The 57,053-nt window shown below is 63.6% G+C and carries 45 protein-coding genes and 2 tRNA genes (1 of these 47 running past the window's edge); 20 read left to right on the plus strand and 27 right to left on the minus strand.

What is annotated here, in order from left to right:
* Positions 1-148: 148 nt before the first annotated feature.
* Positions 149-652: a hypothetical protein gene (locus AC6UAL_RS04210; RefSeq protein WP_500682119.1), complete on the plus strand. Its 504-nt coding sequence runs from the start codon at positions 149-151 to the stop codon at positions 650-652.
* Positions 653-679: 27 nt separating this feature from the next.
* Here AC6UAL_RS04210 and AC6UAL_RS04215 read toward each other — a convergent pair whose 3' ends face one another.
* The 3 genes from AC6UAL_RS04215 to AC6UAL_RS04225 form a co-directional block, all read right to left on the minus strand.
* Positions 680-4,603, minus strand: coding sequence for a DEAD/DEAH box helicase (locus AC6UAL_RS04215; protein WP_500682120.1), 3,924 nt, complete (start codon positions 4,601-4,603; stop codon positions 680-682).
* Between the two features lie 49 nt (positions 4,604-4,652).
* Positions 4,653-5,240, minus strand: a complete 588-nt coding sequence (locus AC6UAL_RS04220) for a hypothetical protein (RefSeq protein WP_500682121.1) — start codon at positions 5,238-5,240, stop codon at positions 4,653-4,655.
* Positions 5,241-5,472: 232 nt separating this feature from the next.
* Entirely contained in the window at positions 5,473-6,072 is a 600-nt protein-coding gene (locus AC6UAL_RS04225; protein WP_500682122.1) for a hypothetical protein, read from the minus strand.
* A gap of 306 nt (positions 6,073-6,378) precedes the next feature.
* Between AC6UAL_RS04225 and AC6UAL_RS04230 the strand changes: the two genes are divergently transcribed.
* From AC6UAL_RS04230 to AC6UAL_RS04240, 3 genes are all read left to right on the plus strand, one after another.
* On the plus strand, positions 6,379-7,356 hold the full coding sequence (locus AC6UAL_RS04230) for a lipid A deacylase LpxR family protein (RefSeq protein WP_500682123.1): 978 nt from the start codon (positions 6,379-6,381) through the stop codon (positions 7,354-7,356).
* An 85-nt stretch (positions 7,357-7,441) separates the two neighbouring features.
* Positions 7,442-8,671, plus strand: a complete 1,230-nt coding sequence (locus AC6UAL_RS04235) for a cytochrome c biogenesis ResB family protein (RefSeq protein WP_500682124.1) — start codon at positions 7,442-7,444, stop codon at positions 8,669-8,671.
* A complete protein-coding gene (locus tag AC6UAL_RS04240) occupies positions 8,668-9,429 on the plus strand; it encodes a cytochrome c biogenesis protein (protein WP_500682125.1) in 762 nt (253 codons plus the stop codon). The genes AC6UAL_RS04235 and AC6UAL_RS04240 overlap by 4 nt, the downstream gene beginning before the upstream one ends.
* A gap of 100 nt (positions 9,430-9,529) precedes the next feature.
* Here AC6UAL_RS04240 and AC6UAL_RS04245 read toward each other — a convergent pair whose 3' ends face one another.
* Positions 9,530-11,656, minus strand: coding sequence for a DNA gyrase/topoisomerase IV subunit A (locus AC6UAL_RS04245; RefSeq protein ID WP_500682126.1), 2,127 nt, complete (start codon positions 11,654-11,656; stop codon positions 9,530-9,532).
* A 245-nt stretch (positions 11,657-11,901) separates the two neighbouring features.
* On the opposite strand from AC6UAL_RS04245, the gene AC6UAL_RS04250 reads away from it, so the two are divergent.
* The 9 genes from AC6UAL_RS04250 to AC6UAL_RS04290 all read left to right on the plus strand — a co-directional run bounded on the left by AC6UAL_RS04250 (position 11,902) and on the right by AC6UAL_RS04290 (position 20,944).
* Positions 11,902-11,986, plus strand: a tRNA-Ser gene (locus tag AC6UAL_RS04250).
* A gap of 207 nt (positions 11,987-12,193) precedes the next feature.
* Entirely contained in the window at positions 12,194-13,363 is a 1,170-nt protein-coding gene (locus AC6UAL_RS04255) for a tyrosine-type recombinase/integrase (protein WP_500682127.1), read from the plus strand.
* Between the two features lie 625 nt (positions 13,364-13,988).
* On the plus strand, positions 13,989-14,216 hold the full coding sequence (locus AC6UAL_RS04260; protein ID WP_500682128.1) for a helix-turn-helix domain-containing protein: 228 nt from the start codon (positions 13,989-13,991) through the stop codon (positions 14,214-14,216).
* Positions 14,213-14,605 (plus strand): helix-turn-helix domain-containing protein, encoded by a 393-nt coding sequence (locus AC6UAL_RS04265; RefSeq protein WP_500682129.1) that lies wholly within the window; start codon positions 14,213-14,215, stop codon positions 14,603-14,605. Before AC6UAL_RS04260 ends, AC6UAL_RS04265 begins: the two co-directional genes overlap by 4 nt.
* Complete coding sequence (locus tag AC6UAL_RS04270; RefSeq protein ID WP_500682130.1) at positions 14,602-15,123, plus strand: ERCC4 domain-containing protein; 522 nt, start codon at positions 14,602-14,604, stop codon at positions 15,121-15,123. Before AC6UAL_RS04265 ends, AC6UAL_RS04270 begins: the two co-directional genes overlap by 4 nt.
* The gene (locus tag AC6UAL_RS04275) at positions 15,120-16,394 is read left to right on the plus strand and encodes a toprim domain-containing protein (RefSeq protein WP_500682131.1); all 1,275 of its coding nucleotides are present in this window, start codon (positions 15,120-15,122) and stop codon (positions 16,392-16,394) included. The genes AC6UAL_RS04270 and AC6UAL_RS04275 overlap by 4 nt, the downstream gene beginning before the upstream one ends.
* A gap of 7 nt (positions 16,395-16,401) precedes the next feature.
* Positions 16,402-18,231, plus strand: coding sequence for a hypothetical protein (locus AC6UAL_RS04280; RefSeq protein ID WP_500682132.1), 1,830 nt, complete (start codon positions 16,402-16,404; stop codon positions 18,229-18,231).
* A 690-nt stretch (positions 18,232-18,921) separates the two neighbouring features.
* Positions 18,922-20,805, plus strand: coding sequence for a RecQ family ATP-dependent DNA helicase (locus tag AC6UAL_RS04285; protein WP_500682133.1), 1,884 nt, complete (start codon positions 18,922-18,924; stop codon positions 20,803-20,805).
* Between the two features lie 59 nt (positions 20,806-20,864).
* Positions 20,865-20,944 (plus strand) — tRNA-Leu (locus AC6UAL_RS04290).
* Between the two features lie 196 nt (positions 20,945-21,140).
* Here AC6UAL_RS04290 and AC6UAL_RS04295 read toward each other — a convergent pair.
* The 16 genes from AC6UAL_RS04295 to cydP form a co-directional block, all read right to left on the minus strand.
* A complete protein-coding gene (locus AC6UAL_RS04295) occupies positions 21,141-22,667 on the minus strand; it encodes an NADH-quinone oxidoreductase subunit N (protein ID WP_500682134.1) in 1,527 nt (508 codons plus the stop codon).
* A 27-nt stretch (positions 22,668-22,694) separates the two neighbouring features.
* Positions 22,695-24,188: a complex I subunit 4 family protein gene (locus AC6UAL_RS04300; RefSeq protein ID WP_500682135.1), complete on the minus strand. Its 1,494-nt coding sequence runs from the start codon at positions 24,186-24,188 to the stop codon at positions 22,695-22,697.
* Positions 24,189-24,203: 15 nt separating this feature from the next.
* Positions 24,204-26,048: an NADH-quinone oxidoreductase subunit L gene (gene nuoL, locus AC6UAL_RS04305; protein WP_500682136.1), complete on the minus strand. Its 1,845-nt coding sequence runs from the start codon at positions 26,046-26,048 to the stop codon at positions 24,204-24,206.
* A 15-nt stretch (positions 26,049-26,063) separates the two neighbouring features.
* Positions 26,064-26,381, minus strand: a complete 318-nt coding sequence (gene nuoK, locus AC6UAL_RS04310) for an NADH-quinone oxidoreductase subunit NuoK (protein ID WP_500682137.1) — start codon at positions 26,379-26,381, stop codon at positions 26,064-26,066.
* A gap of 15 nt (positions 26,382-26,396) precedes the next feature.
* Positions 26,397-27,026, minus strand: a complete 630-nt coding sequence (locus tag AC6UAL_RS04315; protein ID WP_500682138.1) for an NADH-quinone oxidoreductase subunit J family protein — start codon at positions 27,024-27,026, stop codon at positions 26,397-26,399.
* 8 nt (positions 27,027-27,034) lie between these two features.
* Positions 27,035-27,601, minus strand: a complete 567-nt coding sequence (locus AC6UAL_RS04320; protein WP_500682139.1) for a 4Fe-4S binding protein — start codon at positions 27,599-27,601, stop codon at positions 27,035-27,037.
* Positions 27,602-27,619: 18 nt separating this feature from the next.
* Positions 27,620-28,885: a complex I subunit 1/NuoH family protein gene (locus AC6UAL_RS04325; RefSeq protein WP_500682140.1), complete on the minus strand. Its 1,266-nt coding sequence runs from the start codon at positions 28,883-28,885 to the stop codon at positions 27,620-27,622.
* 21 nt (positions 28,886-28,906) lie between these two features.
* Complete coding sequence (locus tag AC6UAL_RS04330) at positions 28,907-30,637, minus strand: NADH-quinone oxidoreductase subunit G (RefSeq protein ID WP_500682141.1); 1,731 nt, start codon at positions 30,635-30,637, stop codon at positions 28,907-28,909.
* 12 nt (positions 30,638-30,649) lie between these two features.
* Complete coding sequence (nuoF, locus tag AC6UAL_RS04335) at positions 30,650-32,062, minus strand: NADH-quinone oxidoreductase subunit NuoF (RefSeq protein ID WP_500682142.1); 1,413 nt, start codon at positions 32,060-32,062, stop codon at positions 30,650-30,652.
* A gap of 14 nt (positions 32,063-32,076) precedes the next feature.
* Positions 32,077-32,655, minus strand: a complete 579-nt coding sequence (locus tag AC6UAL_RS04340) for an NADH-quinone oxidoreductase subunit NuoE family protein (protein WP_500682143.1) — start codon at positions 32,653-32,655, stop codon at positions 32,077-32,079.
* 26 nt (positions 32,656-32,681) lie between these two features.
* Entirely contained in the window at positions 32,682-33,926 is a 1,245-nt protein-coding gene (nuoD, locus tag AC6UAL_RS04345; protein ID WP_500682144.1) for an NADH dehydrogenase (quinone) subunit D, read from the minus strand.
* Positions 33,927-34,210: 284 nt separating this feature from the next.
* Positions 34,211-36,946 carry an autotransporter outer membrane beta-barrel domain-containing protein gene (locus tag AC6UAL_RS04350; protein WP_500682145.1) on the minus strand — a complete coding sequence of 912 codons (2,736 nt, stop codon included), beginning with the start codon at positions 36,944-36,946 and terminating at the stop codon, positions 34,211-34,213.
* 170 nt (positions 36,947-37,116) lie between these two features.
* On the minus strand, positions 37,117-37,221 hold the full coding sequence (locus AC6UAL_RS04355) for a cytochrome bd oxidase small subunit, CydX/CbdX family (protein WP_500682146.1): 105 nt from the start codon (positions 37,219-37,221) through the stop codon (positions 37,117-37,119).
* Between the two features lie 71 nt (positions 37,222-37,292).
* Positions 37,293-38,432: a cytochrome d ubiquinol oxidase subunit II gene (cydB, locus tag AC6UAL_RS04360; protein ID WP_500682147.1), complete on the minus strand. Its 1,140-nt coding sequence runs from the start codon at positions 38,430-38,432 to the stop codon at positions 37,293-37,295.
* Between the two features lie 67 nt (positions 38,433-38,499).
* Positions 38,500-40,083, minus strand: a complete 1,584-nt coding sequence (locus AC6UAL_RS04365; RefSeq protein WP_500682148.1) for a cytochrome ubiquinol oxidase subunit I — start codon at positions 40,081-40,083, stop codon at positions 38,500-38,502.
* A complete protein-coding gene (cydP, locus tag AC6UAL_RS04370; protein WP_500682149.1) occupies positions 40,080-40,319 on the minus strand; it encodes a cytochrome oxidase putative small subunit CydP in 240 nt (79 codons plus the stop codon). The genes AC6UAL_RS04365 and cydP overlap by 4 nt, the downstream gene beginning before the upstream one ends.
* Positions 40,320-40,577: 258 nt before the next feature.
* Between cydP and AC6UAL_RS04375 the strand changes: the two genes are divergently transcribed.
* Complete coding sequence (locus AC6UAL_RS04375; RefSeq protein ID WP_500682150.1) at positions 40,578-41,081, plus strand: hypothetical protein; 504 nt, start codon at positions 40,578-40,580, stop codon at positions 41,079-41,081.
* A 165-nt stretch (positions 41,082-41,246) separates the two neighbouring features.
* Here AC6UAL_RS04375 and bioB read toward each other — a convergent pair whose 3' ends face one another.
* Together bioB and cysK are read right to left on the minus strand one after the other, a co-directional pair.
* The gene (bioB, locus tag AC6UAL_RS04380) at positions 41,247-42,215 is read right to left on the minus strand and encodes a biotin synthase BioB (RefSeq protein ID WP_500682151.1); all 969 of its coding nucleotides are present in this window, start codon (positions 42,213-42,215) and stop codon (positions 41,247-41,249) included.
* An 82-nt stretch (positions 42,216-42,297) separates the two neighbouring features.
* Positions 42,298-43,221, minus strand: coding sequence for a cysteine synthase A (cysK, locus tag AC6UAL_RS04385; RefSeq protein ID WP_500682152.1), 924 nt, complete (start codon positions 43,219-43,221; stop codon positions 42,298-42,300).
* A gap of 310 nt (positions 43,222-43,531) precedes the next feature.
* On the opposite strand from cysK, the gene AC6UAL_RS04390 reads away from it, so the two are divergent.
* Genes AC6UAL_RS04390 through AC6UAL_RS04405 form a run of 4 tightly spaced genes read left to right on the plus strand, consistent with a single transcriptional unit; the run spans position 43,532 to position 46,632 of the window.
* On the plus strand, positions 43,532-43,987 hold the full coding sequence (locus tag AC6UAL_RS04390; RefSeq protein ID WP_500682153.1) for a GatB/YqeY domain-containing protein: 456 nt from the start codon (positions 43,532-43,534) through the stop codon (positions 43,985-43,987).
* Positions 43,988-43,995: 8 nt separating this feature from the next.
* Entirely contained in the window at positions 43,996-44,682 is a 687-nt protein-coding gene (gene ispD / locus AC6UAL_RS04395; protein ID WP_500682154.1) for a 2-C-methyl-D-erythritol 4-phosphate cytidylyltransferase, read from the plus strand.
* Between the two features lie 5 nt (positions 44,683-44,687).
* Positions 44,688-45,593 (plus strand): NAD-dependent epimerase/dehydratase family protein, encoded by a 906-nt coding sequence (locus tag AC6UAL_RS04400; RefSeq protein WP_500682155.1) that lies wholly within the window; start codon positions 44,688-44,690, stop codon positions 45,591-45,593.
* Positions 45,594-45,609: 16 nt separating this feature from the next.
* Entirely contained in the window at positions 45,610-46,632 is a 1,023-nt protein-coding gene (locus tag AC6UAL_RS04405) for a DnaJ domain-containing protein (RefSeq protein ID WP_500682156.1), read from the plus strand.
* Here AC6UAL_RS04405 and AC6UAL_RS04410 read toward each other — a convergent pair.
* The 4 genes from AC6UAL_RS04410 to AC6UAL_RS04425 form a co-directional block, all read right to left on the minus strand.
* Positions 46,614-47,237: a hypothetical protein gene (locus AC6UAL_RS04410; protein ID WP_500682157.1), complete on the minus strand. Its 624-nt coding sequence runs from the start codon at positions 47,235-47,237 to the stop codon at positions 46,614-46,616. The two genes, AC6UAL_RS04405 and AC6UAL_RS04410, sit on opposite strands and share 19 nt — an antisense overlap.
* 86 nt (positions 47,238-47,323) lie before the next feature.
* Entirely contained in the window at positions 47,324-50,584 is a 3,261-nt protein-coding gene (locus tag AC6UAL_RS04415) for an FtsK/SpoIIIE family DNA translocase (RefSeq protein ID WP_500682158.1), read from the minus strand.
* A 205-nt stretch (positions 50,585-50,789) separates the two neighbouring features.
* Positions 50,790-52,466, minus strand: a complete 1,677-nt coding sequence (glgP, locus tag AC6UAL_RS04420) for an alpha-glucan family phosphorylase (protein ID WP_500682159.1) — start codon at positions 52,464-52,466, stop codon at positions 50,790-50,792.
* A 370-nt stretch (positions 52,467-52,836) separates the two neighbouring features.
* A complete protein-coding gene (locus tag AC6UAL_RS04425; protein ID WP_500682160.1) occupies positions 52,837-53,967 on the minus strand; it encodes a KamA family radical SAM protein in 1,131 nt (376 codons plus the stop codon).
* Between the two features lie 184 nt (positions 53,968-54,151).
* Here AC6UAL_RS04425 and AC6UAL_RS04430 point away from each other — a divergent pair, with 184 nt between their 5' ends.
* Positions 54,152-54,445, plus strand: coding sequence for a hypothetical protein (locus AC6UAL_RS04430; RefSeq protein WP_500682161.1), 294 nt, complete (start codon positions 54,152-54,154; stop codon positions 54,443-54,445).
* Positions 54,446-54,684: 239 nt separating this feature from the next.
* Here the strand turns inward: AC6UAL_RS04430 and gad are convergent, their stop codons facing one another.
* Positions 54,685-56,070 carry a glutamate decarboxylase gene (gene gad / locus AC6UAL_RS04435; protein ID WP_500682162.1) on the minus strand — a complete coding sequence of 462 codons (1,386 nt, stop codon included), beginning with the start codon at positions 56,068-56,070 and terminating at the stop codon, positions 54,685-54,687.
* 129 nt (positions 56,071-56,199) lie between these two features.
* Here gad and AC6UAL_RS04440 point away from each other — a divergent pair, with 129 nt between their 5' ends.
* Positions 56,200-57,053 carry the 5' portion of an ABC transporter permease gene (locus AC6UAL_RS04440; RefSeq protein WP_500682163.1) on the plus strand. The gene runs 478 nt beyond the window's last position, so 854 of the gene's 1,332 nt are visible here — the first part of the coding sequence; the start codon lies at positions 56,200-56,202; its stop codon lies beyond the right edge, outside the window.

The raw sequence follows: 57,053 nt of genomic DNA on the forward strand, positions 1-57,053 counted from the left end.
TGCGGATTTTTGTCCAGTCAACTGCGCATGTCCTTTTCTCGCTCGATTTATGGTGCGGATTTTTGTCCGTGTGCGGCGCCTGAGAGTGAGCAAAAAGATGCTTGACCTGTGGGATAAAATGAGCTAGAGTGCGCGGTGATACGTTCTGATGAGCAAGGAGACGACCGAGGAGATGAAGCAAAAGGAGCCTGCGACGCCCGGTGAGGGTGCCCGCACGGTGGCTCTCGATGCGGCTTTGCTCGGCTTCGGCGTGCTGCTGATGACGATGATTTTCGGCGGTCTGGCTGCGGCGGCTCTGGTGTTGTTGGCGAGGGGGGCAGAGCAGGTGATGTGCTTCGGTATCGTGCACGGGCTGATTTGCGGCTTGGCTATGGCTTTGATTCTTCAGGCTGTGTTTATCGGCGGTCTGGCGCCGGTGGTGCGCCGCGTTTCTCTGCTGTTGCTGGCTTGGGGGCTGACGCTGACGCCGCTTTGCTGGATGGCTTACGAGGAGACGCAGCGGCCGGATTATGATCTGGCTCTCAATCTTTTCCTTTTCCCGAAGACGCGCGTGACGGCGCAGGTGGTGGGGGTGCTTTTGCTTCTGGAGCTCTTGCTCTGGGTCGGTCTGATCGTTTACAGGCGCTATCGCCGGGGGCATCGCTCTGCCTGAGTCCGTCTGCGGCGGGCGGCGTGGTTGTCAGTCTGCCAGCAGGCTGAGGAGGGTTTCGAGGGGCAGGCTGCCTTCGCCGATGAGCGTGTCGGCAAGCTGTTGTTTCTGCTCTTGGAGGGCGAGGATGCGCTCTTCGACGCTGTCTTTGACGTAGAGGCGGTAGAGGGTGACGGGGCGGCGCTGCCCGAGGCGGTGGGCGCGCGAGGCGGCTTGTTGTTCGGTGGTGGGGTTCCACCACGGGTCGAGCAGGATGACGTCGCCGGCGGCCGTGAGGTTGAGGCCCGTGCCGCCGACGCCCAGAGAGATGAGGAAGAGTTGCGCTTCGCCGGCTTGGAAGCGTTGGACGAGCTCGCTGCGTTGAGCGGTGGCGGTGCGGCCGTCGAGGCGCAGGTAGCTGATGCCGAGGGGGGCGAGGCGCTGAGCCACAATGTCGAGAACGTCGGTGAACTGGCTGAAGATGAGGGCTTGGTGCCCGGCGTCGCGCAGGCTTTCAACCAGTTCGATGAGGGCATCCGTCTTGGCGGAGGGGCCTTGGTAGTCGGGCGCGACGAGGCTGCCGTGGCAGCAGAGGCGCCTCAGGCGCGTGAGTTCGGCAAAGAGGGTGCCGCGCTGCCGATGGCTGCGCTCGAGGGCGCGGCGGCGGCAGCTTTCGTAGAGGGCGCGCTCTTCCCGCCCGAGGGTGACGGGCAGGGTGATGTCCGTGAGCGGCGGGAGCTGCGGCAGAACTTGGCGGCGCGTGCGGCGCAGGATGAGCGGGGCGGTGATGCGGTGCAGCTCGTCGAGCCGTTCGCCGTGCCCGTAGCGCAGCTTGAAGTCTCTCTCGCTGCCGAGCAGTTCGGGGTTGAGGAAGTGCATGAGGCTCCAGAGGTCGAGCAGGCGATTCTCGACGGGGGTGCCGCTCAGGCAGAGGCGTGCGTCGGCTTGGAGGGTGAAGAGACTGCGCGCGCGTTTCGTGCCGGGGTTGCGTATGCTTTGGGCTTCGTCGAGCACGAGGGTGTGCCAGTGTTGCCCGGCGGCGCTTTCCGGCCGGGCGCTCACTTGCCCGTAGCTCGCCAGAACGAGGGTGCGTCGCAGGTCTTGCGGGGCGCGTTCCGTGCCGATGTCGCGCAGGTTGAGGGTGCGAAGGCCGGGCGCAAAGCGGGCCGCTTCGGCTTCCCAGTTGCCCAGCAGGCTGAGCGGGGCGATGATGAGGGCGGGGCCGCCGTCGGCGCGTTCCAGCAGCAGGGCGAGGGTTTGGATGGTCTTGCCGAGCCCCATGTCGTCCGCGAGGCAGGCGCCGATGCCGAGCCGCGTGCGCTCGAGCAGCCAGCGGTAGCCCTCGAGCTGGTAGGGGCGCAGGGTGGCGGCGAGGCCGTTCGGCGGCGGAGCACTGCGGGCTTCCGCAAGGCTTTGGCGGCTCTGTTGCAGGGCCTGCATGAGGGTGTCGCTCTGTTCCGGGAAGAGGTCGCAGAGGGCGGGCAGGGCAGCGCGGCTGAGGCGGAGTTGCTGCGCCGGGGAAAGGCGGGCGAGTTGGCGCAGGCAGCTGAGGGCCTGCTGCAATTCCGGGGTGCAGAGGAGTTGTTTGTCGCCGCTGCGCGGCGCGGTCGACGGGTGCTTGAGCAGGGCGCTCAGTTCGATGACTTTGTGCTCATCGACGCGCAGTTGCCCGCCGATGCTCAGCCAGCTTTCGCCCCGTCCGCTGCGGATGTCGAGGGCGAGGTCGGCGGTGTCGATGAGTTGCAGGCTTTGCGCTGAGGTGAAATGCACCGGCAAATCAGCGTTTTTCAATTGCCGAAGGAGCTCCGTTTGCCGCGCGGGATCGCTGAGCCGGATGCCGCTGCCCGAGCTGCCGTCCCGCTGCTCTGCGGCAAGCGCGGGGCAGCGCTGCTCGAGTTGGCGGATGAGTCGTCTTTCACTGCTGAGATTTCGGGTGACGCCGATGGGGCCGCGCTTGGTGGCGATGAGCATGCGCGAGGGGCCTTGCCCGGCTTCGACGCTGCCGAGGGCGTCGGGCAGAAGCTTGAGGCGGGGCCGGAGGCTGAGGGTGCCGTCGCGGTAGTCGGCTTCGAGGCTGAGTTCGGGCTCGGCCTTTTGCCGGGGCGCGTCGTCGGGCAGCAGCTTGCCGCTCAGTTCAAAGCTGTCGGCGAGGCTGTTGAGCAGCTCTTGCAGCTCGAGGGGATCGGGCTTCTCGAGCCTCAGACTGCCCCGGCTGCCGTGGCTGAGCACTTCGTCGCAGAAGCGCTTTTGACGGGCGCCGGTGGCGCTGAGTTCGATTTCGCCCTCGCTGCGCTTCAGGATGAGCCCCGGATTGAGCCGGATGTCGGGCTTGAGCTCGACGCCGGATCCACGGCGGATGACGCGCAGTTTGGGGCGGCTCGTGCGGAGCTGCACGGGGCTGAGGGCGGGGCCGGACGGCGTGTCGTGCTCGAGGCGCAGACGGGGATGCCCGGCGAGGCTGGCGGCCATGTCGAGCTGCCTGCCGGCCGAGCTGCTCAGTTCGCGCAGCAGGGGCATGCGGCGGCGGTCGTCGGCGTCCATGAGGGCGGTGACGGCGCTGAGGCGGTGCGGGCTGAGGTCGAGAGTGCGGCCGGCGTCTTGGGCATCGCTGCTGAGGCGCAGGGTGATGCGGTTGATGCTTGCGCCGCCGGGGGCGAGTCTGAGGTCCCAGTAGAGCTGCCCTGGGGGGGGGCTCGGCAGCGCGTGGGCGATTTCTTCGTCTTCGCTGCCTGCCGTGAGGCTGATGCTGCCGATGGGGCTGAGGCCGGGCAGGGCCGTGCAGAGGGGGCGCAGGAGGTTCTGCTCGGGGGCTTCGGGCGGCAGCAGGCGCCGCAGGGCGGCGGCGCCGTGCGCGGCCATGGCGGGTTGCCCGGCGGCGGCCAGAGCGCCGAGGCGCGCTGCCAGTTTGTCGGTGGGCATGCCGTGCCGCACGTCGTCGGGCAGGCAGGCAAAGCCCCAGAGAATGGGGATGAGGGAGACGCCGCCGCGGGAGCGCGGCAGCTGCTTGCCGGAGCGGCGCCGCGCGCTTTCCAGCCACGCGAGGTTGTCCAGCAGGCTGATGTAATCCCGCGCGCCGTTTTGGGAGAGGTCGAGGACGCGGTCGATGCTGTAGTAGGCCAGCTCGATTTGCAGGCGGCAGAGCTCGGACGGGGCTCCGGCTCCGAGCGCTGCGATGATGGCGTGGAGACGCAGCGGCAGATGGGCCGGATTGGCGGACACTTCTTCGCGCCGAGCCGGCAGGTTTTCGGCGAAGAGGCGGTGGGCTTCTGCGAGTTGCCCGCGGAGAAGGTGCAGAGCGGCGGCCGCGAGCCCGTCGGGTTCTCGGCCGCTGAGGCGGCGCAGGGTATCGAGGTCTCCCGTTCGCAGAGCCTCGACGATGCTCAGCTCGCAGTCGCTGTCGCCGGCTTCCGTTGTCCCCGAGAGGGCGGCTTTGTCGCTCAGGCAGCACTGCGCCGGCATGGCCGAGAAGGCGAAATTCAGAGCGATGTGCGCGGCGATGCGCTGCCGCGCGGGTCGGCTGTGCACAAGCTCGCTGCCCTCGAGGCCGGGCCCCAGAACCCCCGACCAGAAGTCGGCTTCGTGGAGCTTCGGGGAGCGGTAGGAGGGCAGGGCGAGGTAGCGGGCAAAGTGCCGGGCGAAGTCGCTCTGCCGTTCGTCGAGCAGAGCCTGCCTCGCGCGGGCCACGAGGAGGGCTTCGCCGCGGGGCGGGCTGCCGCCGCTTCTTTCGGCCGAGGCCCTCAGGCTCTCGATGCGTGCGGCTGCTTGCCGCACGGTGCCGCTCTGCCGATACCGCGCCGCGAGCTCCGTCCACGGCGGGTGCAGGAGAGCCAGCGCGCGGCGCCTCTGCCGCAAGACTCCCTCTTCGTCTCGAAGCACGATACCGGCAGCCCGGACTTCTTCGTCGCTGATGGGGCCGCAGACCGCACAGAGCAGAGCGCTTTCTCCCGGAGCAAGGCTCGTCTGGTCGGCGCTCATGGAGGGAGAACGGACGTCTGGGGTGGCTCAACGCGCTGCGGCGGGCGCTTTAGAGAGCACGAAACTCAAGGGGACAGACGCCGAGGTGGATGGAGGCATCAAACTGTTCGTTCGGCAGCACGATTTCCGTGAAGCCCGTGGCTTGGGTGAGGGTAATTTGATATTTTAGCGGATTTTGAGCCTGCTCGCTAAGGCTCTCATCGCTGATGTTCTCGGAGAGCTCAATGCCGATGTCGGTCAGGAGGGTTCGCATTTGCGCCGGGGTGATCTCGTTGCTCAGTTCGACCTCGAGAGCAGCGGTGTTGTTGTTCAGAATCTCGCAGGATATGTTCACGTCGATGTAGGAGCCGTCGCTCAGGCGCACCCATCCTCCGCGGGTCACCTTGCTCGTGCCGTCGAAGTCTTCGGTATCGCCTCGATTGCAGTTGAATTCGACGATCCCTGTCGAGCGGATGGTCAGGAGAGTTTCTCCTCCGACAAAGCCGCTGATTTGGTCGAAAAGGCTGCCGGCTTGCGCATTCGCAGCGGAATTGCCGGAGCCGCCGCAGGAAGTCAGCAGCAGAGGTGTGCCGACGACGAGCATCGAGCCGAGAACGAGGGAGGCGAGACGGAGGCCGGGTATGAAGATTTTGGTCATGATCTGAGCTTTATTGTTTGAGCGTCTTACCCATTCTAGTTTTCCGTGACGGAGAGTCAAGCATATTTATCCGTTCGTCTTTTTTTATACGCTGTATGACATCATGAGGCGCGCGGCAACGCCGTATCTACGGCGCATTCGGGCTCGCAGGACGACAAAGAAAAGCCCCTGCTCCATTGCGGAGCAGGGGCGGAAAGGCGGAAAGTCTTGCGCTTAGACGTCGAATCGGCGATCAGCGCGGGCGGACGTAAACGTTGAAGTTGTTGTTTCTGTTAGCCTCGGGGTCGTTTTCGTCGTCAGCGTTATTGTTCGGGTTGAAAACGCCCACCGTGCTGCGCGCCGTCCACGAGGTGTAGTCGATCTCGAATATGATCGGTGCCTGTGCCAACGCTTCGGCTGCCGCGTTATCACCATTTTCATCATCATCGCCGTTCACCCGCACGCCGAGATCCGCCAGCAGGGCGGTATCCTCGTTGATATCTTCAAGGGTCAGTGTATCAAAGGAGATATTCAGACTGCCCGCAGTGATGGCTCCGCTTTCTTCATCCATCGTCACCTCATAGATGACCTCAACGCTGTACGAACTCGCGGCTGTGGCGAGATAGCCCTGCACGTGACACTGAGTCTCACTCTGGTTTGCACTCTCGAGGACGGAACCGGAAGAGTAGACCCTGATTTGCGAGGCAGCGTTGAAGACTATCTGGCGACTACCGGATTTGAAGCCCTTGACGGTGAGGGGTGAGCCCGAGCCGTTGTCACCGCCGCCGCTGCAGGAGACGAAACCGAATGCCGCGACCGTCGCAGCTACACAGAGAGAAAGAAACTTTTTCATGCGATGAAGAGTGTGATGGAATTGGTGCTACTCTACCTGATCCTTTCACAAAGTCAAGCAAAAAAATATGCTTGTGTTGAAAAATATGCGACGAACGATGTAGGAGAGGTCAATAGAGTCGGGGAGGCGAGCCCGGATTTCGGAAAGGCAGCGTTTGGAAAGGCAGCGTTTGGCGTGTCGGTGGCAGCTTCTTCTATGGCAATGTTGACACATAGGCTCGGAGAGATCGGGCTTAGCTGTGTCATAAGGGGGGTGGCTCCGTAATTTGATTTGACAGGCGCCGCCTTGGAGTGTATACCGAGGGGCATGAGCTTATTCCCCGTTCTCCTCATGGCAGCGGCCGCCGGAGCCGCCGGGTATTGGAATCCTATTCCCCAGCCGGGCGAGGAGGGGTACACAACGGATCCCCGCCACAATCTGCGCGTGATTTTAGAGAATGATTCGCCGTTCGGGTCGGATTGCGATTACACGCACGGCACGCGCATCGACTACACGCAGGCCATCGACGAGCAGCGGCACCGCTGGTGGGGCATCAGCCTGACGCAGAATATCTACACGCCGGAGACAAACTCGCGCTACTATTACCCCAACGAGCACCCCTACGCCGGCTATATGGCGGTCGGCGCCGCCTACCTGATGCGCGGCGAAGATTTCGGTGCGTCTTTCGAGTTTCAGCTGGGCGTGACGGGCAAGCCTTCGATTGCCCAGGATTGCCAGTGGTTCATTCACGAGCTCGGCGGCATGGATCAATGGAGAGGCTGGCATCACCAGATTCCCTCGGAGGTGACCTTGCAGCTGACCTCGCGTCAGGATTACCGCTTGGAGTTTCTCGAGTGTGAGTGCGCGAACGGTTTGCAGACGGATTCAACGATTTACACGCGCGAAGAGGTCGGCACGGTGGCGATTGCCGCCGGTATCGGCGCGACCTATCGCATCGGCGTGAACCTGCCGCCGGCAACGGCCAACTGCGGCAATGCCGCGGGCGACTACGGTGTTTCGCTCATCGAGCCGACGCGCTACAACCCTTCGCGCGCGTCTTATTACATGGTGATGAGCGGCGGGGTGAAGTACGTGGCGCGCGACATGTTCATTGACGGCGGCGTGTTTCACTCCTTTGAATCGAAGTGTTCCCGCGAGCCGTGGCAGGGCGAGGTGCGCCTGGGCTTCGGCGTGCGCTACCACGGCATCGACTACTATGCGGGGGCGATGTATCGCAGCCCGACCTTCGATAAGCAGAACCGCGAAACGCTGCTGGGCGTCGTCGATATCTCTTGGAACTGGTGAGGTGCGGGAAGGGCGGCGGTACCGCACCCCTTCGGTGAGCGACGGCCGACTTTCGTGTGCGCTCGGTGCATAAGGACAAGCTTCAATGATGAAAACGTCTCTCAAGGCGACTCTGATGCTGATCGGCGCCGTCTGTGTGCTGCTCTTTGCCGGTGGGTTCCCGCGATTGGGTGCTCCTGATGTGTATCGCGGAGGCGCGATGCTGCTGCTGGGGGTGATCGGCGCCATGCTGTCGCTTTGGGGCGCGATGCGCCTCGCTGCGGGGCAGGTGCTGCGCCTGATTGTCGGCATGGTCTTGGCCTTTCTCGCTCTGGCCGGCGTAGCGGTGTTGTTCCGCTACGGTGCCGGCGCCGTTGAGCTGGCGCAGAAGGGCGGCGCGATGTGGGCCGGGGCTGTCGGCATGGGCTGCACGGCGCTGACGGGTCTGCTTTTTGTGGCCATTTTCGGCTATTTGGCAATGCGACTGCTCACGCCGCGTCTGTGGCTGGCCATGTCGCATGTGTCCGTCTTTCTGGTGGCGCTGGGCGCCTACTTGGACTTCTGCGGTGAGGTGACGGCAACGCTGGCGCTGCCGTCCGACGCTTCCGTGCGAGCATCGTCCGTACAAACGGAGGACGGGCGCGAGTGGCCTCTGGGCTTCTCCCTCGCGGTGAAGGAGTTTGAGGTCAGTTTTTACGATGATGTGACGCGCTACGAGATCGCGTCGGCGCACAACGGGCGCTGGGAGAATCCGCAGGAGTTGAGCTTGCGCGACGGCCGCCTTTGGCTGGGCGATGAATCGTGGCCGCTCTCCGATCTGAAAACCGCGCCGGGCATCGACCGCCCCTTCCTGATGCTGCCGGGCGAGACGCCGAGGCTGATCATGCAGATGCCGCCGACGGTGAAGGAGTACCGCGCGCTCTGCGAGCTGCAGACGGATTACAAGGGCATGCCCGAGAGCCGGACGGAGCTGCTGCGCGTCAATGAGCCGATCGAATGCAAGGGCTGGCTGATTTCTCTGATGAGCTATCGCCCGATGGGCAACAAGCTGCTCGTCATCATGCAGGCGCGGCGCGCGCCCGGCCGCATCTGCGCGATGAGCGGGATGCTCGGTTTGCTGCTCAGCCTCGCCTTCTGGTGCTGGGGCGGTGCCGCTTGCCGCCGCACGAAGCTCAGCGCCGCCGCTGACAACTCCTCTGACAGCGCCGCCGGCAACGCCCCAAGCGCTTCTCAGCGGGCCGCTCAGACCGGAACCCGCGGTTCTGACGACGGTACCGGCGCCTCCGGCGACGATATTCGTGTCTCAGACGACGGAAAGGAGGACGCACAGGCATGACAACAATGATTTACGTGCTCACGGCGGCCGCGCTGCTGGCCTGCCTCGCCTCGACGGCCGCAGCGGTGCGGCAAGGGCCGCGGGCTGCTCGTGCGCTGCTGGCCGTCGGCTGGGTGCTGTCTCTGGGGCTGCTGGCGGCTAACGCCGCCTTGGCCGAGGCGCTGCCCTTCGGCAACATGCGCCACGTGCTCTGCTTCTTCCCGCTGGCGATGGGCCCGGCAGCCCTCTTCATGCGCCGCTGCCGGCACTTGGAGCTCACGGGCTGCTTCGCCGCCGCCTCGGCTCTCGCCCTCATCGGGGCTCTCTGCATGCCTCTTCAGGCCGCTTGGCGCCAGATGCCGGCCTTGCAGTCTCCTTGGTTTGCGCCGCACGTAACGAGTTACGTGCTGGCCTACGGGCTGATGACGGTGGCGGCCTTCCTCTGCCTGCTGTCTTTTCGGCGCGGGCGCGGCGAGCAAGACCTCGCCGCCGCGGATGCCGTCGTGCGTCTCGCATTCCCCCTGCTGAGCTTCGGCCTGATCAGCGGCGCCGTGTGGGCCGATGCGGCTTGGGGCGGCTACTGGGCTTGGGATATCAAAGAGGTCTGGTCACTGCTGACTTGGCTGCTCTATCTGCTCTATTTTCACGTGCAGCCCCACCCCGCCTTCGCGTCGTGGCGCCGCCCCCTGCTGCTGCTGGCCTTCGCCGCCATTGTCGTGACCTTCATGGTGGTGAACCTGCTGCCGCAGATTGAATCCATGCACAGCTACGCTCGGTGATGCCGAGCAGCGAGGCGGCGGGCGGAACCGAGCGAGCCGAGGCCAAGAGCAAGCCGAGGGCAGGGGCCTCCTCCGCCGCTCACGCCCGCGACGGAGCCCGTCACTCAAGCCCGAGATCGAGCTGCTGCTGCCGTTCGGCCGGAGTCTCGGCCTCGGCGCCCGACGGCGACGCGGCCTCGGCGGTCTCCTGCGTCCGCGCAGCGGGCGGATCGGGCATGATCGCGACCGCATCGTCGGCATTCGCGCTGCTCGGGGCACTGTTCATGATGCGGCTGATGCGCTCGACCTGATTCTTCGTCACAATATTGCCCAAAACCGCGCGACCCTTGATGCGCAGCCGCGCAAACTCAAAGGGAATCGGGCGGCGCAGACGCTTGAGCTGATTCTTGAGGTAGACGTTGACGGACACCGCCGCGCTCTCCTCATCGCTTCCGTGGACACTCAAAAAGAAAATGCGCGTGCCGGGCGTACCCTGCGTCAGCTGATACTCCTTCTCGCGGGTAAAGCCGCCGATGCGGAAGCGCTTGGCATAGGTGTTGCCGTCCTTGCCGTCGCGGTAAATGAGGTTGAAGACCGGGTCGTCGTCCGGGCGCAGCACGCGGATATCCAGCAGCTTGCGCCCGGCGTAAAACTTCTCCTGAATGCGCCGCACGCAGAGGGTGCCTTGGTGGTCAATCGTCAGCACATCGCTGAGCGTCGAGCACTTGTCGATGGCCGTGCCCTTGCGAACGCCGTAGCCGGCAAAGCCTTCATCGTCGAGATACAGCGTCTCATTCTCCACGGCGGCCTCCGCGCGGCTGACACTGTCGAACTCGCACAACTCCGTGCGGCGGGGCCAGGCGGCTCCGTACTTCTTGCGCAGCCCCTCAAACCAGCGGATGGTGTATCGGGTGAGCTGAGCGAGATCGCGGCGGCAGCGCTCGATATCCGCCTCGAGATCGGCAATGTGCTTCTCGGCCTCGTGAATCTCGTATTTCGCAATCTTGCGGATTTTGATTTCCGTGAGGCGAATGATGTCCTCGCGAGTCACCGGGCGGATGAAATCGACGACGTAAGGCGCGAGCCGTTCGCCGATCTCGGCCAGAGACTGCTCCCAGCTCTCACTCTCCTCCAGCACCTTGTAAATGCGATGCTCGATGAAGATTTTTTCGAGACTCGCCAACATCCACTCCTCCTGCAAATCGCCGAGCTTCACCTCCAGCTCCGACCTGAGCGTCTCTCTCGTGTGATCGACATTGAGCTTGAGAATCTCGCTCACCCCCATAAACACGGGCTTGCGATCGACAATGACAACCGCCTTCGGCGAAATGCTCACCTGACATTCGGTAAAAGCGTAGAGCGCGTTGCAAAGCTTCTCGGGCTCACTGCCGGGATTGAGGTGAATGAGGATATCGGCCTCCGCGGCCGTATTGTCCTCGATTTTGGCAATCTTGAGCTTCCCCTTGTCCATCGCCGCCTCGATGCTCTGGATGAGCGATTCGGTCGTCGTGCCGTAGGGAATTTCCGTGATGCGAATGAGCTTTTTGGAGACGACCTCTAGGCGGGCGCGGCAGCGCAGGCGGCTGTTTCCGGTGCCGTCGTTGTAGTTGCTCGCGTCGAGAAGGCCGCCCGTGGCAAAGTCCGGGTAGAGGCGGAACTCCTGCCCCCGCAGGTAACTGATGGCTGCATCTATGAGCTCATTGAAATTGTGCGGCAGAATCAGACAGCTCATACCCACGGCAATGCCCAGTGCCCCCTGTGCCAGCAGCAGCGGAAACTTGACGGGCAGCGAGACAGGCTCCTTGTTGCGGCCGTCATAGCTGAGCTTCCATTCGGTAACTTTCGGGCTGAAGACGACCTCCTGCGCGAACTTCGAGAGTCTGGCTTCGATGTATCGCGGAGCAGCCGCCGTATCGCCGGTGAGGATATTGCCCCAGTTGCCCTGCGTGTCGATCAGCAGCCCCTTTTGCCCCAGCGTGACGAGAGCACTGCCGATGGACGCATCGCCGTGCGGGTGATACTTCATCGTGTCGCCGACGATGTTGGCGACCTTGTTGAAGCGGCCGTCATCCATGCGCTCCATAGCGTGCAGAATGCGGCGCTGCACGGGTTTGAGCCCGTCGATGATGTGCGGCACGGCGCGTTCGAGGATGACGTACGAGGCGTACTCCAGATAGTAGTCCCCGAACATGCTCTGAATGGCGCTGGGGTTGTTCTGCAGGGGTACGGGGGGCTTGGTTTTGCTCATCGTCGGGTGTATTCTAGCACGCAGAGCCTGCGCTTTCAAGTCCGTATCGCGGCGCAGCCGCGGCACGCTGCGTCCCGGCTCTGCGTCCCGGCTCTGCGTCTCGGCTCTGCGTCCCGGCGCAGCGGAGGCTCCTCGCAGGCGACGACGTTCCGCTTTGCGGCTCCCTTGCGAAAAAGGCTTGCGAGGGGCGGAGCTTTGTGATACCATGAGCGCACGTCGCCGACTCGCAAGCGGGTCGCTCTCAGGGATGGGTGGCAGAGCGGTTGAATGCAGCGGTCTTGAAAACCGCCGAAGGGTAACCTTCCGTGGGTTCGAATCCCACCCCATCCGCTTAAAAACAACTTTACAGGGGGAAGCCTAAAAGGGCTTTCCCCTTGTATTTTCAGGCTTTTCTTGACTTTCTGCTTAGCCTACGATAGCATGAGCGCACACCTCAGCGCTAGACGTTCTGCTAGACGTGCCGCTAGACGCGTGCTAGACGTGCCGCAGGGCGCTAGACGCGAGGCAACGTCTTACACCACTACCGAAAAAAGAGCTATGGCCGGAATTTCAAAGAAGGAGGGAAGGAATGTTTGGTACGCTACCTTCCGAGTCAATGGTAAGAGTTTCATGAAGTCTACGAAGGTGCCCATCACTGCACCGGGGGAGAAGCCGGCGAACCTGAAAGCGCGGGCTCAAAGGCAAGCCGATTCAATGGAGCGCCTTGCTCTTGGCCTATCCTCCCTTGATAAAGAGGTGGACGCGCTGCGAGCAGCGGCCGCAACCGGCGGAGCTGCTGCAAAGATGCCCTCAGTGCGAGACTATTTGAACAACTTTTCGATGAACTGCAGGGAGTCTACTCAACAAAACAAGAAGAGGGCTTTCGAGCTCTTTCTGCGCTTCTTGGCGGGGGATGCCGAACGCCGGCTTGACTGGGTAACCCATCAGAAGTGTCAGGACTTCCTTGACTCCTTGGCCGGGACGATTGCCTCTCGCACCATTGAAACCATGAGGCAGCACGTTTCTTCCGCCTTTAATAGGGCTATCGAGGAAGGGTTTCTGAGCCGGAATCCGATGAAAAAGTGCAAAATCAAAGACCTTGGCAAGGATTCCATGCGGCGCGAGGCTTTCACGCGCGAGGATATAATGCTCATTCTCAGTAAGGCGCCGGCGCCTTGGCCTGACATCGTTCTCTTGTGCCTCAACACGGCCGGGCAGAGGCTAGGGGACATTGTGTGCATGCGGTGGGACTCTATCGACTTCGAAAAGGGCGTGATTCGTCTTTGGACGCAGAAAACGGGAGCGCGGCTTGAGTATCCTATACTCATGAAGGAAAGGCTTCGCTTTCTCAAGGCTCACGCCTGCAATAGTCCCTATGTGTTTCCCGACATGGAGGAGCGCTACAGGCGCAGCCCCGGGTATCTGTCAACGGAGTTTACCTCTCTTCTTCAGACTCTCGGCATAGCTCAGCGTGCTAGCGTGAGCGCGAAGGGCGGCGGCCGGCGCTCTGTATCGAACAAGAGCTTTCACAGCCTGAGAAGCTATGTCGTCACGGCTGCCCGCACGTCAGGAATTACGGCAGATATGTGCCGCGTGCTGGTGGGGCATGAATCCGAGGAAATACAACAGAGGTACTTCCGACCGCAACCGCAGGACAAAGAGCAAGCATTGAGAAATATCATGCCGGCGGGGTTTGAGGTGAGGGAAGAGGAGCCCGGCTCAGTCTGAGCTCTTGCGCGCATATAGAGGCGTTTTTTTCATACAACCATGCAACTTGTCCCTTCTCATAGAGTTTTTACTTAATACAACTTGTTTATAATAAAGAATTTAAATCCCTTGAGTGGGGTTGTATAGCGGTTGCAAAAAGCCTCCGAAAGTTGCAAAAGGGGGCGGAAAGTTGTATGACCGCCGGCGCGGATTCGGGTTTGCACGAAGGGGAATCGTGCGAGCCCGCTTTGCATTTGTTTACATTTGAAAATTGTTTGTAACGGTAAACTTTTGACATAATTCAGAGTTTCCGAGGGGTATCGGCGGAAGGAAGGCGCGGGGTATATACCTGTTAAAAAGATTCCTTACCCCCTCCCCCCTCCCTGCCCTCACGAAGAGGCAAAACTGAGGCAAGAGGGGAATTGCCTGAGGGCGGGCAGATTATGCGGGTGGAAAAAATCGCCTACAACATCTGGTGTACATTCATGGCCTTAGATATAACAACAACGCAATATGTTGTATGCCTATTTCAATTCGTATTGAATATATAGCGCTTCTGTTAAAATTCCTCTTGACAACACGAATAAAACCGTTATATTTATCCCCGTGAAAACAAATATAAACTACGCACAAATCGATTAAAACAATGTTATCCAACTTAAACAAACAACGCTGGCTGACGGCAGCGGAGCTTGCAAGCGTCTTTCAGGTGCATCCTGAGACGGTGCGGCGCTGGCGTCAGGGAGGTGCTCCTTGCGTCCTGTTAAATGTCGCGATGGAGGCAAAGCACGCGAAGGCGCGCTTCAATCTGGACGAGATTGAGAAGTGGCTTCGAGAAGGCAAGAAACACGATAAAGAGAGAAAGAAAAAATGAATACTGAATACGAGGCCGGCGATGAGCTGAAGAAACTCATGGAGCCGCACATGGCAGAGCACTTTGTCACTCCCGGTTTGTTTTTCGTTGCGCTTGACTATATGTGCAAGCTGGTAACGGAAGCTGCGGAGAACAGAGAGAGCGGAGGCAAGGCGCGTTGGATGAATGTGAAGCAGCTGGCTGAATACTTTGGGCTGAATCATGTGACGATGAGTAGGAAGCTGCAAAAGCCTTTGGAGGAGCACAAGGTGCGCTTCATCGGAAAACCGGGGCGCTTCCGCTACAACGTGCAGGACGTAGAGGCTTTTCTCACCACGGAAGCCGAACAGCTTCTCTTAAAGAAGAAGAGCGGGAAGCAGAAAAAACCTAAGGAGGGGACGAAGGTATGAGCGAGAAGATTCACATCAGTGAGCCGATTCTGCTTTGCGACACTCGCGAGCAGGCGCCTTTGTGCTTCCGGCATCTCAGAAGCTCAAGAGCAACGCTTGACACAGGTGATTATTCCCTACAGTCACTGACTGAAGAAGTGTGCATCGAGCGCAAAAGCCTTCCTGACCTTCTCAACAGCCTCACTCATGAGAGGGCTCGCTTCTTGCGAGAAATCCAACGCATGCTTGCTTATCGGTTGCGCCTCCTGCTGATAGTGGGCACGGCTTCAGAGCTGCACTTTCTTTTGCAGCGGCGCAGGGTGACGCTGGAGAGCATCGCCGGCTCTCTCTCGGCAATAGAGGCGCGGGGCGTCCCGGTGGAGGTTCTGGCAAACCCTGAGCAAGCGGCAGAGCGAGTTGAATCCTTGGCTCTATTCGCATGGCGCGAGAAGTGGAAGGGTGTAGTTAAGATTGAGGTTCCGAGCTGGGCGCGTTCATACATGAAGCGCAAGATGGGTGATGAAAGGAGGGTTCAGTGAACTACAGCACCGCAGACCTTGCAGCCCTGAAAAGCTTCGATTCCATGCGCTGCTATGCTGAAAGGCAACTTTCCGGCCGCGCGGTGGGGAAGGGCTGGCGCTGCGCTTGCCCTTGGGGCTCTCACAGGGAGACGCTCAAGGTGGAAATCCGGGAGTACAAAGGGGAAGGCCGCGCAACATGCTGGGCATGCGGAAAAATCTCGGTGAACCTGCTTGAACTGGCGGGCGCTTGCACCGGCATTCCCAACACGCCGGGACACCTTGACGAGCTCATGGAGCACATCGCAGCTGAGACAGGCTACCACCTGAGTCCACGGCAAGCAAGGGCGAAGAGGCGGCAGAGAGCAGCGAAGCTTCCTTCTAAGGGGAGCTCTGAAACGAACAAGCAAGCTCTGCATCATGCCGCGCAAGCCTGCGCTTCAGGGGGCTCTGAAGAGCGCCTCAGAGCCTGTGGTGAAGAGGTAGGCGCCGGCACGCCGGAACAGCTCAGAGCCTTGATTCTGGAGGCTGTGGAGAGGGCACGGAGAAACCCTGAGCGCATGGCCGCCTATGCTTCTGACTTGAGGCTGCCTTCACGCGCCTTTCTCTGGCATCTGGACGCTGTAGAGCTGGCAGACTATGGCTTGTGCGGGCTGACACCGCGCGGGCAGTTGCTGTTCATTTCCGCCGGCCGTGATGAAAGCTCGGGAGAGCTGAAGGTGCAGGCGGTCAAGGTGCGAGCTCCTAAGCAGGGCAAAGCGCCGGCTGAACTCATAAGCGGCGGGCGCTGGATTGAAGCCGGCATGTTGGATGCCGGCAAGCCGGGCGGGAAGTTTCGGGCATGCATCAAGGGGGCTGGTGCTTCCCTGTGGGGCGCCGGGGCTCTGAAGTACCATGATACGGCGATTATCACAGAAGGGGAGAGTGACAAGCTGGCGGTAGATTGCTCAGTTGCTGCCCTGATGGAGGCACATCAAACAGGGCTTGACGATACGAGCGAGTATCTGCCGGGGAATTACTTCCCGGCCGTGGTGGCAAGTCCTGGATGCAGGGCTTTCAAAGCGGAGTGGGCGGTATGCTTTCGGGGGAAGGCCGTTATCATTCTGGCAGATGCGGACATTCCGGGGCAGGAGGGAGCCCGGCGCGTTGCGACCCTGCTACACGATGCCGGCGTGCGAACCGTGAAGGTATGGAGCCCTCAGCAGGGCTTTAAGGACGCGCGAGAACAGTATAACCCTGAGGAGCCTTGCGCGCTGGTGAATGACATTTTGAGAAACTGCAAACCGATATAACCTGAATATGTACAGCATATCAGAACACAAAGAAAAGACATCAGCAGACATTCTGAGAGACTATCATGCGCAAGCAATGCAGGACAAGGCAGAGGCGGAAGCACAGGGTGCTCTCTCCAACCTGCCTCCCTTGCTTGTCATGGGCACTCAGGGAGAGCTCTACGTATACTACGGCGTCAAGAACGGCAAGATATACAAGCTGAAAGCCGGGCAACACAAGGGCAAAGACATACGGCAGTTTGAGAAACCGGAGATTCTGGCCTCATGGCTTTTTCCGGAGAAGGATGTACGGAACCTTTCTGAGAACGCTCTGCTCTCGCTAATCGGTAACTACCTGCTTGACCGAAGCGGCGGCAAGGTGTACAACCCTGAGAGCGTGCGGGCGCTGGGCGCGTGGCCTGAGCAGAACGGCCTCATGTACAACGCCGGCACTTCCTGTTGGCGAGTCTCTGAAGGAGGAGAGCTGGCGCAGTCTCCGAACGTGCTCAAGGGCACTTCCGGGGAGTACCGTATCTACGACAAAGGCGACCCTCTTCCCTGCCCTGCTATGGAGCCGATGAGTGCAGAAGAGGCGCGAGCGGTCATGGAGCTTTTTTCGGCTCGCCCGTGGAAGCAGGCCTATGCTGCGGAAGTGCTGACGGGGTGGACAGTGTGCGCTATACTGGGAGCCTTTCTGCCTTTTCGTCCTCATATCTGGGTCAATGCGCCGGCCGGAAGCGGGAAAACGGAGCTCAAGAATGCCGTTTGTTCTCTGCTCGGCGGGAGCATAGAGAGCAACGGACGCGGCGGGCTCGCTCTTGTCATGGGGGGCGCTAATACCACAGAAGCGGCCGTGCGGCGCGCTCTGCGTAAGTCCTCCCGTCCCGTGGTCATGGACGAGATGGAGGCAAACGGTGAGAAGCGCAGTAAGGCAAACATTGCTCACATCTTGGAGCTTGCACGCAGCGCCTCTTATGGAGAGGCTATCAGCAAAACACAGATGGACGGCAGCGGAGAGGTGGAAAACTTCATCATTACCTCCTGCTTCCTCTTCTTTGCTATACGCAACTCTCTGAATGAGGATTCTGACATGAGCCGCTTTCTGGTGCTGGACATTGAAAAGCTTTCTCCCGGGGAGAAGCTCGCGACCATGAGGAAGAGCTTTCTGAGAGCTCGCGACAAGGTGACAAGCAAAGACTATACGGAAAGGCTGCTGGCGCGGGTGCTCAGCAAAGCGCCTTTCATCAAGGACGACGCCGGCAAGCTGGCTTCCTGCATCGAGGAGGCCGGCGTCAACGGACGCACGGCACAGATGCTCGGTGAGTTCATGGCCGGCGAGTGGCATCTTCTGCACGATGAGCCTCTGTCACCTGAGTTCCGAGAGCACGCGGTGGGGATAGCTCAGGGAATCGGGCAGGAGCTGGAGAGCGAAAATGAAGCCTTGCTGGCGCTGCGAGCTTTGGGGGACATTCCTACCCTTGGCAGAACCACGGTGAGGCAGGCCTTGGAAACGTGCATCAAGAGCGGAGCAAAGGGAAGTGAAGCAAGGGAACAAGCGGAGAGGGAGCTTGGGACGCTCAACATGACCTATCTTGAGGACGGCAAAAAGAGCAAGAAGCACCCGGAACTTGAGGGCAAACAGCTGCTGAAAATTCATCCCGCAAACACTCTACTGAAGGAGAGGCTGAGAGACAGCTCCTGTCTCTGCGGTAGAAACGGGCTCAAAAAGACGCTCTTACAAGCACCGGGGGTGACGTGCCTACCATGCAAGCAATCAATCAGCGGGAGGGTGACTACAACCGATTGCCTCCTCATACCGATTGAGTACATCTTGAACGGTGATGAAGCAGCAGAATGACACTGCAAGCGCCGGCGCTCCGATGGGAAGGAGGCCGGCGCTCTTGCTTCTCTCCCTCTCCTATGGCTGGCTATGTGGCGCTTGCGGCAGCTCTCTGAGTTGCGCAGAGTTGCTCTGGGTTGTATCCGGTTGCAAAGGGCATACAACAGCACAAATATATGACTGTCAAGAGCTTTTGGCAGAGGTTGTATAGTTGCATCAAAAGAACAAGCGTATTATACGCATAGCCCCGCCGGGAAGCTTGCTTTCTGAGGGCAGAGGGGGTATAATCTGCGGCAGGAATGACGAGGCTGTTCAACAAGGCTAAAGAAAATGACCCTCTTTTGCGAAGATAGTAAAGGAAAGTTTAGCGCTGTGAAGCGCAGGGCTCAAAAAGGGCTTTTGGAGAGGGCATGCTAGACATTTCGCTAGACGCAAGCTTGTAAGTCATTGATTTTTCAATGTATTGAATCCCACCCCATCCGCTTCATAACAACTTAGCCGGGGGAAGCCTGAAAGGGCTTCCCCCTTGTGTTTTCGCCTTTTTGTCCGCCTGTTCCGTCGGCGGTGCGCTGCCGCGTTCTCGGGGCCGGGATGGTGTCGGGCTCGGTGGCGGACGCTGCTCTCGGAATGGACCGCGTAAGCGGATCGGGGTGCTGCCGCGGCTTCGGCTTGATTTGTCGGCGGCGGCGCGGCATAATGGCGCTGCTGATGTCTGTTTCCGATTCTCTGTGTTTGCCCGCGTCTTTTGCGGAGGAGTTGCAAGCGGTGATGCAACGCTTCGGTAAGGCGAAGCTGCGGCCGGGGCAGGGGGAGTTGATTCGCCGCGCGGTGGCGGGGGTGTCGGCTCTCGGGGTGCTGCCGACGGGTTATGGGAAGAGTTTTTGTTATCAGGCGGCGGCGGTGCTGCTGGGGCGGGTTTCGCTGGTGGTGTCTCCGCTGTTGGCGCTGATGCGCGATCAGGTGCGTGCGCTGGAGGAGGTGGGGGTGCCGTGCGCGCGCTTTGATTCGACGCTGTCTCCCGATGAGCGTTTGCAGGTGCTGAGGCGCGTGCGCGAGGGGGGCTTGCGTTTGCTTTTCGCGGCTCCGGAGTCGCTGGAGGCGGAGGATTTGGGCGCTGCGCTGCGGGGGCTGCCGCTTGGGCTTTTCGTGGTGGATGAGGCGCATTGTGTGTCGGAGTGGGGCCATAGTTTTCGCCCGGATTATTTGCGCTTGCCGACGTGGTGGCGCAGGTTCGGGTTTCGCTCGGTGCTGGCGCTGACGGCGACGGCGACTTTGCGCGTGCGGCAGGATTTGTGCTCGGCCTTCGGGGTGCTGCCGCAGGATGTGGTGGCTTTGTCGCCCTTTCGCGAGAATATTACGCGGCGCGTCGAGCTCGCGGGGTCTGCGGACGCGGCGCAGCGGCGGGCGGCGGAGTTGCTTGCGGAGCCCGGGCGGTTGCCGGCGGTGGTGTATGCGCGTACGCGCAAGGGGGCGGAGGAGCTTGCGGCGGCTCTCGCCGGGAGGGGGCTTCGCGCGGCGTGTTATCACGCGGGGCTGCCTGCGGAGCAGCGCGAGGCGCTCCAGGATGCTTTTTTGCACAATCGCTTGCCGGTTCTGGTGGCGACGGTTGCTTTCGGGATGGGGGTCGATAAGCCTGATGTGCGGACGGTGCTGCATGTGAATGTGCCGTCGTCGCCCGAGGCTTATGTGCAGGAGTCGGGGCGCGCGGGGCGCGACGGTGCGCCGGCTTTGTCGCTTGTTTTGCTGGAGGGGGCGGATGTGCGCGATGCGCGCAATCGCTTGGAGGCGGCGCTGCCGGATGAGGAGGGGGTGCTGCGCGCGGTGCGCTGGCTGCTGCCGGCCGGGCGCCGCGTGGTGTCGCTCTGGGAGCTGGGGGTGAGTTGCGATGTGCCGGAGGATGTGCCGCTGCGTGCACTGGCGCGTTTGACGGAGGCGGGGGCGGTGCAGGTGGAGGCGCAGGGCTTTTGTTTTTACAAGGTGCAGCCGCTTTTTCCGCTGGAGCTTGTTCTGGACGGCCGCGAGGAGGCTGAGGCGTCGCGTTTGCGCTGGCTTGACGCACATCGCGAGGCTGAGGTGGAGGAGGCGGCTTTGGCTTGGGGCTGTTCGTTTGCCGAGGCGATGGAGCAGTTGCGGGAGTGCGAGGCGGCGGGTGAGTGGCGGCTGAGTTTTCGCCGCCGTGCGCTTTGTCTTCGCGCGGCGGGTGCGGCTGATGCACGCGAGGTGGCTCGCGAGTTGCAGGCGGCCTACGAGCGCCGTCGCGCGGGGGATTTGGCTCGCTTGGAGGCGCTGCTGGAGATGCTGGGTTCGGGGGGCTGTATCAATGAGGCGCTCGAGTTGTATTTTACGGGGAGGTCGCTTCCGGCGCCCTGCGCTCGCTGTGAGGGTTGTTTGAGTGACGGGCGGGCGCTTGTGTTGCCGCCGCTGCCGCCGTCGCCGCCTCTTCCGGAGGCGGCGTCGCTGCCTGATTTCGCCCGCGAGGGGCAGCGGCGGCGATTTTTGCTCGGTTTGAGTTCGCCGGGGTCTCTGGCGCGGCGTCTGTGGTCTCATCCGCTCTTCGGATGCTGTGCCGGGGCGAGATGGGATGATTTGTGATGCTTTGTGCTTGACAGCTTGCCGATTTTGGTGTTTAATACGCCCGTTGTCTGCGTACCGCCGGCTTGGCGGAATTGGTAGACGCGCTCGACTCAAAATCGAGTTCTTCGGAGTGTGGGTTCGAGTCCCACAGCCGGTACGATCAACAGGGAGAGAGGGAGGCGCTTTGGCGCTTCCCTCTCTCTGTGCTTTTGGATGATGAGCCGTTGTAGGGGCTCGCTCGGGTGGCTTGGCGGCTGTTGCTGTGTTTGAAGACCGCGGGGTTCAGGATGCGAAAACGCCCTGCCGCGTTGGGCGGCAGGGCGTTGTGATGGGGTGATGAGCTCGCCCGTTCGTCAGATGAAGAGTCTGGCGTTGAAGACGGGCAGGGTGCCGATGATGAGCAGGGCCACGGCGCAGAGGGTGATGATGAAGCCGGTGACGACGGGCAGCTTCAGGGCTTCGTCGCCGGGCAGCGGCTTTTCCCAGTACATCGCGCGGATGATCTTGAAGTAGTAGTAGAAGCCGGCGGCGGCGCAGACGATCATGACGCCGAGCAGGGTCCAGTTCAGCCAGTCGGCGATGATGGCCGACTGGGGCTCGCAGATGAAGAAGATGGCGCTCAGTTTGGCGAGGAAGCCGAAGGTCAGCGGAACACCTGCCAGCGAGGCGAAGCAGACGGTGATGAGGAAGGCGAGGCGCGGGTTGGTGCGCGCAAGGCCGCGGAAGGCAGAGATTTCTTCACTGCCGCGCTGGCTGCGGACGAGGGCGATGGCGCAGAAGGCGGGCAGGGTCGCGAGGCCGTAGGCGGCGAGGTAGAACAGGACGCCGCAGTCCGAGCAGTTGCCGCCCTGGAAGAAGGCGAGGATGAAGCCGGCCTGACCGATGGAGGAGTAGCCGAGCAGGCGTTTGGCGTTGCGCTGCGGGATGGCTCCGAGGTTGCCGATGAGCAGGGTGGCGATGGCGACGATGGCGAGGCCGAAGGCGATGCCGCCCGGGTAGGTGGTGATTTCAGGGGTGCTCCGCAGGGCAGCGATGTCGCTGAGCGGTTGCAGGATGATGAGGAGGAAGGCGAAGCCCGCCGCCTTCGAGGCGACGCCGAGGAAGGCGGAGACGGGGGTCGGGGCGCCCTGATACACGTCGGGGATCCAGGTGTGCAGGGGTGCACCGCCGATCTTGAAGAGGCCGGCCGCAAGCATGAAGCAGAGGGCTGCAATGAAGCCGCTGTAGATGATGGGGGCTTGCGTGGGGCCGCCGCTCAGGGCGTTGAGGTAGCTGTTGATGTCGATGGAGAGGCTGCCGGTCATGCCGAAGTACCACGCCGCACCGAAGACGAGCAGGCCGGTGCTCAGGGCACCGAGGATGAGGTATTTGATGCCGGCTTCGATCGAGCCTTGGTTGCGGCGGTAGTAGCCGACGAGGACGTAGGAGCTCAGGGTGACGGTTTCAAGGCCGACGAAGAGCATGACGATGTCCCGCGCGTTGCAGAGGGCACAGATGCCGGCGGCGGCGATGAGGGGCAGGATGCTGAATTCGCCGGCGCCTTCTTCGCTTTGTCCGCCGTTGACGGATTCACAGGTGATGCGGTGGTAGTCGATGTTGAGCAGCAGGCAGATGCCGGTGGCTATGCAGCCGAGGCAGGCGATGAGCGGCAGAACGGGCAGCCAAGTGTGTAGGGCGCTCACGCCGTATTGGCCGCTGGCCTGTACCCAGCAGGCGTAGGCGGCACAGAAGCAGCCCACGGCGCCTGCAACGGCGTAGGCGCGCTTCGGGAACTTCGGCAGGAAGGTGTCAGCCATCAGCAGGATGATGGCGAGGGCCACCAGTGCGATGGAGGGGGCAAACTCCCACCAGCTGTACATCGATGTGATTTGTTCGGTCATGGTTGTGAGGGTATCGGTGTGTTGATATCAGATGAGGTAGACGCAGGGGAAGACGCCGAAGAGGACGATGAAGAGGGCCAGGAAGGAGGCCGAGAGGATGTCGCTGCAGCTCAGTTTCGTGGCTCGCTCGGAGGCGAGGCGTACGTCGCCGGTGAAGATGCGGCGGAAGGCTCGCAGCATGTAGATGGCGCTGATGACCAGACCCCACAGGGCGAAGATGAGGGTGAGCTGCACGGGGCCGAGGCCGCCGAACCACGAGGCGATGCTGCCCAGTACGCCGCCTTCGACGGCGTTGCTGCCGGGCTGCCAGCCGTCAAAGCAGGAGACGAAGATGGTGAACTCGCCCGGGAAGTTGGCCAGCAGGGGCAGGCCGATGGAGGCGAGGCCGGCCAGGCCGAAGAGGAAGCCGAGTTTGGGCAGTTTCTGCGCGAGGCCGCCCATGGAGTCGAGTTCGAGGGTGCGGGTCTGGCTTTCGATTTGCCCGGTGAGCAGGAAGAGCATGGCGATGCTCAGGCCGTGGGCGAGCATGAGGAGGGCGGCTCCGTTGAAGGCGAGTTCGCTGCGCGCGCCGCTGTTGATGAAGACGACGAGGGCGAGGAAGAGGTAGCCCATGTGCATGACGGAGGAGTTACCGAGCATGTCGTCGAGGCGCGTGCGCGAGACGGTGACGTAGCCGACCCACAGGATGTTGCCCAGCAGCAGGACGAGCAGCAGGTTCATCCAGTCGCCGAAGTAGGCGTCGCTGACCGGACCGAGAGCCCAGACGAGGGTGAAGAGGCCGTAGAGGCCGAACTTTTTGAGGACGCCGGCGTGCATCATGGCAACGGGGGTCGGTGCGCTGGCGTAGGCGGGGGCAGCCCAGGTGTGGAAGGGGAAGAGGGAGACGAGGGTGCCGAAGCCGATGATGAGGATGAGGCCGACGGCGCTCAGGTAGGCGCCGCTGAAGTTGGCAAGGCCGCCGAGGGCGAGGGTTTCGACGGCGGCGCGTATGCCGCTGAAGGTCCAGGCTTGCAGGCTGATGCAGAGCATCAGGATGCCGGCGAGCAGAACCATGCTGGCCAGTCCGAGGTAGATGGTGGTCGTCCACGCGATGGTGCGGCGGTCACCGCGACCGTAGTAGCCGATCATGACGAAGGTCGGGATGAGGGCCAGTTCGTGGAAGGCGTAGAAGGAGATGAGGCTGTCGGACATGAAGGCGCCGGCGGCTCCCGCCGAGATGAGCAGGGCGGAGATGGCCCAGCTGCGGTCGGCGTCTTTGTTCGGGGCTTTGAGGCCGAGGGCCGCGCCGAAGGTGACGAGCGCGGTGAGGACGAGCATGATTTTGCTCAGCGGCAGGTTCAGGCTGAGGTTGGCTGCGCTGCATTCGGTGCCGCAGCAGCTGCTGCAGCAGCCGAAGACGGCGCAGGCGGTGAGGATGAGCATGAGGGCCGCCGCGATGATGGCCGTGGGTTTACCGGGTGTCTTGAGCAGGCCGATGAGGGCTGCTGCTGTCAGGGGTACGGCAACGATCAGGGTAAGCATAGTGTGAAAGTCGGTTTAGATGTTAATCATGAAGACCATGAGGAAGATGACGATGATGATGCCGAAGCCGGTGACGAAGGCGTAGCGGTTGAGCGCTCCGTTTTGGATCCAGCTGAGCATCATGCCGATGCGGCTGGTGATCCAGACGAGGCCCTGTGCGAGCAGTCCGCGGATGATCATTTCATCAAAGGCTTCGATGACGCGGGCGACGTTCTGCTGGATGCCGCTGATGAGGACTTTGTCGTAGAAGCAGTCGATGTAGAGTCGGCGGCGCAGGGCTGTCGAGACGGCGTTGCCGGACAGCGGGTCGCTTCCGCGCTTGCCGAAGCCGTAGACGGCGAAGGCGGCGATGAGGCCCAGAAGGAGGGCGCCGAGGCTGACGTAGAAGGGCATGCCTACTTCAAAGCCGTGGGCGCTGAAGCCGCCGAAGGGTACGAGTTGATCGGCGATGACGCCGTTGCCGGAGATGATGGCCATGGCGGCCAGGATGATGAGCGGCAGCAGCATGCTGGCACCGGCTTCGGTGGCGTGCTGGGCGCCTTCAGCACGGGCTTTGCCGAGGAAGGCGGCGATGCAGAGGCGCGTCATGTAGAAGGTGGTCAGGGCGGCTACGCCGGCGCCGATCCAGAAGAAGGCGGGGTTCTTGGCGAGGGCGGCGTCGAGGATGGCTTCTTTGGAGTAGAAGCCGGAGAAGCCGGGGATGGCGATGAGGGCGAAGGTGCCCATGAGGAAGCAGAGGCTCGTGGTGGGCATGCTCTTGGCCAGTCCGCCCATTTTCCAGATGTCCTGCTCGTGGTGGCAGCGCACGATGATGGCGCCGGCGCCGAGGAAGAGCAGGGCTTTGAACCAGGCGTGGGTGTAGAGGTGGAACATGGCGGCTTCGCCGGCGAGCAGGCCGACGGCCATGATCATGTAGCCGAGTTGCGAGAGGGTGGAGTAGGCGAGCACGCGCTTGATGTCGTCTTGCTGCAGGGCCATGAGGGCGGCAAGGACGGCGGTGGCGGCACCGATGATGCTGATGACGAGGCAGGCGGTGTCGGTGAAGGCGGCGGTACCCATGCTGACTTGCAGGCGCACCATCATGTAGACGCCGGCGGCGACCATGGTGGCGGCATGGATGAGGGCGGAGACGGGCGTCGGGCCTTCCATGGCGTCAGGCAGCCAGACGTGCAGGGGGAATTGGGCGGATTTGCCGACGGCGCCGCAGAAGAGGCAGAGGATGACGGCGGTGAGCAGGGCCGGGGTGAGGCCGGCGGCGGTGCCGCTCATGTCGCTGAACTTGAGGGTGCCGAAGGCGGCGAGGGTGAGGACGATGCCGATGAGGAAGCCGAAGTCGCCGACGCGGTTGGTGATGAAGGCTTTCTTGGCGGCGTCAGCGGCGCTGTCTTTGTGGTACCAGTGGCCGATGAGCAGGTAGGAGGAGAAGCCGACCATTTCCCAGCCGATGAAGGTCATGGCGAGGTTGTCGGCCAGGACGATGCAGCTCATGCTGAACATGAAGATGCTCAGGCCGGCGAAGTAGCGGCTCTTGTTCGAGGGGTCGCCTTTCATGTAGCCCACGGAGAAGATGTGGACGAGCAGGCCGATGCCGGTGACGACGAGCATCATGCGCAGGGCCATCGGGTCGAGCAGCAGGCCCATGCTCAGCGAGGTGCCTTCGCCGACGGGCAGCCAGGTGTAGACGTCGGCTTCGCCGGTCTCAAACCCGCAGAGGTAGGCGATGGTCAGGCCGAGGGTGGCCGCGGCCGAGATGATGGAGATGGCTGCGGTGGTGCGCGGGCACTTGCTGAAGAGCAGCCAGTTGATCGCTGCCGCAATCAGGGGGAGCAGAAGGTATAACCAGGGGAGGTTCTGTATCATATGTGGGCCGGGGGGTTAGTCTTTCAGGGTGTTGAGGGATGTGGTCTCAACCGATTTGCGTGCGCGGAACATGGCGACGATGAGGGCCAGCCCGATGGCGACTTCGGCCGCTGCTACGGCGACGATGAAGAGGGAAAGGACTTGCGCGTCGTAGACGGGGATGCCTTCGGTGCCCCGGGCTCGCGAGAAGGCGACGAGGGTGACGTTGGCGGCGCTGAGCATCATTTCAAGGCACATCAGGATGACGATGATGTTGCGGCGGATGATGACGCCGGCCAGGCCGATGGCAAAGAGGATGCCCGAAAAGATCAGGTAATGTGCTAAAGGTACCATGGTGTGTTGTGTCGGTTAGTCTTTGCGGATCTTGCGGGCCAGTGCCACGGCGCCTACCGTGGCGGCGAGCAGGGCGAAGGAGAGGATGACGAATTGGATGTTGTAGGAGGTGTAGAGGGTGCCGGCAATGGCGGTGGCGTCGTTGTCCGAGGCGCTCGGGTTGACGACGGCCAGCGGGCCTCCGAAGTTTTCAGGCGCTTCGGCTTGTGCGGCGGCGGCTTTCGGGTCGATGCAGCAGGCGGCGCTTTCCTCGTCGCAGCAGAGGGCTTTGACGGGGCAGCTGCCGTTCTTCGCTCCGGGCAGGTTGATGGCGAGGTTGGCGATCATGCCGGCGAGGACGCCTGCGATGACGGCGCCTGTCAGCGCGGTGGCGAAGCGCGAGGTTTTGCGCTCTTCGGCTTTGACGTCAAGCATCATGACGACGAAGAGGAAGAGGACGAGGATGGCACCCGCGTAGACGAGCAGCTGGACGATGCCTAGGAACTGTGCGCCGAGGCCGAAGAGGATGGCGGCCGTGAAGGCGAAGCAGACGGCCATGCTCATGGCCGAGGTGACGGGGTTGCTCGATCGCAGGACGTTGCAGGCGAAGATGATGGCCAGCAGGGCGAGGATGTAGAACAGGATGTTGCTGATGGCGTATTCCATGGCTGGGTTTATTTGTATTGGTTCCACTTGTTGACGAGGCCCTTGCGCGTGCCGCCCAGTTTGTAGAGGGTGGCTTTGTTGCGTATGGCCTGGCTGCGATCGGTCGGGGTGATGAGGTATTCCTTGGAGAGGAAGATGGCTTGCTCGGGGCAGGCTTCTTGGCACATGCCGCAGTAGATGCAGCGCAGCATGTCGATCTCAAACTCCTTGGGGGCTTTCTCCTGCTTGCTGCAGTTGGCGTCGGGGGAGACTTCGCCGGGGGTGATCCGGATGGCTCGCGACGGGCAGATGAATTCGCAGAGTTGGCAGGAGACGCAGCGCTCGCGTCCGTCTTCGCCTCTCACGAGGGTGGGCGCGCCGCGGTAGTATTCCGGCAGGTGTTTGTCCCAGCGCTGCTCGGGGAAGGGCATGCAGACGCCGACGCCTTTGCCGTTGAAGGCTTTTTTGTTGCGGCTCTTGCCGGCGACGGAGAGCGCGAGGTGTTTGAGGGTGATCCAGAGTCCTTTGACCAGTTCGACGACGTAGAGTTTGTCGAGCAGCGAGAACTTGGGCCGTTTGATCGGTACGTATGACATGGGGGTGAAAGGGGTGGGTTACTTGATGAAGTACATGATCGCTGCGGTCAGGAAGATGTTGGCGATGGTGATTTCAAGGAAGACCAGCCAGCCCAGTCGCATGACTTGATCCCAGCGGAAGCGCGGCAGCGTCCAGCGCACCCACACGAAGAAGAAGATGAAGGCCAGCAGTTTGATGAGGAAGACGATGAACTGGCAGATGACGGCCAGCCATTCGCTGTAGGCAGCGAGGCTTTCGTCGAGTCCGAAGCCGATCGACCAGCCGCCCAGGAAGAGGGTGACGACGAGGGCGGAGCCGATGACCATGGCGGCGTATTCGCCCATGAAGAAGGAGGCGAATTTCATCGAGGAGTATTCGGTGTGGTAGCCGCCGACGAGGTCGGTTTCGCATTCGGCCATGTCGAAGGGGGTGCGGTTGGCTTCGGCGAAGACGCAGGTGACGAAGACGATGAAGCTGATGAGCATGGGGATGAGCAGGACCCAGCGCTCAAGGCTGAGGCCGTCGCCCCACAGCGGCAGCAGCGTCCAGCCGTCCGCGGCTTGGTACTGCACGATGTCCTGCAGGTTGAGGGTGCTGAACATCATGAGCAGCGGGATGATGGAGAGGCCCATGGCGACTTCGTAGGAGATGAGCTGGGCCGTGGCGCGGAGGCCGCCGAGGAAGGGGTACTTCGAGTTCGAGGACCAGCCGGCGAGTGTCAGGCCGTAGACGGAGAGGCCGGAGATGGCGAAGATCCACAGCGGGCCGATGCCGAGGTTGGCGATGCTCATGTTGACGGCTCCGTAGCAGGTGTTGACTTCGGAGGCGAAGGGAATGACGGCCGCGGAGACCAGCGGCGGGCCCAGAACGAGCATCGGCGCGATGATGAAGTAGGCGCGGCGAACGTACGAGGGCGTGACTTCCTGCTTGAGGAAGAGTTTGCCGCCGTCAAGGCAGGGCTGTATGAGGCCGAAGGTGGGTACTTCGCGGTCGAGTCGCAGCCAGGTGAGCAGTTTGGCAAGGCAGCTCGTTTCGGGGATGCCGAAGAAGGCGAGGACCTTCTTGAGCGGCTGTTTCTCTTTGCTGCCGAAGCGCTCGAGCAGGAAGAGGGGGATGCCGGCGCGGTTCGGGCCGGGGCGATCCTGAATCCAGCCGGCGACGCGTCGCTCGATCCAGACGGAGAGAACGACGAAGGCGAGAATCACCGCGAACATGAGCACCAGCTTGATGAGCGTGGTGATCAGGTAGAACCAGGTCTCGTTGCTCATCAGGTCGTTCCAGAAATTGCAGATGCAGTCTATCATATGTCGTGGGTGGTGATGAGGTTACTTCTTGGCTTTCTCTCTCTCGATGAGGGGGATGGTGACGCCGGTTTCGGTGATGACGATGCCTTCGTTGCCGATCTTGCCCCAGGTGAGGCCGTTGAAGGCTTCGATTTCGCTGGCGATTTCTTCCAGGATGATCATGGGGCTGGGGCAGGCGATGACGCGCGGGCAGTCACAGCCGAGCAGCTCGGTGAGTTCGCGCATGATTTCCCAGTCGGCGCGGGCTTCGCCCAGCGGTTCGATGGCTTTGTTGAGGCGCTGGATGCGGCCGGCGACGTTGACCATGGTGCCGTATTTCTCGGCGAAGGTGACGCCGGGCAGGACGACGTCTGCGGCTTTCGTGGTGGGGGTTTCGCTGTGGTCCATCACGAGCAGGTAGTCGAGGTTGCTCAGGTCTTCGGCGCTGATGCCGGCTTCTCCGGTGACGTCTTCGCCCATGACGATCAGGGAGCGGATGCTGCCGTTGCGCACGCCCCGGCGGATGGTTTGCAGGCCGGCACCGGTTTTGCCGGTGATGAGGCGTGCGCCGGTGCTGTTGGGGTTGCGGTCGGCGCTGATGAGCATGCCGTCGCTTTCTCCCATGCGGGGGACGAAGTCGTATTTGCTGATGCCGAGCTGGCGGGCCAGCGCGCGCACCATGTAGATTTCTTCGTTGGTCATGCGCGCCGAGAAGATGAGAGCCATTTCAGCGGGGGCGCATTTGTGCAGCTGCTCGACGATGAGGTTGAGGGTGGCGTCCCAAGTTGAGGGGCGCTGCTCGGCGCCGGCGTCGGTCTTGACGAGGGGGTGCTGCAGGCGCAGGGGGCTGTTGATGAATTTGTAGTTGAGGCGGTGGTCGTCGGGCATCCAGCAGCTGTTGACTTCGTCGTTGCGGCGCGGGGTGATGCGGTAGACTTGCTGCTCGCGCGTCCAGATGTTGATGTTGGTGCCGGTGCCGCAGTTGACGTCGATGGTCGGGGTGCTCTTGAGGAACCACACGCGCATCTTGAAGCGGAAGTCTTTGCTCGTCAGGGCTCCGACGGGGCAGAGGTCCACGACGTTCATCGAGTAGTTGCTGTCGAGCTCGCGGCCGGGGTAGCAGGTGATGCGGCTGTGCGTGCCGCGACCGACGACGCCGAGGACGGGGTCGCCGACGATTTCCTTCATGAAGCGGACGCAGCGGCGGCAGAGGACGCAGCGCTCTTGGTCGAGGTTGACGCGCGGACCGACGGAGAGGTTTTTGCCTTTTTTGGTCTTGCTTTCGGTGAAGCGGTGGGTGCCGCTGCCGTAGTCGGTGGTGTATTCCTGCAGTTTGCATTCGCCGGCTTGGTCGCAGATGGGGCAGTCAAGCGGGTGGTTGGTGAGCAGGAATTCGAGGACGCCGCGGCGCGCTTCGGTGCAGAGTTTGCCGTCGGTGCGGATGCCCATGTTCTCGGCGACGGTGTTGGCGCAGGCGATGACGGCGCGCGGCATCCACTGGATGGTCTGGTAGCCGTCTTCGTTGTAGGTCGGGGTGGCGCCGGGCGCGAGGCGCGGGGGCATGCCTTGCTCAACGAGGCACATGCGGCATGAGCCCGCGACGGAGAGTTTGGGGTGGTAGCAGAAGCAGGGGACGTGGACGCCGACCGAGTTGCAGGCGTCGGCAATGCGCGTGCCTTTCGGGAAGCGATACCATTTGCCGTTGATTTGGACGTTGACCTTGCCTTCGGCTGCGGCCTCGTCTTTCGGCAGTGTGACGGGTGTGTTGCTCATTCTGTGAAAAGGTTAGTCTTCGCGGGTCAGGAATTTGCGGGCTTCGGCCGTTTCGGCTGAGTGCGGCTTGAGGGCGTTGACGGGTTTGGTGAGCGCGAGGAATTCCTCGCGGAATTTGCCGGTGAAGGCTTGCGTGGGCCACGAGCAGGCTTCACCGAAGGCGCAGACGGTGCGCCCGCAGATGTTGTCCGCTACGGATTTGAGCAGGTCGACGTCTTCGGGTGAGCCTTGGCCGTTGAGGATGCGCGTGGAGAGTTTGTACATCCACGGGTTGCCTTCGCGGCAGGGGGAGCATTGTCCGCAGGATTCCCACGCGAAGAAGCGGTTGAGGACGTTGAGCATTTTGGGCATGCTGCGCGAGTCGTCCATGACGATGACGCCGCCCGAGCCGCTCATGGAGCCGAACTGCGCGATGGAGTCGAGGTCCATCGGGACGTCGAAGATGCTCATGTGACGCACGCTGCCGTCGGGGTTTTTGCCCTTGAGGACTTCGCTGCAGCTCATGACTTTTGCCGAGGCGCCGCCGGGGATGATGGCTTTGAACTTGCGGCCGTCTTTCGGGCCGCCGCAGAGCTCGTAGAGCAGTTCGCCGTAGGTGATGGAGCCGGAGATGATTTCGTAATATCCCGGGTGTTTGACGTCGCCGGAGACGCCGATGATGCGCGTGCCGGGCGAGCGCTGCGCGCCTTCCGCGGCGTAGGCTTCGCCGCCGCGCATGATGACTTGGCGCACTTGGCAGAGGGATTCAACGTTGTTGACGATGGTCGGGCAGCCGTAGAGGCCGATGGCGGCCGGGAAGAAGGGGGGCTTGATGCGCGGGTAGGGGCGCACGCCTTCGATGGAGTTGATGAGGCCGGTTTCTTCGCCGCAGATGTAGGCGCCCGCACCTCGGTGCAGGACGATTTTGAGGTCGTAGCCGCTGCCGAGGATGTTGTTGCCGAGGAAGTTGTGCTCTTCGGCTTCCTTGAGGGCCTTGAGCATGGTGTGCGCGGCTTCCGGGAACTCTTCGCGCATGTAGATGACGGCGAAGTGGGCCTGTACGGCGTAGCAGGCGATGACCATGCCTTCGATGAGCTGGTGCGGGTCTTGGTGGACGATGAAGCGGTCTTTGAAGGTGCCGGGCTCGGATTCGTCGCAGTTGCAGACGAGGTAGACGGGCTTGGTGTTGCCTTTGGGGATGAAGGTCCACTTCACGCCGGTCGGGAAGCCGGCGCCGCCGCGCCCGCGCAGTCCGCTCTTTTTGACTTCGCTGATGATGTCGGCGGGCTCCATCTTGATGGCTTTGGCGAGGGTTTCATAGCCGCCGTCTTTGATGAAGCACTCGATGGAGGGGTTGTAGCCGACGCGGTCGATGTTGCGGAAAATGCGTCGCGTTTCGCGCGGATGCGGTTCTTTGCCGGGGAGGTACTTGATGGTGCTGCTCATGGTTCGCTCAGAAGTTATTTGGTTGCGTACTCGGCGATGAGCTCGTCGATTTTCTCATAGGTGACTTGCGAGTAGAGCGTGTCGTTGATGAGAACGTTGGGGCCGAAGCCGCAGTTGGCCAGGCATTCGACCGGCTCGACGCTCCACAGGCCGTCGGGGCTGACGGCCATGGGCTCTTCATCGGTGATGCTGGCCGGATCGACGCCGATTTTCTTGCAGATGTAGGGGATGAGTTCTTCGCCGCCCGTCAGCGAGCAGGCGATGGACCGGCAGACGCGGAAGTGGTATTTGCCCGGGCACATGGTGTGGATGCCCGGGTAGAAGGTGACGATGCCGCAGACGTGTACGGGTGTGCTCTTGCACATTTCGGCAATCCACGGGATGCTCTCAGGGCAGATGTAGCCGAACTTCTCCTGGCAGAGGTGGATGATGGGCAGGACGGCGGATTGTTCTTTGCCTTCGGGGTATTGGGCAACCAGCCGCTGCGCTTCGCTGATCAGTTCGGGGGTGACGTCAAACTTCGGGAAGTATTGTTCGCCGGGGGAGGGGCGGTGTGCCGCGAGGGCTTCAATCGCGTTGGGGGTATCTGACATGGTTGGGGAAGGGTGTTCGGTTTGTTTCATCGGTCGCATTCGCCCTGCACGAAGTCGAGAGAGCCGAGGATGGCGCCGACGTCGCTGACGAGGTGGCCCGGCAGGAGTTCGGGGAGGATGGAGAGGGTGCCGAAGGAGGGGCTGCGCATCTTGAGGCGGTTGGCGATGCCGCCGCCCTGCGAGTCGAGGAAGAAGCCCAGCTCGCCTTTCGGGTTTTCCGCCGCGAAGTAGACTTGGCCCGCCGGGGCGTTGACGCATTCGGTGCTGACCATGAATTGGCGGATGAGTTCTTCGATGCCTTGCAGGGCGTCTTCTTTGCGGGGAAGGATGCCTTTGTCGAGCTGCACCCAGATGGGGCCCTTGGGCATCTTGGCGATGACTTGGCGGATGATGCGCACGGATTGCAGGATTTCTTCGAGGCGCAGCTGGAAGCGCGCGTAGCAGTCGCCTTCCTGCGCGACGGGGACGTCGAAGTCGTAGTTCTCGTAGCCGAGGTAGGGGTTGGTCTTGCGGAGGTCGCGGGCGACGCCGCTGGAGCGCAGGTTCGGGCCGGTCATGGCGTTTTGCAGGGCCATCTCGCGCGTGATGACGCCGACGCCGACGAGTCGGTCGATGAAGATTTTGTTGTGCAGCAGGAGTTTGCGGAGTTCTTCAACGGTTTTTTCGGCGCTGTCGCAGAACTCGAGGATGGTTTTTTCAATGCCGGCGGGCAGGTCGCGGGTCATGCCGCCGATGCGCGTGTAGCTGGAGGTGAAGCGGGCGCCGCAGATGAGTTCGTAGAGGTTGTGGACGCGCTCTTTTTCTTCGTAGCTGTAGAGGAAGGCCGTCATGGCTCCGGCGTCCATGGCGTAGACGCCGACGCCCAGGAAGTAGGAGGAGATGCGCGAGAGTTCGCAGCAGAGGACGCGGATGGCTTGCCCGCGCTCCGGCAGCTGCCAGCCGAGGAGTTTTTCAACGGCGCAGGCGTAGGCGATGTTGTTGCTCATCGGCGCGAGGTAGTCGAAGCGGTCGGTGTAGGCGACGTACTGGTTGTAGTGGCAGTTCTCCGCCATTTTCTCCATGCCGCGATGCAGGTAGCCGACAACGGGGTCGCACGATACAATGACTTCACCATCAATGACAAGTTTGAGTCGCAGAACGCCGTGCGTCGCGGGGTGCGAGGGGCCCATGTTCAGGGTCATCAGTTCGCCCTGGTCGTCCGCGTCATTCTTGAGGTATTCCATTGCAGCCCCGGCTGCATCAGGCACTTGTACAAATTTGGTCGTGTTCATATACTAGGGATCCGCGGCCACCTCCGGCCACTCTTGTGCTCCGCCATTAAACTACTATGCGAGGCGTTTTTCAAGTCTAAAGTGTAAGCTTCTCCGAGAAAAGGCGCCGCCGGGGCTCGTTATGCGACTCGCGGCGGTTAAGGTGTTTAGTGTTAGTTTTGTCGAACATTGGGCTTTGCTGCTTGGCTGCGGCGGGGGCGGGGTATGCTGCGAGGGCGGGTCGGCGCGGAGCGTCTTCCCGCCCTCGCTGTTTTGGGGGCACTTGTTTGCCGGGGCTTGAGGTTTCAGAAGTCGACCGTGAGTTGCAGCCGGGCGCCGATGCTTTGGCGGGTGCCGGCGGCGCCTTGGATGGCGAAGTCGATCATGACGGGTGCTGTTCGGGGGGTGAGGCTGATGCCGAGGTCCATGAGGGCGCTGCTGCCGCGCATGCTCGTGGTGGGGATGGTGATGCCGCTGCTCCGGGAGTAGGCGCGGGCTTCGCCGCAGAATTCATGCTCCCAAGCGGCGCTCAGGTAGACGTCGGTGGTCGGGAGGGCTTTGCCGACGATGCGGGCGCCGCAGCGCAGGCGGCTTGAATGGACGGAGTCGAAGCGGATGCTCTCGCCGTTGATGTCGGTGCGGCATCCGGACTGATGGAGGTAGAGGTACTTGCTGCTCAGGTCAAGAGTCCATCTTTCGCTGAGGGGGATTTGGTAGCCGAGGCCGAGGTGGCCGCCGCCGTAGGGGGTGGAGATGTCGTAGGAGGCGGGGATGTTGAGGTCGTTGAGCAGGTTGCCGCCGGCCCAGGCGGTGCTTACTTCGCCGACGCGCCCGCCGGCTTCTGCGTAGAGGCCGCGCAGGCGCCCCTGCGAGACGTCCCATCGGGTGAAGAGGCCGCCGCCGGCGTAGTGGGCGTCGCCGGAGCCGGAGACGGTTCGGGCGCCGACGCTGCGTGCGGTGCTCATGTTGGCGAAGCCCATTTCAAAGAAGGCTCCGGCGAGTATGCTGGTCTTTTCGGCGCTGTACAGGTGCGCCAGCCCGGCGAGGCCGGACATGCCGCGTGTGGTGATGTCGCTGTCGGTCGTCAGGTCGGCAGCGCCACCGTAGGCGGTGGTGAAGAGGGCCCAGCCTTTGGTGGCTCGCGCCGCGGCGTCTGCGGCAAACAGGCTTGCTCCGGCGAGGAGGTCACCGCCTTGGTTCAGCAGTCCGGCGGCGGCGATGCGGGCTTCCGTCAGGGCTCCGGCGAGGGGATTGGCGCGCTTGCCGTCGATGCGGATGTAGACGGAGTCGCTGTCTTGGTAGATGACGCCGTCGTACAGGGTGGTGTAGCCTTGTTCGAGACTGACGAGTCCGCCGACTTCTGCCTCGGCGATGGCTCCGGCGGCGTCATGCACGAGTACGAATGTTTCGCCGATGTAGGCGCTGCCTCCGGCGATGCTGCTCGGCAGTTGCGCCGTGACGGTGGTGCCGGTGAAGTCGCCTGTTTGGGCATTGGTGACGGTCAGCATGGGGGTGCCGATATCGGCGCTCCCCGGCGACGGCAGGACGAAGTGTATGGCGGCAAAGCCGGCTGCGCGACGGACGGTGCCCTGCCAGCTGTCGATGATGAGGGTGTTGCCGCTGCTCTGCGCGCTGACGACTTGCCCGCCTACTTCGCCGCCGAGGAGATTGATGGTCGGAGCCAGGCTTGCCTGCCGACCGATGATGATGCTGTTGCCGGTGGCGCTGCCGCCGGCGGCGGTGCGGCCGCCGATGATGTCGCCGCCGACGAGGCCGTTGTTGACGAGGATGTTGTTGTGCGAGGCGTCGCCGCTTGCGGCCAGGTTGCCGCCGATGAGTTCTCCGTCGACCTGCCCGCCGTCGACGACGGCGATGGTGTTGTGGGCGGCGCTGCTGTTGCCTGTCTCCTGCTCGGCCTGTTGGTTGGCGTCGCCGCCGTGGACGTCGCCTAAGACCTTGGCGCCGGCTCCTACGACGACGCTGTTGCGGTCGAGCGCGGCGTTGCCGTTGGTGTTGGTGGAGAGTCCTCCGGTGACGCCGTGCGCTACGGTGGTGTTGCTCAGATAGACGGCGTTGTCGCCGGCGCTCGCTCGTGCCGTGTCGCTTTGCGCGGAGGCGGCCACGATGCTTCCGACGTTTCCTCCGGTGACGGTGACGACGTTGCCGTCGGCGACGGCTTCATCGGAGAAGCTGTGTGCTTCGCCGCCGACGGCGAAGGTGATTTCTCCTCCGCGGATGTTGAGGGTGTTGGCGGAGGCTTCCGCCGGGCCGCCGGAGGTGGCCCAACCGCCGTAGAGGGTGCTGATTCTGCCGCTCCCGGTGCTGATGATGTTGCCGTAGGCGGCTGCGGATGTGCCGTTTGAGGATTGGGCTCGGCTGCGTCCGCCGACGACCAGATCCAGGGTTGTGCCGGGGTCAAGATTCAGGCTGATGCGGTTGTTGGTGCTCAGCAGGCTTCCGCCGTCGGCGTTGCGGCAGTAGGCGTAACCTCCGAAAAGTTGGGGGTCGAGCGGCAGGGTGAGGGTGCCGCTCATGTTCAGGCTGTTGGCGGAAGCGGCGGCGTTGCCCGTGCTGCTGCGGGCGTAGCCGCCGTAGAGGGAGGTGATGTTGCCGCTCAGTCCGGTGACGGAGACGCTGTTGCTGCCGGCTCGGGCGGCGCCGTCGGTGCTGTCGGCGTAGCCGCCGTAGAGGGCGTTGTTGATGGTGCTGCCGCTGACGGTGACGCGGGCTGTGTCGGCTTCGGCTTCTCCGCTGCGCGGCTGGCTCTTGAGCCCGTAGACGGAGCCCCAGCTGCCGTCGGTGAGTTCGACGCTGCCGTTGCCGATGTAGTCTTCGGCTGCGGCCGGGTGCGGGAGCAGCGGGATGAGCGCCGCCGCCAGCAGCAGAGGCAGGCGGCTCGGGGGGACGGGGCGGTGCGGGCGGGAGGGCGAGGGGGTGTCGGTCGGAGGCCGCTGAGACGGTGCGGGGAGGGGGCTGTTGTCTTGCGGGCGGTGCGGGCGAGTTGTTTGCCGGGCTCGGGGGTGGGAGAATGAGGGGTCCATATGTCGCGCTTCTCAATGTTTGTCTTTGTCTGACTGTATTGAGACAACTCGGCGCGATTTTTTTGCCCTAACGTGTAGCTTTCATGCAGCCGAGCTTGGTGCGGCTCTTCATGTGGTATGGGGGAGGGCGGCGGCTGTTTGCCCTTTGCGGGGGCGGGGCGGCGGGTGTTTTACTCCTGCCCGTTGCGGCGCTCGTGTTTGTCGAGCCGTATGCTGATGAGGGCCGGGACGATGAGGGCGATGGTGAGGCCGATGAGCCAAGCGATGTAGAACATGGGGCGGAGGGGGTGGAGGGGGGTGATGCGGCGCGGTGGTCGCCGCCGCGCCGGGGTTGTGCCGCGGGGGATCAGTAGAGCTGTTTGTCGTTGTCGCGGATGTATTGAGCCGTGATTTTACCGGACATGATGCGGTAGGCCCATGTGGTGTAGATGAGGACGATGGGCAGCAGAACGGCGGTGACGATGAGCATGATGAAGAGGGTGAGCTGCGAGCTGGTGCAGTCCCAGAGGGTGAGCCCGGCGTTCGGGCAGCTGCTGCTGGGCATGACGAAGGGGAACATGGCTGCGAGGGGCAGCAGGACGAGGCCGAGCATGGTGACCGATGAGCAGAGAATGGCCGCGCCTCCTCGGCTGCGGCTCGCGAGGATGCTGCCGGCGACGGCGGCGATGAGGGCGAGGGCGGGTACGAGCCAGAGGGCGGGGCAGGCGGTGAAGTTTTGCAGCCAAGCGCCGCTCTCGCAGACGACTTGCTTGGCGAGGGGGTTGGAGGGTGCGTCGGTGGCGATGTCGCCGATGATGCGGTAGCCGTCGATGCCGAACCAGCCCCAGAGGCAGGCGGCGAGGGCGAGGACGGCGGTGAGCAGGCCGGTGATGAGCCCGGTGCGGCGGGCTCGCTGCTGCAGGGCGCCGTCGGTGCGCAGAATGAGGTAGTTGGCGCCGTGGAAGGTGAACATGAGCAGCGAGACGATGCCGCAGAGCAACGCAAAGGGGTTGAGCAGAGACAGGAAGCTGCCGGTGTAGATCGGGCGCAGGCTTTCGTCGAAGTGGAAGGGCACGCCCTGCAGCAGGTTGCCGAAGGCGACGCCGAAGATGAGCGGCGGAACGGCGGAGCCGAGGAAGAGTCCGGCATCCCAGCTCTTCCGCCAGCGCGCGTCGGCGACTTTGCTGCGGAAGTCAAAGGCGACGGGGCGCAGGATGAGGGTGAGCAGTACGAGCAGCATGGCCCAGTAGAAGCCCGAGAAGGCGGTGGCGTACATGAGCGGCCACGCGGCAAAGAGGGCGCCGCCGCCGGTGAGCAGCCAGACTTGGTTGCCGTCCCAGTGCGGGGCAACGGCGTTGATCATGCAGCGGCGCTCGGTGTCGTTTTTGCCGAGGATGGGCAGCAGGGTGCCTACGCCCATGTCTTGTCCGTCCATGATGCTGAAGCCGATGAGCAAAATGCCGATGAAGAGCCACCAGATGATGCGGAGTGTTTCGTAGTCGAGCATGTCGGTGTGTGGGGAGGTGAGGGTTGCGCGGGTGTGCGGTTGCGGGGGCGTCGTCGGGTTGCGGGGATCAGCGGTCGGAGGCCGCGGTGCCGGGGGCGGGCTGAGGCGCGGAGGCGGGCTGCGTCGCGGGGCCGCCGTCGCTCGGGCCGCGCCTGACGGTGCGAATCATCAGCCAGATTTCGGCAATGAGCAGCAGGGTGTAGAGGCCGATGAAGCCGCTGAGCGAGCCCACGAGGTCGCCGACCGAGAGGCCGGAGACGGAGAGGTGCACGGGCAGGATGCCGTAGATGGACCAGGGCTGGCGCCCGTATTCGGTGACGAACCAGCCGATTTCACAGGCAATCCAGGGAAGGGGTAGGCAGCAGACGATGAAGAGCAGCACGCAGCTGCGGCAGGGGATGCTCCCGCGGATGCCGTACCAGCTGCCGAGGATGAAGGCGAGCAGGCAGAGGCAGCCCGCGCCGATCATGAGGCGGAAGGACCAGTACATGGGCACGACGGCGGGGATGGTGCTGCGGGCGGCTTGGCTGATTTGTTCCGGTGTGGCGTCGGAGACTTTGTCGGTGTAGCGCCGCAGCAGCAGGCCGTAGCCCAGCTCGCTCTTGACGGCGTTGAAGCGGTCGCGCAGTTCGTCGTTGGCGGGGTCTTGCCGGAGTTGTTCGAGCAGGCTGACGGCCTGCTGCCCGGTTCGGATGCGCTGTTCGTTGCGAGCGATGAGGTCGCGGATGCCGGGCAGTTGTTCATCGAGGCTGCGCGTGCCCATCAGCCCGAGCAGGCCGGGAATGCCGATTTCGGCGCGGTTGAGCTGTGCTTCTTCATCGGGCAGGGCAAAGAGGGAGAGGGGGGCGGGGGCTTCATGCGTCTCCCACATGGCTTCCATCGAGGCGAGTTTCTCCGGCTGATTCTGCGCGACGAGGTAGGCGGATTGGTCGCCCATCCAGAAGGTGCAGAGGGTGACGATGAGGCCGAAGGTCGAGCCGATGCGCAGGCTGCGGTGCGCGAGTTCCGTGTGCCGCCCGCGCAGAAGGTACCAGGCTGAGATGGCGCAGACAAAGACGGCTCCGGTCATGTAGCCGGCATTGATGGTGTGCATGAACTTGGCCTGAGCCCAAGGGCTGGTGACGACGGCCCAGAAGTCGGTCATTTCCATGCGCATGGTCAGGTCGCTGAAGGCGCTGCCGGCGGGGTACTGCATCCAAGCATTGGCGATGAGAATCCAGAGGGCGGAGAGGTTGCTGCCCAGCGCCATGAGGAAGGTGGCGGCGAGGTGCCCGCCCTTCGAGAGGCGCTTCCAGCCGAAGAAGAAGAGGCCGATGAAGGTGGACTCCAAAAAGAAGGCCATGAGCCCTTCAATGGCGAGCGGCGCACCGAAGATGTCGCCGACGTAGTGCGAGTAGTAGGCCCAGTTGGTGCCGAATTGAAACTCCATGGTGATGCCGGTGGCCACGCCCATGGCGAAGTTGATGCCGAAGAGTTTGCCCCAGAAGCGGGTCATGTCGCGGTAGATTTCCCGACCGGTGGCGACGTAGCAGCCCTCCATGATGACGAGTAGGAAGGAGAGCCCCAGTGTCAGCGGGACGAAGAGATAGTGGTACATCGCCGTGAGGGCGAACTGGAGGCGGGAGAGGTCGACGAGTTGTTCGGTAATCATGGTGCTGGCGGCAGGGGGGTGGCGGCGGAAGGTGTTTCAGCAGGGCCGAGGAGTTCGTCCGCGATGGTCTCGGGGCTCGTCTGCGGGCGTTTGGAGGGGGAGAAGTAGAGCGCCCAGAGGGTCAGGATGACGGTCAGTTTGAGACCGATGACGAGTGCCAGACTGCCGAGCAGGCGGTGCCGGGGCCGGACGGTGCCGGGCGCGGCGTGGGTCGTGGCTGAGGGGGCGGGTGCCATGCGTGAAACGGGTTTAGCTTTTTCTTTTAGACTACAGTTGAGGGAGATTGTCAAGGCTAAAGAGCGGAGTTATTTTGCGGATGAGTCCTTTCTCCGCGCGTTGCCCTTTGTTTGCTTGCGGAGGCGGCTCCTGCGCCGTGCGGGGCGGCGATGGTGCGTCGGCAGTGTCGGGGCGGAGGCGGAGGTGCGCTCGGAAAAATGAAGGATGCAGTCGCGCTTGTTTCTTGCCAAGTCGGGAAATTGGGGTATGATGGGGGCATGGCAAGTACGTTGACTGAGGAGCAGTTGGATTTGGTTCGCGCCTGGGCTGCGCAGGGTGTTGATTTGAACGGTATTCAGAAGCGCCTGGCTTCGGAGTGCGGGTTGCATCTGACTTACATGGATGTGCGTTTTTTGTTGCTCGATTACGGTATCGAGATTGCTCAGCCGTCTGAGCCCGCGGCGGCTCCCGCTGCGGCGGAGGCTGAGGGCGCCGCGCCTGCTGCCGATGAGGCCGCCGATGCCGGGGATGCCGCGACCGCAGCCGAGGCGGAGCTGCCCGGGGGCAAGGCTGCCGGCGGGGTGTCGGTGACGATTGACGAGTTGCAGTTGCCCGGTACGCTGATTTCGGGCAAGGTGAGTTTCCCGTCCGGCGGGCAGGGGGCTTGGTTTATTGATCAGGCGGGGCGTCTGGGATGGAGCGATTTGTCCGGACAGCCGACGCAGTACGAGATGCAGGATTTTCAGACGCAGCTCATGCAGTTGCTGCGCGGCGCGATGTGAGGCGCGCACGGGCTGCCGAGGCCGGCCGCCTGCGTGCGGCGAGCGGCTGCGGTGTTTTTGGGTCGACGGTTCCCGTGAACCCGTCGGTCTTATGGCAGCAAGCGGGGGTGCCGCATCAGCGGCACCCCCGCTTGCTGTGTATGAGGAGGGGTCGGGGCGGTGGCGTCAGAGCTCGTCGACGAGCTCCATGCCGGCGCGGCGCAGCATGGCGGCGTCGTGCTCGAAGGTTTCTCCGGCGACGGTGAGGTAGTTGCCGGTCATGAAGGCGTTGGCGCCCGCCGCAAACATGTCCGCCTGCCGCTCTTTGAGGACGCTGACGCGCCCGCCGCAGATGCGCAGGATGGCATCGGGGATGATGTGGCGGAAGAGGGCGATGATGCGCAGGGCTTCTTCCGGCGGCATGACGGGGCTGCCGGCCATGGGGGTGCCGGGGTGCGGGATGAGGAAGTTCATCGGGATGTTGCGGATGCCTTCCTCCCGCAGTTCGAGGGCGAAGGAGATGCGGTCTTCCCAGCTTTCACCGAGGCCGAAGAGGCCGCCGCAGCAGACGGAGAGTCCGTGTTCCCGCGCTTGGTGCACGGTGTCGAGGCGGTCGCGCCATTTCTGCGTGGTGCAGACGTTCGGGTAGAAGCTTTCGTTGGTCTCGAGGTTGTGGTGCAGGCGGGTCATGCCGGCGGCTTTGAGGCGCTCGATGGCGCGGTGTTTGAGGCGGCCGAGGGAGCCGCAGAGGCGCGGGTGTTTTTTGCCGGCGGCGCTGCGGGTTTCGATGTAGCGGGCGAGTTTTTCAACGTCGTCGTCGGTGAGGGCTCCGCCGGAGGTGACGATGCCGCAGCGGCCGACGGGGTAGGGTTCCCAGCTTTCGATGATGGCGGCGAGGTCTTCGGCGCTCTTGAAGGGGTAGTGCTCGATGTCGGTGCTGTTGAAGCCGCTCTGCGAGCAGAACTTGCAGTTCATGTTGCAGTTGCCGCTCTTGGCGTTGATGATGTAGCAGGCTTCGACGCGCTTGCCCGAGCAGTGTTCGCGCAGGGCAGTGGCGGAGGCAAGGAGTTCGGCTTCGGGCAGTTGCAGGAGTTCTCGTGCTTGTTCGCGGTTGAGGCCGCCGTTTTGCAGGGCGAGTGCGGCGTAGGGGGTCATGGTGCGGGGTGGTCCGGTCGGGAGGCGGTTTAGTCCGTTGTTCGGGGGAAGGGAATAAGCGGATGTCTGGATGAGGCGGCGATTAGCCGAAGAGGGGGGTGGAGTAGTAGCGGTCGGCGGAGTCGGGGAGGATGGCGACGATGGTTTTGCCGCTGTTTTCGGGTCGCGCGGCGATGCGGGTGGCGGCGAGGAGGGCGGCACTGCCGGAGACGCCGACGAGGATGCCTTCGAGGCGGCCGAGTTCGCGGGCGGAGCCGTAGGTTTCTTCGTTGCTGATGCAGACGACTTCGTCGAGCAGCTTGGTGTCGAGCGTGGCGGGGATGAAGCCGGCGCCGATGCCCTGAATGGCGTGCGGGCCGGCCGCGCCGCCGCTCAGAACGGCGGAGGAGGCGGGCTCGACGCCGATGATGCGCAGCTCAGGCTTGCGCTCGCGCAGGTAGCGCCCGCAGCCGCTGATGGTGCCGCCGGTGCCGATGCCGGCGACGAGAATGTCGATGTCCCCGTCGCAGTCCTGCCAGATTTCGGGGCCGGTGCTGCGGTAGTGGGCTTCGGGGTTGGCGGGGTTGCTGAATTGCCCGGCCAGCAGGCTGCCGGGGGTGGAGGCGGCGAGTTCTTCGGCTCGGGCGATGGCGCCTTTCATGCCTTCCGCACCGGGGGTGAGGACGATTTCCGCTCCGTAGGCACGCAGGATGTTGCGGCGCTCGACGCTCATGGTCTCGGGCATGGTGAGGATGCAGCGGTAGCCGCGCGAGGCGGCGATGGCGGCGAGGCCGATGCCGGTGTTGCCGCTGGTCGGTTCGATGATGACCGCGCCTTCGCGGAGTTGCCCGGCGGCTTCGGCTTGTTCGATCATGGAGAGGGCAACGCGATCCTTGACGCTGCCGGCGGGGTTGAGGTACTCGAGCTTGAGCAGGAGGCGGGCGGTGAGTCCGTGTTGCTTGTTGTAGCGCTGGGGTTCAAAGAGGGGGGTGTGACCGATGAGGCTGGTGACGCTGTGGTGTATCATGGTGCTTGCAGGGCGCTCGCGAGCATACACGCGGCGGCGGGCGAAGTCAAGTTCATATGCGCCGCGGCTGCGTCATGCGTCCCGAGCCCGCGCGGGCACGCGAGGCCGAGGTGCGCCGGGATGCGTTGCGGCGTAAGACGGGGCGGCGGTGCTGAGGGTAGGAGGGTAGGAGGGTAGGAGGGTAGGAGGGTAGGAGGGTAGGAGGGTAGGAGGGTAGGAGGGTAGGAGGCGGTTTGTTTTTCGGGTTATTTTGTCGGGGCGGGCATTTCCGGCTTGCCTGTGGGGCAGAAGATGCTTTAATGAGGGGGCTATGAGTACGATTTATGAGATGATTACTGCCGGAATGAAGAAGGCGATGCTGGCGAAGGATACGGTGGCTCTGGGAGCGCTGCGCGGCCTCAAGTCGGCGTTGCAGAATGCTCAGGTGGCGCGGGGCAATGTGCATGATGAGTTGCCGGAGAATGAGGCGCAGAACGTGGTGCGCAAGCAGATGAAGCAGCGCGAGGACGCCATTGCGATGTATGAGAAGGCCGCGCGCCCGGAACTGGCCGAGAAGGAGAGGGCGGAGATTGCCGTGCTGGCGTCGTTTTTGCCGCAGGAGATGTCTGAGGCGGAGGTGCTGCCCATTCTCGAGGCGGTGCTGGCGGAGCTGGGCGCCACGAGCAAGAAGGATATGGGCCGCGTGATGAAGGAGATGCAGGCGCGGACGGAGGGGCGTGCGCCCGGCAAGTTGCTGTCGGCTCTGGTGGCGAAGCGTTTGTCCTGAGTGCGGCGATGTTTGCGGCGGTGATTGTGGCGGCGGGGTCTTCGCGCCGCGCAGGTTTTGATAAGTTGGCGGCGCCGCTCGGCGGGATGCCGGTGCTGGGGCGCAGTGTGCGGGTGTTTTTGCGCGCGGGCTGCGTTCCGGTGGTGGTGGTTTGCCCGCCGGAGCGCTGGGCGGCGACGGGGCTGGCTGAGCTGGCGGAGTCGATGCCGCTCTGCCGCGTCGACGGCGGAGCCGAGCGTCAGGATTCCGTGGCGGCGGGTCTGGCGGCTCTTCCTGAGGGGGTGGAGTGGGTGGCGGTTCACGATGGGGCTCGCCCGCTGGTGACTCCCGATGGGGTTTGCCGTTGCTTGGAGGCGGCGCAGCGCTCCGGGGCGGCCGCTTGCGCTCACCCGGTGGTCGATACGCTCAAGCGTGCGGATGCACGGGGGTGCACGCTGCCGGAAGCCGTGAGCCGCGACGGGCTCTGGGCGATGGAGACGCCGCAGGTCTTCCGCCTCGATTTGCTGCGGCGCGCCTATGCGGAAGTCGCGCGACGCGGCTTGAGGGTGACGGATGAGGTGTCGGCGCTCGAGTTGATCGGGCAGCCGACGACGCTGGTGCAGGTGGGTCCGAATTTGAAGATTACGCTGCCGGGTGATTTGGAGATGGCGGAGTTGATTTGGTCTCACCGAGCACGGGTGGGCGATATTTCCTGAGGGCTGTGGCGGAGGTGTCGGCCGACGGCGGAGCGGGAGCACCCCGCGTTTTGATCTTGGGCTGCGGGTTTTTGGGCTCGCAGCTGGCGCGTCGCTGTGCGGAGTCCGGAGCCCGCGTGCTGGCGGTGGATGCGGAGGCGGGGAAGGATGCGACGGAGGCGACGGAGGCGTCGGAGGTATCGGCCTTGGTGCGCTGCGGGGCGGGGTGTGCGGCTGTGTTGCGCGGCGATGCGGCGGAGGCTCGGGTGCTGTCGCGCGCGCTGGGGCTGTTGGGCGTTCCCGATGAGCTTTTTGTGTGTACGGCGACGCACGGGGGATCTCCGGCGGCGTATCGGCGGGCCTACGGAGGGGTGCTGGAGGCCTTGCTGCCGCTGCTGCCGACGGGGGCGCGCTTGGTGTTTTGCTCGTCGGTGTCGGTGTATGCGGAGTCTGCGGGCGGGGCGGTGGATGAGTCCTCGCTTTGCGTGCCGTCCGCGCCGCGCGTGCGGGCTTTGCTGGAGGCGGAGGCTCTGGCTCTTGAGGCGGGCGGTGTGGTGGCTCGCCTGTCTCCGCTCTATGATGCGGGGCGCTGCGAGTTGTTGCGCCGACATGAGGAGGGTGAGCCGCGGCTGCCGGGGCCGGGGGCTCGCTGCCTGAATTATGTGCACCGCGAGGATGCCGTCGAGGCGCTGCGCCTGATGGCGCGCTTGCCGGGCGGCGGGGTGTTTAATGTGTGCGGTGAGTCGCTGTCGGTGGATGAGGCGTATGCGATGCTGGAGGAGCTGACGGGGGTGTTGCGGGCGCCGGAGGAGGCTGCGTGTTCGCGCCGAGGGCTGAGCAACCGCCGGGTGCTCTGCCCGCGTTTGCGGGCTGCCGGGTGGCGCCCGCGCCATTCTCTGCGCGCTTTTGTGAGCGAAGCCTTGCGCCCTTGACTCGCTCGGGGAAGCTGTGTTAAGTTATCGACGGGTGCGAACGGATTATTACGAGATTCTCGGGGTGGGGGCGTCGGCGGATGCGTCGGCGCTCAAGGCGGCGTATCGCCGTCAGGCAATGCGTTTTCACCCCGATCACAATCAGGGTGATGTGCAGGCGGAGGAGCGTTTTAAGCTGGTGGTTGAGGCTTGGCAGGTGCTGGGCGATGCGGAGAGCCGGGCGGATTACGATGCTTGGCTGGAGCGGCAGCGGCGCTACGCCAGGGCTCCGGAGCTGGCGGGGCTGGGAAGCCGCGTGCGGGTCTCCGCCCGCCACGGACGCGAGCGACGCGAGGAGCGCGCACACCGAGCCCGCTCGCGCCGGGCGCGCGTGGTGTGGCGCCCCAGCGGCAAAAAGAGCCCGGTGACGCTGGTGGTGCGGGCGGGTTTGTATTTGCTTGTGTTGACGATGCTGCTGCCGATTTTGCTCGATACGAAGATTTCGGTTTCTCCGGCTCCTGCGCAGCGGGAGGATGAGGGGGAGGTGGTGACGGTGTCGCTGTCGGAGGCGCGCAAGATCTACAGGCTCGGTCTGTTGGAGAGGGCGCAGCAGGGGGATACTCAGGCGCAGTTTGAGTACGGCTGCCTGCTGTACGACGGAGCTAATTTGTACGATGAGGAGGGAGGGTCTCCCGATCTGGAGGGGGCTCGCACGTGGCTGGAGCAGGCGGCGGCTGCCGGGCATGAGGCGGCCCGCCGGATGCTGGAGGAGGGAGACTTTTCGGCGAAACGCGCCGAGGAGCTGCTGCGCGGGGTCCGCGAGTGGCGCGAGCGCTTGGCTGGCGGCGATGCCGCGGCTGCGGAGGGAACGCCTGCGGAGGGCGGTGCTGCTGCGCCCGCGGAGGAGTCGGCGGCGGAGGGCGGCGATGCTGCGGCTGCGGAGGGGACGCCTGAGGAGGGCGGTGCTGCCGCGCCTGCGGAGGAGTCGGCGGCGGAGGGCGGTGATACTGCACCCGTGGAGGAGTCTCCTGCGGAGGAGGCTCATGCGCCGGGGGCTTGAGCGGAGATGTCGCTGCGGGAGTCTCCGGCCGTGTCGGCTTGCGCTGCGCGCGCGCCGTTGTTGCGGCGGCGGTTTTTGCGGCGTTTGTGTTTGCGTTCGCGGCGTTTGTCCTGCTCGTGCAGCTGCGATTGAATCAGCAGCAGAGAAAACATCGAGGCTGCGGTGACGCGCACGGCGGCCGAGTCGGCGATGCGGGCGGCCAGCTCGATCATCTTGCCGACGAGGGCTTCGTATTCTTCGGCGTCGAGTTTCAGTCCGGCGCTGCCGAGCATGCTGTGCAGCCGCAGCAGGAGGCGGTAGGCGCTCATCCAGTCGTGCCGATGGTCGGAGGCGAGGGTGGTGATGACGGCGTCGGGCAGGGCGTCGAGTTCGCGCTCGAGGCGGCGCAGCCGTCGGGTGTTGGCGAGGTCGCGCCGGCTGTCGGCCAGAGCGGCGGTCAACAGGTAGCGCAGGTGGCGGTTGAGGTTGCCGTAGGCTTCCAAAACGTCGAGCGGTACGTGTCCCCGTGCCGGGGTGTCCCGCGCCGGGGCGGCGGCGCTGCCGAAGAGCCGGACGAGGATTTCGGCTTGCTGCTTCGGGGTCAGGGGGTCGCGATCAAATAGCATGGACTTATCTTGGCAGCCGGAGTGTGTTTCGGCAAGTGATACGAGGGCCGGAGTGTGTGATGCCCCTTGCCGCGCGGGGCGCAGCGTCAGGGGGCTTCGATGAGGACTTCTCGGGCGCGGGTGGCTCCCTGCGGCGGGGTGATGACGCCGCGGGCCTCCATGAGATCCATGATCTTGGCGGCGCGGCCGTAGCCGATGCTGAAGCGCCGCTGCAGCAGGGAGGTGCTGGCTTTGCGCTCGGTGATGACGAGTTGCACGCAGCGGGTGTAGAGTTCGTCTTCGTCGTCGCCGCCGCTGCGGCTGCCGCTGAGGCGGCCCGCGTTGTCGCCGTCGGTGGCGGTGCCGTCGCAGCTGTCCATTTCTGCGGTGACGCCGGCTTCGAATTTTTGTTTGGCGTGCGAGGCGCAGAACTTGACGATGGAGGCGATTTCGTCGTCGGAGACGAAGGCGCCCTGCGCGCGGGTGAGTTTCGAGATGCCCTCGGGCGGCAGGAACAGGAAGTCGCCTTTGCCCAGCAGGTTTTCTGCCCCCGAGCTGTCGAGAATGATGCGGCTGTCCAGCGGGCTGGAGACTTTCAGCGCAATGCGGCTCGGGATGTTGGCCTTGATGATGCCGGTGACGACGCCCGAGCGCGGGGACTGCGTGGCGACGACGAGGTGGATGCCGGCGGCGCGGGCTTTCTGCGCGAGGCGGGCGATGTAGGCTTCGAGGTCTTCCTTGACGACCTGCATGAGGTCGGCCAGCTCGTCGATGATGATGACGATGTAGGGCAGGCGCGTGGGGATGGGCTCGTTTTCTTCAAAGTCGATTTCTTCCTGTGTCTCCTCGGGCAGGGGAAGGCCCTCCTCGCTCTGGCGCTCGATCTCGCTCGCCCAGACTTCGGGGTCGAAGTCGACGGCATCCTGCTGCATGTCTTCTTCATCGGGCTCGGGCTGGTAGTCGGCTGCGCGGTTGTTGAAGTCGGTGAAGTTGCGCACGCCGATTTTGCTGAAGAGACTGTAGCGATGCTCCATTTCGTTGACGGCCCAGCGCAGCGCTCCGATGACGCGTGCGGGGTTGGTGACGACGGGGCAGATGAGGTGTGGCAGTTTTTTGTAGGGCTGCATTTCGACGACTTTGGGGTCGACGAGGATGAGCTTGAGTTCGTCCGGTCTGAAGCGGTAGAGCATGGAGAGAATCATGCTGTTGATGCAGACGGATTTGCCCGAGCCGGTCGTGCCGGCGACGAGGGTGTGCGGCATGGCGGCCAGATCGCCGATGACGGCGTTGCCGTAGACGTCTTTGCCGAGGGCGACGGGAATGCGGATCTTCGGGTTGCGGAAGGCTTCGTCCTGCAGCAGTTCGCGCAGGTAGACGGGCGACTTGGTGCTGTTCTCCAGCTCGATGCCGACGGTGTTTTTGCCGGGGATGGGGGCGAGGATGTTGACGGATTTGGAGCTGGTGGCCAGCATGAGGTCGCGGTTCAGCGCGGTGATGCGGTTGACGCGCAGGCCCTTGGGCGGGTGGAATTCGTAGCGCGTGATGCTGGGGCCTCGGGTGATGGGGCCGGGGGTGACGGAGATTTTGAAGGTTTCCAGCGTGTCGCAGATGCGCTGCTGCATGGCGTACATCTCTTCGCGCGCGGCTTCGGTGACTTCGGGCGGTACGGGGCGGTAGGTCAGCAGGTCGTAGGGCGGCAGGGGGTAGTCGGGGTATTGCTCGCGGGTGTCTTCGGTGCTGAGTGCGGCCGGCTGTGTCGCCGCCGAGATGGGGGAGGGGGAGGGGGCTGCGGGGCGCGGTTCGGCCGGGCGTACGGGGTGCTGCGGCGCGGCGGCTGCGGGGCGCGGTGCTGATGCCGGGCGAGGCTGCTGTTGCGGGGCGGCGGGACGCGCGTGCGGGGTGTAGCGGGAGGCGGCGGGGAGGGGGCGGCTCTCGCTGCCGTCGTCTTCATCGAGCCCCATGTGGCGGTTCATGGCGGCGCGAAGCTTGTCGTCGAGGGGCAGGGGCTCGGGATCGTCGCTGAGAGGCGTCGTGTAAAAGCGCTCCATTTCTTCCTCGACGGAGCGCATGAGGTCGAGGAGGTTCGATTGCCGACGCGGGGCGGCCGGGCGGCGATTGTCGCGCGCACTGGGAGGTCGCTGGGTGAAGTCGTCGTTTGCGCGGGCGTTGCGCTCTTTTTCAAGCAGGTTGTCGAGAGGCAGCGGCAGCGGGTCGTCATCGTCGTCTGCGGTGTTGAAAGGTCGCCTGAGCAGAGCGTTGACGCTTCTCTCGTCGTCGCTGCGGGGGGCGGGGGCGCTTTGGCGGGGGCGCCGAGCCTCGGCGGCGGGAGCGACGGGGGGCTCTGCGGCGCGAGGACTGCTGCTCGGGCGACGGTCATCGGGCTGCTCGCTCCGGATTTCCCGCGGCTCGGGGGCGGGGGGATTGAGGGCGCGCTCGAGCTCGGCTCGTCTCGCTTGCTCCAAGGCGGCGCGGCGCGCACGGAATTCCGCATCGGCGCGAGCCTGCGCGTCGCTACGGGCCTGTGCATCGGCACGCGCTTGTTGGTCGGCACGGGCCTGCGCATCGGCACGTGCCTGCGCGGCGGAGACGGCGGGTGACCTGCCCGTGTAGGTCTCCCCCGGCTCGGGTTGACCCGGGTTGAGGCTTTCTTCTTCCGTGAATTGTCTCCATGATTCCGGGTCTTTTTTCTCGCGCTGCGTGCGTCGGAAGAGGGCGAGAGCGAGGCGCCGGAAGAGGCTCAGCAGGGCGAGCAGAGCGGCGGCAAGGAGGCTCAGCAGGGCGAGGCTGTCTTGGCGGAGGTGGCGCCAGAGGCTCGTCGGCGGGACGCTGGAGAAGGCGACGAGCGCGGCGGCGTGCAGCAGGGTGAAGAGGATGAGGGCGGCGGCGGTACCGATGAGGGGCTCGGCAATGCAGCTGCCGAAGAGATAGCCGATGAAGCCTCCGGCGGTTTCGATGTTCATCTGCCGTGCCCATTCGTGCATCAACCAAGGTTGGAGGGTGATGACGATGCAGGCGCTCAGCAGCATGACGCCGCCGCTGATGAGCAGAACGAGGTGCGAGCGCTTGGGCAAGCAAAGCCTCAGGGTGCCGTAGAGCAGAATCAACAGGCTGAGGTAGAGCGCTCCGGCACCCAGAAGGCGGTAGAGCAGGCCCGCGAGGTACATGCCGGGTATGCTCAACAGATTCGAGCAACTTTCCTCGGCCGAGGCGGCGTTGGGGTTGAGGTAGCTCCACCCGACTTCGCTGACTCTGTAGGTCAGCAGACAGGCGGCGAGAATCAGGGCGAGGAGGATGGTGACGGCGTCGCGGAGAATGTCTTTGCCGCTGCGCGTCTTGTCCTGATATTCTGGTTCGCTCTCAAAGGTCATGCTGAGCCCGCCTATAATACGCCTCAACGGGGTTTGCTGCAAGTGCAAAGTGTGTCTTGCAGCGGGAGAAGAGGGCGGACGGAGAGCCGGAGAGGCGGAAAGGAAGCGGTGCAAGGGTATCCCCGCCCGCGCCGGGGGGAAGACGAAACCCCGCCCGGCAGCGTTCTGCCGGGCGGGGTTGAAAGAGCGCATTGATCGCTGAGGATCAGGCGTTGTACATCTTGGTGTAGTAGTCGTCGGCCATGCGGTCGGAGTCGAAGGCCGGGCAGATGTCCGTCATCGCATTGAAGCAGAGGTCGATCCAGCCGTCGTGATTGTCGTAGTAGAGCGGCAGAACCTTCGACTCAAGCACGCTGTAGAAGTTGTCGCGGTCGGAGCGATCGCGGGCTTCGGGCGCGAGGTCGCGCTTGGCTTCGGGGATGATGAAGCAGTTTTGGCCGTCTTTCTCGAACTCGCGGACCCAGCCGTCGTTGGTCGAGATGGTGATGGCGCCGTTCATGGCGGCGGACATGCCCGAGGTGCCCGAGGCTTCTCGGGTGACGACGGGGTTGTTCAGCCAGATGTCCGCGCCGTTCTTGAGCAGGCGGCTCAGGCCGAGCTCATAGCCCGTCAGCACCGCGCAGCGCGGGTATTTTTTGCTCAGGTCGTTGAGCTTGTTGAAGATGCCCACGGCGGTGAAGTCCGTCGGGTAGGGCTTGCCGGCCCAGATCATCTGGACGGGGCGGTTGGTGCGGCGCAGCATGCGCTCGAACATCACGGGGTTTTCGGTGATGAGAGCCGGGCGCTTGTAGGCGGCGAAGCGGCGTGCCCAGACGATGGTGAGCGTGTCGGTGTCAAAGAGGTGCCCGGTCTGCTCGCCGACGGTGCGGAAGAGCTCCTTCTTGAGGGCGCGCTTGCGGTTGGTGAAGGCTCGCTTGTCGCGCTGCTCGTAGGCTTCGGCCAGTTCGGCGTCCTGCCAGTAGTGCTTGTTCTGCGCGTTGGTGACGTGCGTGATCGGGCAGATGCCGCTGTAGCCCTGCCACATCTGGCGAGAGACTTCGCCGTGCAGAGCCGAGACGCCGTTGGCGATGTGCGAGAGGCGCAGGGCGGCGAGGGTGTAGTTGAAAGTTTGCTCGTTGGGATCGAGCTTGAGCATGGAGCGCACCTGATCGAGGCCGAGGCCGTCGAAGAAGGAGAAGTTGTTCATCAGGTTGATATCCATCTTCTCGTTGCCGGCTTCTTCGGGGGTGTGGGTGGTGAAGACAAAGCGCTTGCGAACTTCGTCGACGTTGCCGCCGTTGCGGGCCAGCATGTTGAAGGCCGCACCGATGGCGTGGGCTTCGTTCATGTGGTAGATTTCCGGCTCGACGCCGAGCTCTTCAAAGAGGCGGGCGCCGCCCTGACCGAGCACGATGTACTGCGAGATGCGCGTCATCGGGTTGGAGTCGTAGAGGCGCTGCGTGATGGAGCGGCTCACGTCGTCGTTTTCAGGCAGGTCGGTGGACAGGAAGAACATCGGCGCGGTGCCGAAGGTTTCGGGGCGCAGGAAGTAGGCCTTGACCCAGACCGGAGAGTTGCAGATCTTGATGAGGAACTTGATGTTGTGATCCTCGAGGAAACTGTAGTCCTTGCGGAGGTACTGCACGGCCATGGAGCCGTCCTCGGCGCGAATCTGGTTGTAGTAGCCGTAGGACCACAGGATGCCGACGCCGACGAGGTTCTGGCGAAGGGTGCCTGCCGAGCGCATGTGCGAGCCTGCCAGATAGCCGAGACCGCCGGAGTAGATTTTGAAGACGTTGTCGATGGCGTACTCCATGCAGAAGTAGGCGACGGATTTGCTGTACTTCGGGTCGATCTCGTAGGGATGGGCGTACTGCGCGGGAAGGAAGGATTGAGTGCTCATTCTCTGTTGTGATTGGTTTCGTCGTTGGCCGGCAAAAAACGTGCGTTGCAGTCTGCACGCCGCCGACCGGTCACTTATACACCTTTTGTCAGGTAAAGTGAAGCAAAATTTATTCGCTTGTGTGTTTTTTGAGCCGCAAGGAGGGCTGAGATGTTCGAGACAGGGTGACAGGGGCTGCGGTGCGGGACCGGGGCGGCCCCGGCCTCGGCGGAGGCAGCGGCGCGTCGGGGGCTGTGGCGTGGCGGGAGACTGTGGCGTGGCGGGTGGGCTGTGGCGCGGTGGGTGGCAGCGGCACGGCGGGAGGCAGCGGCACTGCGGGAGGCAGCGGCGTGGCGGGAGACTGTGGCGTGGCGGGGGCAGCGGCGCGGCGTCAGCTGCGGGGGGCGACGGGGTAGTGGTAGTGCCGACCGCGGTAGTTGACGAGGCGGAAGCCCTGCTCGTCCTGCTGCACGATGGTGTCGGGGTTGAGGGGAATTTTGCCGCCGCCGCCGGGCGCATCGACGACGTACAGCGGAACACCGTAGCCGCTGGTGTGGCCGCGCATGCCGGCGATGAGGCGCAGGCCGTCCCGAATGTCGGTGCGGAAGTGGCGCGTGCCCGGGGCGAGGTCGCACTGGTAGAGGTAATAGGGCTTGACGCGGCACTGCAGCAGGCGGTGGCTGAGGCTCAGTTGGGTGCTGAGCTTGTCGTTGACGCCGCGCAGCAGGACGCTCTGGCTGCCGAGGGGCAGTCCGTGGTCGACCAGCAGCCCGAGGGCGCGTTCCGCATCGTCGCAGAGTTCTCTCGGGTGGTTGCAGTGCACGGAGATGAAGAGAGGGCTGTGGCGGCGCAGCATGGCGCAGAGCTGCGGGGTGATGCGCTGCGGCAGCATGATGGGGACGCGGGTGCCGATGCGCAGCAGCTCGAGGTGCGGGATGGCGCGCAGGCTCGTGAGGATGGCGTCGAGCCGCGCGTCGGGCAGCAGCAGGGGATCGCCGCCGGAGAGCAGCACGTCGCGCACGTCGCGGTGCTCGCGCAGGTAGGCGAGGGCGGCGTCGAAGTCGGTGTGCAGGCGGCGGCTGCCGGTGCCCGAGACGAGCCGCGAGCGCGTGCAGTAGCGGCAGTAGGAGGCGCAGCGATCGGTGCAGAGCAGCAGGACGCGGTCGGGGTAGCGGTGCACGAGGCCTGGGGCGACCATGTCTTTCTCTTCCCCGCAGGGATCGGTGAGTTCTTCGGGGCTGCGGGTCAGTTCGGCGCTGCGGGGGATGACTTGCAGGCGCAGGGGGTCGTCGGGGGCATCGGGGTCGATGAGGCTCAGAAAGTGCGGGGTGATGCGGATGGCGAGCCGCTGCCCGGCCGTGCGGAGGGCGCACTGCTCGTCGTCGCTCAGATGCAGGACGCGGCTGAGTTGTTCGGCGTTGCGGAAGCTGTGGCGCAGTTGCCAGACGGCGGTGTCCCATTCGTCTTGGGAGGCGCCCTGTCGCAGGGCGGGCGGGAGCTTTTCAAAGTCTGCTGTGTTCATGGCGGCGACGGTCGGCAGCGGGGCGGCGCGGGCGCAAGCATAGGCTTCGTTCGGGCTTTTGTCAAACGTCTCTTGCGTCAGTCGGCGGGCGGGCGTGCTCGTTGGGCGTCCTACGGCTAATATGTCTCGACAAGTCGCGAGGCGACTGCGTATACTACCTGTTGAGCGGTATGCTCATCTCTCCATGAAAAGGCTTCGCAACATTACTCGCTTCACCTATGAGTTCACTTCTTTTCAGGGTTGGCGGCTGACGCTCTGCCGCCACCAGATGCATTTCACGCGCTATTTTTCGGATCGGCAGTACGGCGGAGAGTCTCAGGCGCTTGAGGCGGCTCTCGCAGCGCGGGAGCATGTGCTCGCCCTGCTGCGTTCTTTCCCCGATGAGCCGCAGCGGGCCTTTGCGCTCTGCCGCTCCGAGCAGCGAGAGGGTTGTTACCCGAGAGGGCTCCACCCCCGCAAGGCCGCGGAGCAGGGGTGAGGCGGCAAGCTTTGCTTCGGGAAAAGACGGCCATTTCGGAGGGCCGCTCGCATCCTCCGAGCGGGGGTGCAGCGAAAGGGGCTCCCTCATGGCTCCCTCATGGGGCTTCCTCATGGCTCCCTGCCGACGGCACGGGGGGGGGCGAAAAGCGGCCGGCCATGCCGAAGTGAGGGTGCGGCGCAGGGGAAGACCGAAACCCTGCGCCGCTTGTTCTGTGCGGCGCGCTCGACCGCGGTGCATCAAGTGTGCTTGAAGGACGGGACTTCAGATTCCTTGAGGTGCCGTGCCGGTGCGTGCTGCGACAGAAAGTCGATGGCTCGCCTGATGTCGTCGAGCAACAACTGCGCCATGTCGGCGGCAAAGCCCTGCCGGACCATCACGCGCATGACGACGATGTGGTTGGCTTCTCCGGTGAGGGTGAAGGCCGGCACCTGCCAGCCGCGCACGCGAAGGCGATCCGAGAGCTCAAAGAGATTGTAACCCGGGTCGTAGCCCTCCTTCATGAAGAAGCAGACGGCCGGGATGTCCGTGCGCGGGTCGCCCGTGCTGATGAACTCGAAGGAGCCCATGGCGGCGATGCCCTTGGCGATGGAGGCGGCAACGTCGTACGAGGCTTGCTGGATGGCGCGATAGCCCTCTTTGCCGAGGCGCACGAAGTCGTAGTACTGCGCGATGATCTGGCCGGCGGGGCGCGAGAAGTTGATGGCGATGGTCGGAATGCTGCCGCCCAAGTAGTTGACGGCGAAGGTCAGTTCCTCGGGCATTTCTTTGGTGTCCCGCCAGACGACCCAGCCGCAGCCCAGCGGGGCAAGGCCGTATTTGTGGCCGCTGGCGCTGACGGATTTGACGCGCGGCAGGCGGAAGTCGAAGAGGATGTCGGGCGCAAGGAAGGGCGCGAGGAAGCCGCCGCTGGCCGCATCGACGTGCACGTCGACGTCGGGGCCGCCCTGCGCGGCGAGTTGGTCGAGGGCTCGGCAAATGGGTTCGGGGAATTCGTACTGGCCCGTGTAGGTGACGCCGAAGGTGGGGACGACGCAGATGGTGTTCTCATCGACGCGCTTGAGCATGTCTTCAACGCTCATGCAGTATTGGCCGGGGCGCATGGGAACTTCGCGAATTTCGACGTCCCAGTAGCGGCAGAATTTGTGCCAGCAGATTTGCACGGGGCCGCAGACGAGGTTCGGCATGTCGCAGGGTTTCCCGGCGGCTTTGCGGCGGGCTCGCCAGCGGTGCAGAGCGGCGAGACCGCCGAGCATGCAGGCTTCGCTCGAGCCGATGGTGGAGCAGCCGATGGGGGTGGCGCCCGCGGGGGCATTCCAGAGCTTGGCGAGCATGCGCACGCAGCGCTGTTCGATGTCGGCGCTCTGGGGGTATTCGTCTTTGTCGATGAGGTTTTTGCTGATGCTCAGATCCATGATGCGGCGAACCTGGTCTTCGTCCCATGTCTGGCAGAAGGTGGCGAGGTTCTGCCGGGCGTTGCCGTCGAGCAGCAGCTCCTGCTTGATGAGCTGGTAGGCGTCCTCAGGGCGCATGGAGCGCTCGGGAATCTCGTTGACGGGCAGGGGACGGGCGACGTCTGCCGCACCGAAGATGCTTGTGGAGTCGGTGTCGATGTGTTTGTTCATAGCCTTAGTGTGCTGTGTTGAGTGACGTTTGCGCGCGCTTCATCTCTTCAAAACAGGGGGATGATGAGCGCTTGAGTGCAACTCGTGCTTGCTATGGCTTCGGCGAAACGCTAGAATAGCCTTGAAGAAATGCGCCGCTACCTGCTCAGACGTCTGATGCTGATTCCCCTGACTTTGCTGGGAATCACCTTCGTTGTCTTCTGCCTCTCGCGCATGGTGCCCGGCGGGCCGGTGGAGCGCATGCTGCAGGAGCAGGCCATGGGTTCGCTCTCCGGTGACAAGGCGAGCAATGCTCCGGCGAGCGCGGCGCTGACGGAAGACGATATGGAGCGCTTGGAGGATCTCTTCAACCTCCGCGAACCGATGTGGCGCGCGTATTTGCAGTGGCTGGGGCTCATGCCGCGCAAGATTGCGCTCACGCGCGCCGAGCTGCCCGAGCAGGGAGGAGAGGCATCGCTGACTCTGCTGCGCTCGTCGGGCGAGGCAACGCTGCTGAAGGTGTCGCGCCGCGAGGACGAGGTGGTGCTGCCCGGTGAGGAATGGATTGAGGAGGAAGGCTGGTGCTTCGAGCTCGAGTCCCCCCGCGACCGCGCTCGGCGCTGGGCGCAGCGCAACCGCGTGCAAGACGAAGCCGCGATCGCGATGCGCGAGCGGAGCCCCGAATGCAGGCGGTGGCGCGTCGCTGCCTACCGCGAGGCTTTCGACGGCTTGTTGCAGGGCAATCTCGGCCGCTCCTACAAGTACAACGAGCCGGTGACGGCGATGATGGCTGAGTATTTGCCCGTTTCTCTCTATCTGGGGGCGCTGGCGGCGATTCTGACCTATGCGGTGAGCGTGCCCTTGGGTATCCTCAAGGCGCTGACGCACAAGCGGCTCACGGACAGCATCACCAGTGTGCTCATCTTTGTCGGCTACGCGGTGCCGGGCTTCGCGCTGGGGGCTCTGGCGCTGGTGTATCTGGGGGCGCGTTTGGAGTGGTTCCC

This window comes from Candidatus Parakkermansia intestinigallinarum (genome assembly GCF_944389695.1).
Taxonomy (GTDB): Bacteria; Verrucomicrobiota; Verrucomicrobiia; order Verrucomicrobiales; family Akkermansiaceae; genus Akkermansia; species Akkermansia intestinigallinarum.

Bases quoted from the DNA above. Each gene is read 5' to 3' on its own strand.
- AC6UAL_RS04210 (WP_500682119.1), top strand. From the start codon at position 149: ATGAGCAAGGAGACGACCGAGGAGATGAAGCAAAAGGAGCCTGCGACG.
- AC6UAL_RS04215 (WP_500682120.1), bottom strand. From the start codon at position 4,603: ATGAGCGCCGACCAGACGAGCCTTGCTCCGGGAGAAAGCGCTCTGCTC.
- AC6UAL_RS04220 (WP_500682121.1), bottom strand. From the start codon at position 5,240: ATGACCAAAATCTTCATACCCGGCCTCCGTCTCGCCTCCCTCGTTCTC.
- AC6UAL_RS04225 (WP_500682122.1), bottom strand. From the start codon at position 6,072: ATGAAAAAGTTTCTTTCTCTCTGTGTAGCTGCGACGGTCGCGGCATTC.
- AC6UAL_RS04230 (WP_500682123.1), top strand. From the start codon at position 6,379: ATGAGCTTATTCCCCGTTCTCCTCATGGCAGCGGCCGCCGGAGCCGCC.
- AC6UAL_RS04235 (WP_500682124.1), top strand. From the start codon at position 7,442: ATGATGAAAACGTCTCTCAAGGCGACTCTGATGCTGATCGGCGCCGTC.
- AC6UAL_RS04240 (WP_500682125.1), top strand. From the start codon at position 8,668: ATGACAACAATGATTTACGTGCTCACGGCGGCCGCGCTGCTGGCCTGC.
- AC6UAL_RS04245 (WP_500682126.1), bottom strand. From the start codon at position 11,656: ATGAGCAAAACCAAGCCCCCCGTACCCCTGCAGAACAACCCCAGCGCC.
- AC6UAL_RS04255 (WP_500682127.1), top strand. From the start codon at position 12,194: ATGGCCGGAATTTCAAAGAAGGAGGGAAGGAATGTTTGGTACGCTACC.
- AC6UAL_RS04260 (WP_500682128.1), top strand. From the start codon at position 13,989: ATGTTATCCAACTTAAACAAACAACGCTGGCTGACGGCAGCGGAGCTT.
- AC6UAL_RS04265 (WP_500682129.1), top strand. From the start codon at position 14,213: ATGAATACTGAATACGAGGCCGGCGATGAGCTGAAGAAACTCATGGAG.
- AC6UAL_RS04270 (WP_500682130.1), top strand. From the start codon at position 14,602: ATGAGCGAGAAGATTCACATCAGTGAGCCGATTCTGCTTTGCGACACT.
- AC6UAL_RS04280 (WP_500682132.1), top strand. From the start codon at position 16,402: ATGTACAGCATATCAGAACACAAAGAAAAGACATCAGCAGACATTCTG.
- AC6UAL_RS04285 (WP_500682133.1), top strand. From the start codon at position 18,922: ATGTCTGTTTCCGATTCTCTGTGTTTGCCCGCGTCTTTTGCGGAGGAG.
- AC6UAL_RS04295 (WP_500682134.1), bottom strand. From the start codon at position 22,667: ATGACCGAACAAATCACATCGATGTACAGCTGGTGGGAGTTTGCCCCC.
- AC6UAL_RS04300 (WP_500682135.1), bottom strand. From the start codon at position 24,188: ATGCTTACCCTGATCGTTGCCGTACCCCTGACAGCAGCAGCCCTCATC.
- nuoL (WP_500682136.1), bottom strand. From the start codon at position 26,048: ATGATACAGAACCTCCCCTGGTTATACCTTCTGCTCCCCCTGATTGCG.
- nuoK (WP_500682137.1), bottom strand. From the start codon at position 26,381: ATGGTACCTTTAGCACATTACCTGATCTTTTCGGGCATCCTCTTTGCC.
- AC6UAL_RS04315 (WP_500682138.1), bottom strand. From the start codon at position 27,026: ATGGAATACGCCATCAGCAACATCCTGTTCTACATCCTCGCCCTGCTG.
- AC6UAL_RS04320 (WP_500682139.1), bottom strand. From the start codon at position 27,601: ATGTCATACGTACCGATCAAACGGCCCAAGTTCTCGCTGCTCGACAAA.
- AC6UAL_RS04325 (WP_500682140.1), bottom strand. From the start codon at position 28,885: ATGATAGACTGCATCTGCAATTTCTGGAACGACCTGATGAGCAACGAG.
- AC6UAL_RS04330 (WP_500682141.1), bottom strand. From the start codon at position 30,637: ATGAGCAACACACCCGTCACACTGCCGAAAGACGAGGCCGCAGCCGAA.
- nuoF (WP_500682142.1), bottom strand. From the start codon at position 32,062: ATGAGCAGCACCATCAAGTACCTCCCCGGCAAAGAACCGCATCCGCGC.
- AC6UAL_RS04340 (WP_500682143.1), bottom strand. From the start codon at position 32,655: ATGTCAGATACCCCCAACGCGATTGAAGCCCTCGCGGCACACCGCCCC.
- nuoD (WP_500682144.1), bottom strand. From the start codon at position 33,926: ATGAACACGACCAAATTTGTACAAGTGCCTGATGCAGCCGGGGCTGCA.
- AC6UAL_RS04350 (WP_500682145.1), bottom strand. From the start codon at position 36,946: ATGGACCCCTCATTCTCCCACCCCCGAGCCCGGCAAACAACTCGCCCG.
- AC6UAL_RS04355 (WP_500682146.1), bottom strand. From the start codon at position 37,221: ATGTTCTACATCGCTTGGCTCATCGGCCTCACCATCGCCCTCATCGTC.
- cydB (WP_500682147.1), bottom strand. From the start codon at position 38,432: ATGCTCGACTACGAAACACTCCGCATCATCTGGTGGCTCTTCATCGGC.
- AC6UAL_RS04365 (WP_500682148.1), bottom strand. From the start codon at position 40,083: ATGATTACCGAACAACTCGTCGACCTCTCCCGCCTCCAGTTCGCCCTC.
- cydP (WP_500682149.1), bottom strand. From the start codon at position 40,319: ATGGCACCCGCCCCCTCAGCCACGACCCACGCCGCGCCCGGCACCGTC.
- AC6UAL_RS04375 (WP_500682150.1), top strand. From the start codon at position 40,578: ATGGCAAGTACGTTGACTGAGGAGCAGTTGGATTTGGTTCGCGCCTGG.
- bioB (WP_500682151.1), bottom strand. From the start codon at position 42,215: ATGACCCCCTACGCCGCACTCGCCCTGCAAAACGGCGGCCTCAACCGC.
- cysK (WP_500682152.1), bottom strand. From the start codon at position 43,221: ATGATACACCACAGCGTCACCAGCCTCATCGGTCACACCCCCCTCTTT.
- AC6UAL_RS04390 (WP_500682153.1), top strand. From the start codon at position 43,532: ATGAGTACGATTTATGAGATGATTACTGCCGGAATGAAGAAGGCGATG.
- ispD (WP_500682154.1), top strand. From the start codon at position 43,996: ATGTTTGCGGCGGTGATTGTGGCGGCGGGGTCTTCGCGCCGCGCAGGT.
- AC6UAL_RS04410 (WP_500682157.1), bottom strand. From the start codon at position 47,237: ATGCTATTTGATCGCGACCCCCTGACCCCGAAGCAGCAAGCCGAAATC.
- AC6UAL_RS04415 (WP_500682158.1), bottom strand. From the start codon at position 50,584: ATGACCTTTGAGAGCGAACCAGAATATCAGGACAAGACGCGCAGCGGC.
- glgP (WP_500682159.1), bottom strand. From the start codon at position 52,466: ATGAGCACTCAATCCTTCCTTCCCGCGCAGTACGCCCATCCCTACGAG.
- AC6UAL_RS04425 (WP_500682160.1), bottom strand. From the start codon at position 53,967: ATGAACACAGCAGACTTTGAAAAGCTCCCGCCCGCCCTGCGACAGGGC.
- AC6UAL_RS04430 (WP_500682161.1), top strand. From the start codon at position 54,152: ATGAAAAGGCTTCGCAACATTACTCGCTTCACCTATGAGTTCACTTCT.
- gad (WP_500682162.1), bottom strand. From the start codon at position 56,070: ATGAACAAACACATCGACACCGACTCCACAAGCATCTTCGGTGCGGCA.